Genomic DNA, 41,301 nt, shown 5'->3' with positions numbered 1-41,301 from the left:
CTTCAATACCGGCCCCACACCCTCGACGGCTTCATAGCCGGCACCGGCCTGACCCTCGAGACATCAGCCTCACCCTGACAGGCCGAAGTCAGTAAGCGAGTCCAGTTGTTGACCCATCAGAGATTCCACGTGCTGAGGCAACGCCTCGGTAACGAGGTCGATGACGGTCTCTCTTAGCCCCACAGGATTGCCTGCGGCGGCGAGACGGGTTTCCAAATGGTGGTCGACGATCTCGATCGCTGCCTCTTGGAAGTCCGTCATCGGTGACCCTTGGTGCGAGAAATCACGGCGGTTATGGCGTGTGTGAGTGTTGGGTGGGCTGGCGTTGCGGGGGGTGAGGGGGGTTCGTGTCCGGCGCGCGTAAGAACCTCGGCAGCTCCTACTCGGACGGACAGCATGTCGCTGCTGCACAAGGCCACGAGCTGGTCGAGGAGTGCTCCACCCAAGGATCCTGGTGGCAGATGGTCTTGCACGACGGACATAAGCCAGGTGAGTGGCCCGGCGCCGAGGGAGAAGGAAAGCACGTGCGCGAGTGCGGTCTGGGCCTGGCTGGGGCGGCTCGCCAGCAGCACTGTCGCTGCGATCAGGGCGCGTCGTCTGTCGCCGCGTTCGGGCAGGGCGATGGTGGCCATGGCAAGAGTGCACAGCGCGGTGTCGATGTCGTGCTGTGTGGCCGGCTCCAGGTTCGGCTGGTAGGCACCGTCACCAAGGCGAGCGTCGCCCGGCAGGCGATGAGCGATGACTTCGTAGGCAGCGTCCCAGCAGGCGAGCGCATCGACGGCTGGCGGCCGGTCAAGTGGGGCTTGTGCGGCGAAGGCGGAGATTAGCGCTTGACTGACGCCAATTGTTCGGCTGTATGAGGCGTCGGCGACGGCGCGTGCCACCTGGTCGGCGAGGAGGTTGGCTGCGACGGCGGTCTCCGCCGAGTGCGCCTGCTGCCAGAGATCCAGCCGCTCTTTGCCTGCGAAGGAACGCCAGCCGCCTCCTCCCCGCATCGTGGTGAATGCGAGCACGCCGGCCGTTGCGGCGAGTGGGCCGAGGGTGTCGGAGGCAGCCTCTTGGCGCAGACGGAGCCCAGTGGCGATGTCGGCCAAGAGCTCGCGCGGCTTGATCGGGCTCAGTTCCTCAGCGATCCGGTGCAGGAGTCGGGTGGCCGCGTCGGCGCCGTGTCGGTCGATGACCTCCAACAACCTCCACCCGACCGCGTTGACCAGGCTCTCTTGTGACCACCGGGCACCCGGGGGAGCGTCGTAGGGCTTGTCGTTGTAGTCACGGACTGCTGCCAGCACACCGGCAGCACCTTCGGCAAGCGTGGGACGTTGCTGCGCGTGTAGATAGACGCCTGTGGCGTAGCGCCCTTTGGGCTCGGACCAAGCACGTGAGGTCTTGGCGGTCGCGGGCTTCGGCGACCATAGCGGGCCGCCCTCGCCACCGCATTGCTGTGCTGCTGCGGTCAGTGCCGTGCTGGGCGAGTCCCCAGCGCCGCGTGAGGTGTAGATCAGCGTCTGGTCGTCGTAGGTGGAGGTGATCGCGTTGGCCATCACCGGCAGGAGTTGCTGTGTCCGGGCCGCATCGTCGCTCGGCAAGTTCGTGAGCCTGCCGAGCAGGGCGATGTCTGCGTCAACACTCCGGCCACCGGGACCGGCGGCGATGCGCAGCGCAGTCAGGACGACGGGGTCGGCGGTGTTGGCCTGTGTGACAAGCAGCTGAAGATGGGCCGCTTCTACCCGGGCATCGGGCAGCCCTGGTTCGGCCAGCAGCACGTGGGCTCCTAGCTGGGCGGCAGCCTGTGGGTCCAGTTGGGCGAGGAACCGCCACCACTCATGGGGGATTCCGTTGGTGCCCCGGCCGTCGGTGCAGTGGGCGACGAGATAGGTAAGAGGCTGCGTGCGCGCCAGTCTTTCACGGGCCTGGGCCGGCTCGGCCTGAAGGAGCTGGGGCAGGGGATCCAGCAGCTCCTCGACCGTGGCGTCCTTGTGACTGCCATAGGCACCCATGAACCGGGCGGCGCGGTCCCAGCACTCCTGCGCTGCTCTGGGGGCGCCGCAGGCGAGACTCACGCGGGCCATCTCCAGCTCGAAGTCCGCATCCTCCGCATACAAAGCCCGGCGGTCCGCTTGAGCTGCGCGCAGGGTGTCCATGAGCTCGTGCACTACATCAGCTCCAGCCTGGCCGACACTCTCCGCGAGCAGAGACAGCAGCTCCGTCGTGATGAGAGGTCCGCTGCCGGCCATGCCCATGAGGGAGGTGGTGGTTCCATGGCTGATGGCTTGCAAGGACGTGATGCCCAGCGCCACGTCCTTGCCCCGGAGTACGGCCACGGCATCGTGCAGAACCTGCCGCACGAGCTGGTGAATGGCACCAAGGTCGCTGGCCTTCGGCCGGCCTGTAAATGGCTGATTGTTCTGAGCCAGCTGCTCGAGCGCCACACGGGCGGTCAAAGAAGCCGTTTCGGCGGGGATTCTGCCCGCCTCGACATCGTGGCGCAGGCCCAGGGTGGCCAGGGCGAAGCGCAGCCAGGCGCGGTAGAAACCGACACCTTCGCAGAGCGGTTGCAGTCGAGCGGCAGCCTGTGGGTCGGAGGCATGAGCCACGGTGAGCAGCGACAGCCACCTGCTCACCGGTGCCGGCAGATCACCGGCGTGATCGGTCAGCACCTCCCGCGTGGCCTCTTCAAGGACGTCGGTGATGCCGCCGCCGGAGAAGACGTCCTGCGCCAGGTCCGCCACCGGCACGCCGTAACGGAGCAGACGTCGCGGGTCACAAGGCCCACTTGCCCAGGCCGCTGTGGCTAGAGTGCGCGCCGAAGGCAGCTCTCCTGAAGCGCTGTCACGGGCGTCGGCGAGACACAGCAGAACAGCCGCACGCCGGTCGGGACGTTCAATGAGCTCCACGCTCGCCATCAGCGGCTCGTGTCCCAGGCAGTCCAGCAACACACCCAGGGCACGCTCAACAGGCCTCAGGTTCTCCTGGTCAAGGAACTGCGCTACTCGCTGCGCGACCGGGAGCGGCGCGGCGTCGCTGTCTGTGTTCCGGCGTGGCTGCCGGATCTGACCGCGCAGCTCCGCGAGGAATACAGCATCGTCGCTGTCAGAGCCGTAGCGGACGTTATCGTCACGTTCCTTGTCCCAGGCCGCCAGGTACGCCTCCCAGGGTGCTGCCAAGCCCGCACGATCGACAGCCGCGCACAACTGCAGCCCCCACCGGGCCATCATGGTCGCCTCGCCCTCATACATCAGGCTCGCTGCCACCCGATCGGCTCCGCACAGCGTCACCAAGACATCGGCGTACGGAACGAGGGATCCCGGCAGGCCTTCCTGCTCGTAGGTCGCCCGGGCACGGCTGAGTTCGATGCAGCGAATCAGCGTGGGCCAGTCGGTGCGGTCAGCCGCTCGGCGCGCGGCGACAGTCAGCGTGTGGACGATGGCCTGCGGGGGTTGCAGGCCGGCGATCGCGCGGGAGAGGAAATCGGGACCTACGAGCACGGCCAGTTCGTCGTCCCGGCCCAAGGCGGACAGAAGCTCGGGCAGGTGCCGGAACGCCCGGGGGTCCGTGAAAAACCCACGCTTGTCGAGCCACGCGGCAGCCTGTGACCGGACAAGATCGGCCCAGTCCTGATTGCTGTCGATCTTTCGGATGAAGCGGCTGAAACTCTCATGGTGGATCTTCAGTCCGCCGATACCCGGCTGCTGCGCGACAATCGGCGCCACGCTGGTCAGCGCAGCGCCGAGCATCATCCCAGGCAGTGGGAAGATCTCTCCCAGCTCCTGCGCGGTTACGGCGAAGTCGCAGATGGCTAGCATGCAGACGGCCTGCCGCTGCTCGTTGGTAAGGCCTTTGAAAAGGTAGTCGTAGTAGTGGTCAAGGTCCTGTGCCGAGGACGGGACCGCGCGAAGACGTTCCAGGGGGTCCCCAGCGACGTCCGGAGCCGACAGCGATGCCAAGACGGCCGTCGGCCCCACCGCCTGGCGACACAGGTACGTGGCATAGAGGGCATTCCCCCGTGAGCGCTCCTCGATCAGGCAGACAGCGGCCTCTGCAAGCTCAGCAGATGCCTGCTCTGAGGCGGATTCCGACAGGGCCGACAAGACGCCCAGCCGATCCGCCAGCGCATGCAGTTCCCCGCGATTGAGAGGCGGGACCATCAGGCGTTCCGCACGGTCGTCCAGGGCTTGGAGATGAGGACCGGGCTGACTGGCCAGGACAAGGACCACACCGGGAGGCAGGGTGAGAGCAGCGAGTTCTTCTACCAAAGACGCGGCTGGGTCCGACTGCTGCTGAAACGCGCTGCCAGCAACGCTTCCGAGGACCCGGCTGACATGGTCGATCCCGTCCACGATCAACGCGATCGGCCGATCTGGAACCAGACGGCGCACCGCAGCGACTGCCGCCGTGAGCGTCTCGGCCGTGGCCGCGTAACGCGGCCTGACCTGCGCCACCGCCTCCGGGACGGCTGTCTCCAACTGCTTCAGAAGGCTGCCGATCACCACATCGGTCAGCACACGATCACGAAGCCGGTCGTCATCGCTTCCGAGCCAACAGTGATGCCGCGCGGCGACCCAGGTGTCCCGCAGCGCATCACTGAGCTGCTCGCACAACCAGGACTTGCCGATGCCAGGACCGCCGGTCATCACGACGACACCACCCGTATGGGCCGCGCTGTCCACGACGACTGTCATGTCCGCAAGAACCGTCGGGCGGATCACCTCCGCGGCACGGTCCACGGGGCGCCCCTCCTGAGCCGCTCCGAAGTCGACGTTCAATCCCAGCCGGGGAAACAAGCGGTCGAGGGCCACCGCCCCTCCTCTGGCGCGAGCCTCCTTAGCGGCGTCAATGAGGGCCAGGGCTACGTCCTCAGATGCACGATGCCGGTTCGGCGGCCGCCCAGCACCGAGTTCTTCGCTGACACGATGCAGCAACGCAGCCTCGGCCGGTCCTGGCTCTCGGACGTTGAGGGAGCATGCCGGTACCCCCGTGTCCACAATCAGGGAGGCACAGGCACTACTGAGCAAATCATCATCCAGATCGGCGAGCATCGAACGCCACGGCTCGTGATCCCGCAGCGCAGTGGCACTGAACCGAAAGCGCCTGCTGTTGAGCCCCGACAATGCCGGCCCCGGGTCGCTACTCGCGCTGAGCGGCTGCAGCACCTGGGACAGATCAGGGTCATCCGGCTCCGTGTCCCGTACTACAAGGCGGTGCGAGGTGTCGGGGTCCGTTTGTAGGTCCTGGATGACGGAGGAGAACAAGAGGTCCAGTTGCAGGCTGCGCTGGTCCTTGGTGAAACTCTTCAACGGCAATGCGCGGTCGTGAGTCGTGTGCTTAATCTGCAGCCGCTCACGGCTGCCCTCGGCCCACTCGCAGGTAATGTCGTCGAACCGGTCCCCAGCGAACATCTTCGTGTCGACGAGCACCGACCGCGCGCGTCCCACCGCGAGATCCACCAGACGCAGCGCGGTAAGCAGATCTTGGTAGGCGTAACCAAGGTGCGTCGGCCGCAGGTCCATGATTACCTCCGACATACCTTTGGATCACCCCGGCGCCGGCCCAGGGCATGAGTCTGGGCAAACCTTAACCTCAGCAGCTGCTCCCAACGCGCCCTTGTCCATGTGCCGTCAACGCACGACTGCCCGGCGCCGAGTGCCAAGGCATGCCCGCGCCCTATACCAGTGCCCCCGTCGCATAGAGGTTGTGGGACCGGCACCCCGATAGTTGCCAGCCGATGCGAATGGCGCCATGCCGCACACGGGCCTGCCCCATTTGCAGCCCTGAGGACCGGGGCCGACCTAGACCACAGGGGCGGCTGCCGTGTGGGGGCCCAGCAAGCCCGCAGCGGCAGCGCTGGCACCACCGCACCGGCCCACGTGCGCAGCAGAGCTGTGATCGATGACATCGATGATACGTATGTGCGAATTGATGCAAAGGGAGAGTGCCGTGCCTTACGACCTGGAAAAGCGGCTGGTCATCGGCATTGCCTCCAGTGCCTTGTTCGACCTCGCGGAAGCGGATGCTGTCTTCCGTGAACAGGGGGAAGAGGCGTATCGCGCCTACCAGGAGGAGCACCTGGACGACACCCTCGCCAAGGGGGTCGCCTTCTCCTTCATCCGCTGGCTGCTGTCCCTGAACGACCTCACCGCAGCAGACGACCCCCTGGTCGAGGTCATTGTCCTGTCACGCAACGATCCCGACACCGGCCTGAGGGTCATGCGCTCGATTCAGAAGTACGGCCTGTCCATCACCCGGGCCATCTTCATGCAGGGACGCTCGCCCTACCGGTTCATGCCCGCCCTGAACATGTCGCTCTTCCTCTCCGCTAACGAGACCGACGTCCGCGAGGCCGTCGCCCTGGGCCTGCCCGTCGGCCACGTCCTGGGGCCGGCCGCTGTTGACGAGGTCGACGACGGGCACCTGCGCATCGCCTTCGACTTCGACGGAGTCCTCGCCGACGACTCCTCGGAGCAGGTCTTCCAGGCCGACGGGATCGAAGGTTTCCGCTCGCACGAGACGATGAACGCCGCCACACCGCACGACCCGGGACCCCTGCGGGACTTCCTCGCCAACATCAACCGGCTGCAGCAGCGCGAAGAAGAGGAACGCGTGAAGAACCCGGACTACAAGATCCGCGTGCACGTTGCTCTCGTCACCGCCCGCAACGCGCCCGCGCATGAACGAGCTGTCCGCAGCCTGAAAGGCTGGGGAGTGACCGTCAACGATGCCTTCTTCCTCGGCGGCATAGACAAGAGTGCGATCACCAGCATCCTCAGACCGCACATCTTTTTCGATGACCAGGTCAGCCACCTGGTCGGCACCTCCCGCAGTACTCCCAGCGTGCACGTGCCGTTCGGGAAGATGAACGAACCGGCCGACTCGACCCCTGCCGAAGACGCAACTCAGCCCTGAGGTGGCCCAGGGGCGCTGGGTGGCACCCCTGAATCCCGGTCAGCGGCGGCAGAGCCAAGATCGTTGAAGAACTCTGCGGTCCCGCGGGGGAAACCTGTCAGCAGGGGAGTGACAGACTGAGCCGCGCGGACTGGTCGGCAGCGGTTCAGCTGTGCAGGTTCAAGGCGTGGACCTCGCCCCTGCTGCTTGTCACATACGCTCTGTTGCCAAGGAGCAGGGGGGGCGCCCTGTCGGGATTCGTCCCACATCACCTCGATATGCCAGACCTCTCTGCGTGAGCGGGCGGCCCAGCCGTGCAGCACGCCGCCCCGGTGTCCTCCGTAGACAATGCCCGCCGCGGTGAACGGCGCCGACGCGAACGAGCCAGAGGTCTTCTTCTGCCACAACCTCGCCCCCGTGTCGGCGTGGAGAGCGAGAAGGCATCGGGGCTGCCAGAGCCCGAGATAGACGACACCGTCACTGATGTGAACGGCTGTCGCTGTGCGCGCGCCCGCCTTGGCCCGCCACCGTTCCTGGCCTGTGTCGGCAGACAGTGTGATCACGTCAGCCTGGATGGTGGTGAGGTAGAGGCAGTTGCGTGCCGGTGTAGGCGGTCCGGCCACATCACCATCGAAGGCGTGCTGCCAGCAGACCTGTCCGCTGCTCACGTCCAGTGCGGTGACTCTGCTCATTCCTGACTGGTGTCGCGTGACGATGTAGACGCGGTCGTTGTCGGCGGTCCAGAGAAGCAGGCTGCCTTCGTGGACCTCTTGCATCCACTGCAAGTGGCCGTCTGTGCCGAAGACCCACAGGCTGTCTGCAGTGACGCAGTCGGTGTTTCCTGCGTGGCCCCTCTGCACGAACACCCTGCCAGCCTTCACGTGAGGGGGCCCGACTGGGCTTCCGCTGACCGGCCGACTCCATAACAGCACGCGAGAGGCCAGATCGACTGCGTGAACGTATGCGTCCGGCGCTGCGGTGAACAACGTGCCGCGATCGACAGTTGCTGCCCCATCCAGCATGCGGACCGGCAACGGCTGCCCCTTCTTCCCAGTCCACACGTCCACCGGTACTGCTCTGCCTGACCGGTCGGCCACGAAAGTCTGACCAGCCCCGACCACCGGCGGGGCGTCGAAGGCCGTCTGCAACGTCCACAGCTGCTTGCCCGTGGTCTGGTCGAATCCCAGCAGCCAGTACCCGTCCCGCACCACGAGCGTCTCGCCCGCCAGCACCGGCTGAAGAGCCTTCTCGCTCATGGCTGGCATGCTCCACAAGACAGCCTGCCGACGCTGGCCCGCCTCTGCTCCTCCCCGTGCTTCCGGCTTTCTGGTGTGCCGCGGCACACCAGAGGCGGTAGTTGCCCCAGCGGTGCTGTTAGGTTCTGTCGCTGGGGCGAAGCACGCGAGGCCGTGAAGAGCAGCCCTCAAGGAGGGCAGATCGACCTCCGCACCTCCGGGTGCGTAGATGCCCGCCAGCTCTGCCAGGTGGGCGAACAGCGCATCTGCCTGCGAGGGGAGTTCCTGAGGCGTGAGTCGTTGCAGGCGTGCGACGGCTTCGGTCCTGTCGGACAGGTCAGCTCCCTCCAGGCGTAGCTCGATCAGAGAGAGCTTGCTCAGTAGGCGCCACGTCAGTACCTCCTTCGGTGGCTCGGTCCGGCGGGTCCACCCTGAACCAAGGGCAGCAACAATCAGTGCGTCGAGCTGCACCAAGCGGCCGCGCATCGCCTTGTTCGCGTATCCGCCTTCGACCATCCGCCGTCGGAACTCCGCAGGAGTTGGTGCGGCCGCCGCGACGACTGCTACAGCCGCCAGTTGCTGGGCCGGTTGGCAGCCCGGCGCGACAGCCAGCGCCAGCCGTTGCCGGCCGCTTTCCAGCAGCGGCCACTGGCCGATGACGACATCCAGATAGGCGCGGACAAGCTCTACCGAGTCTGTCTCGCTGGGCACGAGGCGAGGCTGGCGACGCACTCCGACCGACAACAAATGCTCGGTCCCTGCGGCGCTGCGCCCACGGACCAGGAGGTCATCAACCCTGCTGACTTCGCGGCCCTGAAACCGCACGTGTGTGGGAGTGATGTGATCACCAAGGGCGGGCACTGGCCTGCACGTCAAGAGATGGGACAGCAGCACTGCTCCGAAGCGGTGCTCCAGCACCGTACCGCCGCCCCCCGTGGAGTACGGGCCCGCCGCAGACACCGCCTTCAGAGAAACGGAGTTCATGTCACGCGAGACCTGTGCCAGATTCACTGCATACGACTTGCCGTTCTGCCGCGTCAGCTCCTTGGCCCTCTTTTTTGCATAGTGGTAGGGGTTCATGCATCGTCCTTCACTGCAGCACAGCCCCGTGATCCGGCTGCAGACACCAGCACCCACCGGAAGACCCTGTGCTGCTCAGCCTACTTTCGGCTCTCGTCCACACCGTGTCGCGGTCACGGGCCGCGACGGGAGCTGAGGTCGTCACAGGCGGCCCGTGACAAGACAACGCCGCGTCGGCCAAGTGGGTTACGAAAATGGATGACGGATCCTGCGGGCAGCCCGGGTGGTCATGCGTCACTTGAACTGGGGCATGACCACCCGCGACGCGTCAGAGCCGGCCAGAGAGTCCGGCTGTGACCGCTGACGGGCAGAATGCCAGGCCGGTATGGGCGAGCTTGTTGCGCATGGCTCTTCCGCGTGACTCTGCCTGGCCTGCTGGTGCGCAGTCAGTCGAAGAGGCTTTGCTGTGTGCCGCGCGTGGCGCTTTTCTGCACCGGGGCAGGTTCCGGAGCTGTCGACGCCGTCAGTGCCTCACGGAAGGCGGCGCGCAGCGCGGGCAGGGACAGACCGGTGCCCAGCAGGTGAAGAAATTCTTCGGTAGTCCATGTGATGAGTCGCCCTTGCCGGGCGAGGTACAGTCCGACCCGGTTCACTGCGTAGGTGTCCGCGTAGTCCAGGAGCAGGTAGCCGGCCAGTTGGTGGATTTCCTTCTTCTCGCCGATGCGATCGGGCCGGATGGTCGCCTTACAGTCGATAAGGCAGCTGTCGAGGATGTAGTCGGCGTCAGCCCCTGCGACGTCCGCGCTGCCTGAGAACTCGGGAGCGCAGACACGCCGTTCCGCCGACAGGGCCACAGACCATCCCAGTGCTTCCTCCGCCTCGGCCAGCTTCACCTGCCGCATGATGTCGTGGGGCACGTAGGAGGGGACTTCAGAGAGCAGGTCGTCGAGGATCGCACCGGTCGTCACCTGCGCGAGGGGGTTGCCTGGCTTCAGTCCGGCTCGGTGCACCTCCTCGAAGTGCGATGCGACGAAGCAAAGGCGGGCCAGTCGCTCCTCCTCCACCGCGGGGCGTGCCGTGAATCCGTCCGAAGCGGCGGCCAGGGTCTGCAGTTCGCCCAGCAGCGCTTCCCCCATGGCCTGAACGGCCCTACCCGCCGCAGGTGTGGACTTCTCCGCCACATCGAGCGTGGCGTAGAGGACCCCTGACCTCAGTGCTGCGTCGAGGGGAGAGCCGAGCGCTACGCGCAGACGACGGTCGATGGCGCGTCCCAGGCTCCGGTAGTCGAACCGGTGAGCGCTTTGCGGCTTGATCGTCAGCGGACGCAGCGGTAACTGGCTGCGAATGCTTGCAGTCACGTGTGCGGTAGCTGGCAGATGAGCGTTCATGAAGCGCGACACTGCCGAATGGGGGTTGTTGAGCTCGCTGGTCAGACTCATGACCGGATCATCGGGGCAGGCACTGACAACGGCCTCTTCTGAATCCGCACGAGAATCGAGAATGGGAACATGTGAACCACTAGCCATCCGCACAGCCCCATGTGGCTGCTCCGATACTTACGGCAGTGCGCGCATCCCTGATTTTGGCGGCTCCGGTTTCGTGACGCCGTCCACTCCTGCACGCGGCAGGACCAGGGAATTCCGACCCGTGGGTCCGTCCGTCGAAAAGGCGCCAGTTCACTCTCGTGGGGAACATGCCGGGAACAGGAATCAGACAACCCCGCAACAAGCGGCACCTGCAAGCGGCCCTCGTGCCGGGGGCGTTGTCAGTCCCTTGCAGTAGGGTGACCCGCCGCCGCGGCCAAGGCCCGGGTTCCCGTGCCCTTTTGCTGTCGAGGAGCGATGCGGAGACGCACCGGTCCTTCCGACGGAGCCTTCCGGTAGTCCGACAGGTGTGGTCCAGCCTTTCCCGCAGCTCTGCCCTGCAGGACCGGTTGCCAGTACCCGCAGTCGCATCGCCTGCACAAACGCGGTCTGCTCTTCTTTTGCGCTGAGAGCGCCAAGAAATCACCACGCCAAACTGCATGGCCCTACCAGCGTGCGGCGGCCAAGCGGACCCCGAATGATGCCCTTTGGCGGCTATCGGTCGAAGAATGCTTTCTGGCGTTAGAAGGGTGTTTGGTGATCACCTTCTATGTAACGACCTAAAGCCGACACGACAACTGCTTGCACGGCATACGTTGCGGCCACACAAACCTCTCTCCGCGGCATACCTCACCTCCCGCACTCCGTGCGTCGCGTACACCCCCACCCCCGGGTGTATGGCGGCGACCGCACACCGCAGATGTGTGCCGCGCGCAGGACACATTCCGGCGCCGGCTCACCCCTGACCCTGTTGCCGCAACGGCCCACACGTGACATATCCCTACGCACAGGAGACTCGAAGATGGGGTTCGGACGACTCGGAGCCCAGGGCGTGCCCGCGGCGGTAGCCCTTACCACGACACTCGACGAGATCGCTGGGATCACCCACCCCTACCCGACCGCCGAGGCCGGCTGTAGGCGCCATCTGCTGTATCTGACCCGCTCCCGCGCCGGCTACGCCTTGATGCAGCACAGCGGAATTCGCCTGGACCGGCGGAAGATCGCCGCGTGGCTGTCCGAGGAGCGATCACCCAGAGCTGAGCAGCGGCTACGTGTGGAGGAAGCCTTCCGTTTGCTGCGGCGCCGCAACATGGCGCCCAGCCTGACGCGCCGACTCAACAGCGACGGCGGAACGAGGGTGGAGATCTATCCCGTCGACCAGAGCAAGGTCGACGCCAAGCACCAGCGTGCGGCCCGGTGGCGGCGCAAGAACATCTACCGCTGGGACCCCATCGTCGCGGCCTGGTCCCGCAGTGACCTGCGTGACCTGACCCACCAATGGCAGGACGTCATCTCGGACCTCGACTCCGACTGGCGTCAGTACGAGCACGTCACCCACCTCGGCTTCTGGTCCTGATCAGCCCTCCACCGCCCTTACGACGCCCCGAGCCTGACCACCATGAAAGAGCCGTCCCACGGTGTCCCCAGACCTCGAAGACTCCCAGACCCCGGCCCGCGGCAAGCGCGTACGTGACGAACTGATGGGGCCCGCCGTCCGGGCCCTGCTACAGCTCGCCGAGCGAGGCGAACTGACCACCGCGCACGTCACCCTGTCCGCGCACACCCTCGGCGTCCACGTCCGCACCGTCTGGCGCAACCTGGCCCGCGCACGCGCGGGGGAGCCCTTGCGCCGTACCCGTGACCGGTTCGAAGTCACCGACCAGGTCCGCATCCTGCTCGCCTACTACCGCGGCAACATCAAGCGCGTCCACGAGGAACTTGAGAAGGACGCTGTCGCCGCCGGAGTCGAGCCGGTGAGCCTGTCGACTCTGCACCGGGCGATCAAACGCGACCTGCCCCCGGGCGACATCGCCGGCCTGAGAGCCGGTCTGCCCGCCTCACGCGGCCACGATCCGCACCTGCGCCGACCGCCCACTGCCCGCAACGAGGAATGGGAAGGCGACCACAAGCAGGCCCCCGTCGTCGTTTACGCCGACGGCCGCCTGGTCAAGCCCTGGGTCACGTGGTTCTGCGACTGTCACACTGGCATGATCATGGGCTGGGCCGTCACACCGCACTACCCACACCGCGGCTCCATCCTGGCAGCCCTGCGCTCCTGCATCCTCACCGACGAGGCTCACGGACCTGCAGGCGGACTGCCCACCCGCATCCGCATCGACCGCGGCAGGGACTTCCTGTCCAATGCAGTCAAAGAAGCCCTGGGAGCCTTCGCCGTCCAGGTCGACGTCCTGCCGCCCTATACCCCCCGTCTCAAGGGCAGCATCGAGAACCTCAACCGCGCGGCGACCTCCATGTTCTTCTCCACCCTGCCGCGCTATACCGGCGCGCAGAAACTCGATACGCGCAGAAGGTCGGGAGAGAAGGACCCGCCGCTCACCTTCGAAGGGTTCGTCGCGAAGTTCGCCCAGTGGGTCCGCACCCGCAACGCCGAGCACCGGATGCAGGACTACGCAGGCGTCACCGCACTGGAGTGCTGGAACGCCGACACCACCACGCTGCGGGAAGTGCCAACGCAGGACCTGTACGCCTTCCTGCTGGAGGCTGACCGCTCCGAACGCGTCATCCAGGGCCACGGCATCCGCTGGCGCGGCCGCGACTACATGGCCCCCTGGATGACCGGCCGCACCGGCACCCGCGTCCGGATCCGCTTCCAGCCGCACCAAGAGCAGCAGATCGAGGTCTTCGACGCTGTCACTCACCGGCACTACGGCACCGCCTACCTCGCCGACCAGGCCACCGAAGAGCAGATCGACGAGGTGTACCAGGCGCGCGCAGAGCGCGCCCGCCGACTGCGGCGCGACATGCGCAAGGCCGAGGCTTTGAGGCGGCGCCGTTTCCGGGCCGTCACCACCGCCGCCCCTGCCACCACCGAGGCGACGATGACCCGCAAGCAAGCCGTCACCGAACTGCGTGCCACGCGTACCAGCCGGGACCAGAGCGACCTCCCCAGCAACTACATGCCCCGGCGCATCACCCCCTCCAGCCGATGGAGCATCCCCAACCCCACCAGCCACGAACAAGACGAGGCCACATGACCCCACCCGACCACCCCGCCCCATCAGCCAGGGACCGCAGAGTCATCAGCGCCACCGGCGTGCGCTGGGAAAGCCGCCGCTACGCAGCCCTCTGGATGACCGCACACCTGGCCCGCAGCGTCATCGTCCGCCGCTGCGGCGCCGACACCATCAACCTGCTCGACCCCACAACCGGCGCCGTCCTCGGCACAGCGCACGCCACCGACGCCGCAGCCCTCAACACCCCGCAGCAACCCTCAGCCGAACGAGAGCTGCTTTCCGACCAGCAGGAGGAACCCATGACCACGACCCGGACAACCACCCTCGACGACGAATCGATCGGAGAACCCGACTTCTACCTCAACCTCACCGACGCCCGCATCGTGGCAACCGAAGCACTCCTCGAAGCCAGCGAGAACATCGCCGACACCATCGAAGCCCGCGCCATGTCGTGTTTCTACGGCGACGCCGGCCTCGGCAAGACCTTCTCCGTCCTGGCCGCGCTCAAGGAAGTCGCTGCCGACCGTGTCCTGCTCCTGCAGTTCCGCTCCCGCCCCACCCCGCGTGACATCCGGATGGAACTCTTCACGGCACTGCGCCTCGAAGGAGAACCCCCTTCTCACCCCAGCGAGTTCGACCGGCTCCTCAAGCGCACCCTGGCCCGCAAGCCCTACGTCGTCGTCTGCGACGAGGCACAGCAGTTCAGCCGTGAATGCTTCGAATTCGTCCGTCACCTGTGGGACACCGGCAAGGGCCCCACCCGCCCCGCCGTCCTCTTCGTCGGCGGCGAGGAGGCCTACAAAACGCTCTACAGCGAACCCGCCCTCGCCTCCCGCATCTACATCTGGCAGGAATACACCCCCATGGACCCGGACGAGGTCCAGCGCAACATCCCCCTCTTCCACCCCGTCTGGGCCAACGCGCCGGCTGAACTCATTGAGTACGTCGACGACGAAGGGGGCGCCGGAACCTTCCGCATGTGGTCCAAGATCACGTACCACATCCTCGAAGGCATGAAGCGCCGCAGCCTCACTGAAGTCGACGAGACCATCGCCCGCTGGGCCATCCGCCGCGCACTGCCCAACCGCGGCAAGTCCCGCCGCACCGCCAAGGACGCCGGGTGACCACCACCCCAGCCGGCACCCAGGCGCACCACTACCTGAACCTGCCCGAAGCCCGCACCGTGACCACCACCGCGGTGCGGGCCGCCGCCCACGCCCTCGACACCACCATCCAGCAGCAAGGCATCCTCTGCCTCATCGCCGACCCCGGCGCCGGAAAAACCTTCACCCTCCACACCCTCCTCGACCAGCGCCCCCACCTGCCCTCCCTGCGCCTCCTGGCCCGCCCCCAAGCCCGCCCGGACGACCTGCGTCACAGCCTCTACCGCGCCCTCGGCCTGCCCGGCACCGCACCCAAAGACCCGGGCATCTGCGACGACTACCTCCGCCATTCCCTTCACCACACTCACCGGATCCTCGCGATCGACGAAGCCCACCAACTCTCCGCCTCCTGCATCGAATACATCCGCTACCTCTACGACGACCCCAAGCCCCAGATCACCGTAGTTCTCCTCGCCAGCCGGCCACGCCTGCGTTCACTACGCTCCCAGCCCCCGCTCGTTCACCGCGTCACCACCTGGCACCACATGGACACCCTCACCCCCACGGAAGTACTCACCGCGGTCCCCGACCTGCACCCGCTGTGGCAGAACGTCCCCCGCAGCACCATTAGCCAACTCGACAGCACCTGGGCCTGCGGAAACCTCCGCCGATGGGCCGCACTGACCCACCGGCTCCTCACCACACAGCGCCGCAACCCCCATCACCCCAGCGACCCGACGGCTCTCCTGCGACGACTTCAGCCCACACCGGCGGTGATCACATGACCCCCAGCAGCCCAAGCGCCCCCATATCGGCCAGGGAGCCGCGCGCCTGGACGCCTCAGTGGACACCTGACCAGACGAACACAGACCTGCCCCCCGTCACGATCATCAGCGACCCGGACGACCTGCCTGCCTGCACCACCAGCGCACTCGCCGCCCACCGCCCCGCAGACGGCCGCATCACCATCCACCCCACCCCCCTGGCCACCGCACCCGCCTACCTCGCCCATGACTTCCTCCGCGCCCTCGGCAAGCACCTGCCCCCCTCCGACTCCGACGTGCCCTGGTGGACCACCAACACGGACGACTCCTGGCGCATCGCCGCGGCCTGGACACGAGCCCTCGGCATCAGCCACTACGTCCTTGCACGCGCACACCGGATCCCCAGCCGCCACTGGGAGCACCTCATGGCCCTGCGCGAGAACACCGGCATTCACCTGACCCTCGTCGTCAGCGGGCCCGTCCCCGCCGCACTTCACAGCATCCTGACCGCGGTCCAGCACCACTACATCGACAACCCCGACGAGGGCAGCACCCACCTCTCCCGTCCCGGGCACCCCCCATCGCCCGCTCCGTATCCCTGGTGGCACGCCGCCCCATTTCCACCCGGAGAAGACGAACAGTGGTACCAGCTGCCCCCGCGGCCCAAACAGCCCCGAGGCCGGCCCGGCGAGCCCAGCACGGACAGCCGTGGCAAACCCACGCAACTCGCTTCCGACCGCAACCCTCCCAGAGCCATCCCGCTGGAAGTCCTCACCCCGAGCTCCGTACCACCAGCCATCGCCCAGCGCATCCACACCCGCATCGCCCACCCCGTGCACGCCGCCGCAGTAGCTCTCAGAACGGTGACCGGTTACGAGACGGACCAGCTTCGGGGCTTGGCGGAAAGCTCTACAGCCGCCGGGCCGCAGCCGCCCATCGTAGAGAACCTGCCTGCCTGGGTGAGCCTCCTCACCGACGCCGCCTACGCCTATACACAACTGCAGAGCCACGCCCGGCAAGGCAACCCGTTCTCCCTGGCCACCTGGGACAGACACGACATCGCCCACGCCACGGAAGCGTGCCATCTTCTCGCCCCACCCTCCGCCCGGCGACCAGTCCGCATTCGCCACTCACTCCAGCACGAACGACACAGTTCAGGAGGCTCCAAGATCGGACGAACCAAGCCCTGTTGAACGGGGCAGAGCCGGAGCGAAATCACCTGATCACCGATGCTCCAGGCATTCATCTCGCCGTCCCGTTTACTGGCGGGGCGGGGAACGATGTCACCCAGCTGATCCCGTTGCTCCAGGCCGTGCCGCCCGGGTCGGGGCAACCGGGGCCGACCGTGCGCCGTCTCGATGTGGTGCTGGCGACCGCGCTTACGACCACGACAAATGCCGCCGTCTGGTCCGCGCCCTGGGCCTGAAACCCCAGATCGCCCGAAGAGACACCGAAGGCGGCCCCGGCCTGGGCACCCAGAGGTAGGCCGAGCGTGCCTTCGCCCGCCTCCACCGGTTCCACCGCCTGCGCCTCCGTGGGGAGATCCGCCATGACATCCGCGAAGGCTTCCTCGCCGTGGGATGCGGGGTCATCTGCTGGCGGCGTTTTAACCAATTCAAATGGGAGTTCTGAGACGGTGCAGCACCACGGACTGCGCCCCTGCCTCGACTGCATGCGCCGCACGTCGATCCGGTTCTCGGCACAAGCTGTTCACTCGGGTGCATATGTGGTGGTTGTCCCGTATGTCCTCGCCGAGGTCCGTGGTGCGCAGCTCGACCAGCTCCCCGCTGCGCGCCGCGGTGTCCAGCTCCAGTGCGAGCAGCGTCGTCAGCCGGGTCTGCGTCGGGGACATGGCGCCGGCGAGGTACCGGTCGAGCTGGCGGGCCAGCGCGGACAGGGCCGTCCACCCGGCGGTGCGCAGCGCCCCGGACTCCGCGAGCCGTACGTACGGGTCAAGCTCCTCTTCCTCCAGGAGCCGCTGCGGGCTGCGGCGGGCGCCGACCGGCAGCGACGCCCCCCAGGCCAGGGCGCGCTCCAGCTCCCCGCGCACCATGTCCATCTGACGCCGACGGACTGGCGGCTCGGCCAAAGCCGCGGCGGGTAGTAGGCGCGAGGAGCGGTGAGGGCACCTGCCCCCTCTCGAAGTCGAGGGCGGCGTCCTCGTGCCGTGCACGTTCCTCGCTGTCGACCTGGTTGCATCAGGCGAAGCTGACGGCGTGCGACCGGGCTTGCGACCCGGAAGATCCGCAGGCCTCGTCGTGCTTCATGGGGTCCGTAGGCTGAGCATGCGGGCCGACGGGTGTGGGCGCTCGGCGGCGCGCATGTCGACGCCGCGGCGGCCCGCACCCGCGCGTGACCTGCTCGATGCCGCTTGGGGGCGAATTGGGAAGATATCGACCTGTGGATCGACCATCTGCCAATCGGCATCACGACGCACGGCGCTGGCCACGTGCCGAGTGGAGTTCCTTAGTGAACCGGTGCCCGCTGCCTCGGTTGGTGCCTTGACAGTTCATCAGTCGCCTCGGGAGGCTGAGCGGGATGGACTTCCATGAAACCCGTGAAGGGTTAACCGAGACCACTGCGCGGCGGGCCATGCTTGTCGCGTGCGACTCTGCCGGACTACCTCGATTTCCCGAGGCGGAGCTCCTGCGGCTTGGGGAGAACGCGCTGTTCGCTCTCCCTGATGTCGGCACTGTAGTCAGGGTCGCCCGCTCGACGGAGATGGCTGACAAGGTCGTCAAGGAACTGTCTGTGGCCCGGTGGCTCGCTGGGCACGGGTTCCCTGGCGTGCACCCGACGGATGCCCCGCAACCGATCGAGGCGGACGGCCGACTGGTGACTTTTTGGGGCTATGTGCCGGACAGCTCTCCGCCTGCCTCGGTCACTGTCCTGGCAGCCCTTCTTCGCGACCTGCATGCTCTGCCGGACCCGGGCTTCCCGCTGCCCGTCCTCGATCCGTATCCCATCATGCGCCGTCGTCTTGAGGTCGTCTCCGGCATAAAGCGCGAGGATATTCACTTCCTCGCCGAAGCCTGCGACAACGCGGAAGACGACTTCCGCGCGCTTGTCGCCTCCTCACCCCCGCACCTGGTGCATGGTGACGCCCACCGTGGCAACGTCCTGTGTGACGGCGACCGCGCCCTGCTCATTGACTACGAAGCGGCGGCGATCGGTCCGCGAGCCTGGGACCTGGTCCCCACGGCCATGGCCGTGGACCGGTTCGGCCTGTCACCCACCGACTACGCGGCCTTCGTACGCACCTACGGCACCGATGTCACCGAGTGGCACGGCTACCGAGTGCTGCGCACAACGAGGGAGCTGGGTATGACGACCTGGCTTATGCAGAACGCCCAGTCCGGGCCGGCGGCTGACGAATTCGCGCTGCGCATGGAGTCTCTGCGAAAGGGCGACCTTGAACGGCGCTGGCATGCCCTCTAACGGCACTGACGGCGGCCTCTTCGCCCCTTACGCCTCCCGCCCGCACCTACGCATCACCACGGTCTACTCGACGTCCTGGGTCTGCGACCCCGCCCAGTTACCTCCTGGCGGACACGCTGCTACGGACGCCCTCGCGTTCGGCCGTCTGGCACCGTTCTACGCAATGGCCGGAGAACAGTTACCTAGGGTGCTCCGGAAGGAATCCCTCGACTGCGCGTCTCTTATATGCCAACGCTGGCAAACAGGCTCACCCGCAGCAGCCACGCTCTGGCACTTCCTTCACCCCTCGGGTCAGGTCCTGGTCGCGCTGACCCTGGACGTCCCCCTGAGCCTCGTCGAAGCAGTCCCGCTGATGGAAGACCTCTACTACGCGAGCATCGAATGCGCGGGCGCGCCACTGGAACAGATCGCCGGCGAGCGTGTCGGCTGCCACACAGAGCGAGCGGAAGAGCGAACGCCCGGCTTTCTCCCTGAGCGGCACCAGCTGGTCTTTCGGAGCGTGTCGTCCGCCGAAGACGCCCCCAATGACGACACCATCCAGCGGGTCATCTACCGTTCCGACCTCCCGTACCGGCCGGAACACAGCTCCATCACCTACCCGGCCGAACTCAACAGACGCCCCACCACCGTCGGGGCCCTTGGACCGTATGCCAGCCTCATCTGCGGCCACCAGGACTACATAGAGAACAGCGTCCTGCTCTCCGCCGTGCAGGCCGTGGGATCGGCAGCGCGTCTGCGGGAGATCCGAGAAGTCGCCTACGCATACGGGCACCGCTTCCGCGCTCGGTCCGACGGCGAACGCGACACGCACCGCCGCCGCACCATGCTCGAAACCATCTCCGAAGGCCTGAGCCACCTCGAACTAGAACTCAGTTACAGCGTCGAAGCCGGCGGCGACATCGGAACACTCATCCCCGCACTTCGCGTAGAGAGCTTCCACAGCGCCCTCTACTCCGCGATGGGGCTCACCGAGCGCTCCGCACTCATCGGACAAATGCTGAGCCGACTGAGCAACGCCATCGGTGCCGAGCTGACCTCGGTCGAGAGCGCCGAGCAACGAGCCGGTGACCGCCGTCGAATCCGGACAGTTATCGCAGTCACCTTCGTCACCACAGTCACCGGCACCCTAAGTCTGCTCTTCGGTTTCTTCGGCATCAACGCTCGACAGGTGGACGAAGACCGATCGATGTTCGACGACCACTACACCCCTATCTATGCGCTCATCACCCTCATCCTGGCCTGCGCCCTGGCGATCTTCAGCGGCATGCGGCTGCACGAGCGCTGGACCGAGCGGCGGGAACGCAACCGCATCCGCACGTGGGAGACCATCCACGGCCTTCTGGCCCGTGAATTCGGCGCGGTCATGCTCGACCCAGCTCGCATGGCGCCTGTTCCGTCAAGCCGGACAGTCCCCGGCACAAGGACCCGCCCTCCGGACGAGGAACCACAACCATCCGGCACTCCCGCCAGGTAACTGTTCGTTGCGACATGCGTGGTCTGTCCCGGCCGGAGAGAGGCGCATCAGCGGTGGCCCCGGTGAGCGCGGCGACGTTCGCGGTCAGGACGGCGGGGACCGGGCGCTCCAGGGCGGCGAGCGCAATTGCCGCAGCGGTGACGGAGACGACGAGGGCCGCCTCGGCGGCACCGAGATGCCCGGACGCGGCCGGGGCGGCCGGCTGGGTGCCGACGGGTTCAGTGGGCGGGACAGTAGGCATAACTGCGCTTCGGGCGGGTGTTGGCCTGGTGCACTCGATGGTCGACGGCAACGCCGCCCCGACCGTTGGCGGTGCGCTCAGGGACGGTTCTGCGCCCGCTGTTTGGCGGTTGAGTCCAGTTCTTGCTGCCGGAGCGTGAGTTCCTTGTTGAGCCTCTGCACGGCGTCCTTGTTGAGACCCTCGTCCGTCACCTGCCAGTAGTGCGGCTCGTATCGTCGGCGCGGGCGTGCTGGTTGGGTGTACGGCTCAGGGGGTTGGGCGTAGCGCATCAGCCCGAACTCCCGCAGGCGCTGGCAGCCGTCCTCCCACGCGTCGTCACGCAAGCCGAAGGATTGCAGGCGTGCCTGGCCATAGAGGTAGACCCCCGATGCGGTGTGGGTGTTAGGTGCCCATTTACTGAGCACTTTGAGGATGAGCCTGGTGGCGACCTCGGAAGGGTTGAGTACCTGGATCCAGCCCTTCAGGAAGAAGGCCGCGGGGATCGCGATCGTCTTGGCAGCCGCCCAGTGCTTGGTCGGGACTGTGTAGACGTCCTCCGTCTGATTCCCGCCCCGGCCGCTCTCGTTCATGAGCGAAAACCTCTTGTACTCCCGCTGCCCACTCTTGCCCCGAGGCATGGTGACAAGGGCGTCCTCGTCCCCGAGCCCTTCCAGGGTCCTCAGGGCCCCCTTGATTTGCCGTAGGCGTAGATCCTCCAGCTTTCTACTGCCGACGGTGTCGCTCATATACGTTGCCGAGCTGGTGTCATAGGCCCCGTCGATGGCGATCAGGTCCGACCATGAACCGGGCCCCGACAGCGGGAGAGCGTTCTTCCAGGTCTCGCCCGGCGCGAGTCGGCACTGGGCCTCGAAGGCCGGCACGTTGTCGCCGGCAGGCGCGCACTCCAGACCAACTTAACAGCTGCAGCAGGGCGGTTGCCTTGCTCATTCCGAGGTAAATGGATAGCGTGCATCCGTAATCAGATATCTGAGTTGAGTAGAGGGGTTGGGGTGGGTGCTGGTCACGACCGGACAGGCGGCCGAAGCGCTCGGGTGCGCGATCACGACCTTCCGGCGGATCGGCAAAGCCGGGCTGCTGCCAGGGCTTGCCCGCCGTGGTGTACGGGTGATGGTCCCCCTCGAGGCAGTTCAGGCGCTCCGCTCCCGCCCGCCTGCCCCTCTTCATCGGCTTGAGGCGCCGGAGATAGCGGTGCTGCGGGTCGATGTCGCCCGGCCGGTTCAGGAGTCAGACCGCGAATGGGTCGGTTTTGCTGCTTCCCTGCCCCCGCAGGAGCTGCTGAAGGCACTCCGGGGCTCGTGGCGTTGTGACCCTGCCAGCGTGGCCGCCGGTGGAGTTCTGCCGGTGACGCTCTCGGGTTACGTGGTCGCTGTTCTCACCGGCCTCGAGCGCTGGGCCAGAGACGATCGGGGGCGTCACGGCTTTCCTGACGCTGTTCTCGCGGGGCATGTCACGGACCTGGTTCAGCCGGTCACGCACCTCACATCACCCGAACCGGCCGACAGGGCCCTGGCCGACCTGCTGCTCGGCACCCGCCTGGCTTCCCACTCGGGTGGCGCCATCGCCTACGTCACCACCGCTTCGCCGGCCGAAACCGAGTACCTGCCCGAGGGATCGTGATGGACGCAAAGACCTACAGCGCGCAGCTTGCCGACCTGCGTGCCCTGCGCGACGACATCAAGAAGACCCAGGCCGCGCTGGCGAAGCTCGAGACAGCACGCGCCCGACAGATCACGGCTCTGGCCGGATACGAGAAAGCGAAAGCTGAACGGATCGCGCCCGCGGCGGGGCTAAGCCTGGCCGAGGTCGTAGCGATCGCCCCGATCCTGGCCCCGGACCGACTCACGACCACTCCCCAGCCCACCAGCCTCGCCAACGATCAGAAGATGCTGGCAGCCGGTCACGAAGCGTCCGGTCCCGTGAAGGCCGAAGAGGCGCCCACACCGGCGGCCGCAGCGGCAGCCCCGCCACTGTCCCGCCCCACCCCTCAGGCCGCCGTGACCGCACCTGCGTCATCCGCCACTGCTCCCGCCGCAGCCACTGCGCCATCCTCGACGGCGCCACCGGCCAGGATGGGGGCGTCCCGCGCTCTTCCGGCCGTTCCGGAAGGCGAGGAGGGTGACCGGTGGTTCGCCCACACCCCGAACCTGGCCTCGACGCATCCGAATTTCACCCAGCAGGCCCGCTCCATGGTCTTCCTGGACACCCGCACCGGCGCCCTGGTCCACCGCAACCAGACCCACCAGCTCACTTTGCCCACCGGGTCAGTGGCCGAGATTCTCAACACTGTCTTTCACGCCGTCCCCGAGGGCGTGGAGAGGATCTACATCACCGCGGGCGACCCCTGGCACCGCCAAGCCGACCAGCACCCCTTCCTCAAGGACGCCGTCGCCGCCTGGCTCAACGCCCCCACCCCCGGCTGGCGTACCGATACCGGCCGCGGCAAGGACCGACTTGCCGGGCACTTCGTCCATCCCCGTCACCCCGTCGGCCGCTACCAGCGCGAGAACGGCGAACAGCACGTCGAGATCCGCTCCGCGGGGGAGTGGTTCGACACCGACAACACCGACCCCGCCACCGTCCGTGACGCCTTCGTCCTACTGTGGAAGACGCTGCGCACGCACTGGTCCGATGCGGTCCTGATGGGCTCACCGTCCCAGACCGGCCGGGACCTGTGGACCCGCACTATCCCCACCAAAGGCCAGTACGCCGACGGCTACCCCGTCCTGTCCGAAGAACTGCGCGGCCTCCTGCACGCCACCGCCGGCCAGGGCCGCACCGAACTGATCACCCCGCCCCGCTTGCCGGAACAGCTCCCGGCCCTGGTCGAGTACGACCGCACCTTCGCCTACGCCAAGCACACCTGGAAGTCCGGCGTCGGCACCCCCCAGCGCGTCACCGCCCGCACCTTCGCCTCCCGTTCCGAGAAGGAACAGACCAAGGCACTGTTCGGCTGCGGCCACTGGCACGTGCGGGTCACCGTCCCCACCACCTGGAACCACGTCGGGATCCTCCCCGCTCCCGCCCCCGGCGACCGCGCCTGGCACTACCCGGCCGCCCCCGGCACCACCTTCACCACCTGGGCCGGCGGCCCGGAAATCTACACCGCCCTCACCAACCCCCTCCAGCCCTGGAAGATCGAAATCCTCGACGGCATCCTGTGGCAGGACGGCAAACCCCTCGACGACTGGTCGAAAAAACTCAAGGAAAGCTGGGCCGCCCTCACCGCCCAGGCCAACCTTCACGGCGACCCCCAGCAGCGCACCGCCGCCCACCTCGCCTCCCGCGCCGTGCGCGCCATCCTCCTCTACGGCATCGGCTCCTTCGCCCAACGCCCCCGCACCGTCACCGGCACCACCCCCCGCACCCACCAGGCCGACGTCCCCCCGGACGCCGAAATCATCGGCTTCGACGACCAGACCATCACCTGGCAACGCCCCACCGGCTTCACCCGCGACCCCTACGCCCACCCCGAATGGGCCGCCCACATCTGGTCCTCCGCCCGCGCCGCCCTGCTCTCCCAGCGCCACCGCGACGACGACACCTACGCCGGCGCCCTCCACACCCCGCCCGGCACCGTCGTCGCCTTCCGCACCGACGCCATCTACCTCACCCAGCCCCACACCTGGCCCTACCACGGCCAGCCCGGCGACTACCTCCACAAAGGCCACCTCACCGGCCCCATCCCCGCCCCCACCACCGAGGAAGAGCTCCTCACCCTGCGCGACACCGGACGTGATGCCCACCAGCCCAACCCCACCCAGGGGACCTGATGCCGCCCCGCAGCCGGCGCCCCGCCGCCCGCCAACTCAACGAAGCCGCCCGCCTCGCCGACCAATTCCAGGCCGTCGGCTACACCAAACGCGACATCGCCCGCATCATCAACCGCGACCCCTCCCTCGTCTCCCAGTTCTACACACGAGGCAAAGGCGCCGCCTTCGTTCCCGCCCTCACCCACGCCCTCAGCGCCCTTCACACCGCAGGCATCACCGACACCAGCGAACTCGCCGCCCTCGCCGCCCCCCACGTCACCCGCCGCACCACCGCCACCGGCGCCCGCGCCCGCGTACGCACCAAAGCCGTCCTCATCACCCCCACCGGCACGGGAACCGGCCGCGCAGGTGCCCAAGCCATCGCCTCCGGCTCCGCGCGCCTGCGCCCCCTGATCGCCGAAGCCGCTCGCCGCGACCTGCGCCTCGCCTTCACCGTCCGCATGCCGAAAACCGGCTACACCCTTGCCTCGGGCAGCCGAACCGACTCACCCGGCATCCGCCGCGACGTCATCCAACGCGCCGACCACACGGAAGAGCGCTCCTACGGATCCGCCACCACCGGAGGCTTCGACGCCGCCGACTTCGCCCGTCGCGTCGACGCCGTCGGCGGGGACGTCACAGCCGCCGTACACCGATGGCTTCTTGAAACCGGGCGCATCCACGAAGAGGCGCATATCACCCACCTCGAGATCCGCACCTGGCGCCCTCGCTGACGGCCTGCCCCTTGGGGTTGTCCCGACCGGCTCCTGGACCACGTTGCGGTGTACCCAGCCCGAGGGCGTATCGGCAGTCCATGATGGCGCCGATGAGGCGTGGGATATCCAGAGCCGTTTGAGCGCGCGGCTTCCTCGCGCGACGGATTAGTTTCAAACGCAACTACCGGGGTTCTCTGCATGGTTGGGCCCTCTCCGGATCTCACGGGCACTTCTTTGTGGCTTAGCCGTGGGCCTCAGGCAAGGGCGTGGAGTGCGCCCTTGCTGAGGTGGAGGGGTGTCCGTGCTGGTGGAGCAAGTAGCAGGCATGTGCGTTTCTTGGCTTCTTCGCGCCATCTTGGGTGTCCGGTGTCTGGTGCTGTTGGTGGGTTGTCGGACGGGTCGGTTACGGTGCTGGTTCGCGTGCGCAATGAGTAACGGGGGTGGCGGGTATGCGTGCTGAGGCGTTGGCGCTGCGGCTGACGGAGTTGGCCGGGACCGGGGCGGGGGATCTGCGGGCGTTGGTGGGTGAGTTCCGGCGCAGTGAGGTCCTGGTGCCGGTGGTAGACGGCGGGTTGCTGTCGGTGGCGACGGGTCCGGTGCGCTGGCTGTTCGCCTTCACCGGTGTAGAGGCGCTGGAGGCTTTCGCCGGGCAGCGGGGCGAGGTTATCGATGAGTGGGTGCCCGTGTTCGGGGCCCGGCTTCTGGATCGGGTGATTCCGGACATTGGCGGGCCGGTCGGTATCGCGGTGGATGCGGCGGGTGCGGCGCCGCTGGTGCTGCCGCCGGTGGCCGGGATCGTGCCGGACGCGGTGGCACTCGACGTGGCGGGGGCTGCGGTATGAGTGACGCGGGCGGGTACCGGGCGGATACCGAGTCACTGGGGCAGATCACCAAGGGCATCAACCTGGCGATGGACGAGCTCAAGGAGCTCGGGTTCGATGTCGATGCGAATCTGGGCCGGGGGTTCGACGACTTGGAGCTGGCCGGGCTGGAGCTGGGTGACAAGCCGCTGCAGGAGATCTTCGCGGAGTTCTGCGACCGGTGGGGGTGGGGAGTGCGCACCCTGATGCAGGACGCGAACAACTTCGCCGCCGGCCTCGGCTTGAACGCGGGGCTGTATCACGAGCAGGAACGTTACGCCGCCAACACGTTCAAGACGGTGTGGAATCAGGTCGCCGGCAACCCGTACGCCTCTCAGGAGGAGATCGAGGGGACGTCCGTGAAGGACACGGTCCTCAGGGGCAACCCGATCGGCCACTTCATGGACGCGGACTACAGCGCTCAGTCCATCGTCGAGGCGGAACGGCAGAAGAGCGAGGCCAACGACCAACTGGCGGAGGATCTGGAGACGTCCACCTGGAACGCGTGGCAGGACGACACCCAATGGCAGTGGGACAGTCCGCCCGAAGCTGAGCAGAACCCCGCCAAAGGCTCCGCGGAGGGTGAGCGCTGATGGGGATCGACCTGCCTGACATAGGCGGCGCGATCAAGAACACCGTCGACCACATCGGCGCAAAGGCCGAGAACACTCTCGACTCCGCCAAGGAAAGCGTCGGCGAGGCCACCAACCAGGTCACGGACAAGGTCGCCGACGGGCTGTCCGCCGTGGGCGCCGACCGGATCGCCGAAGGCGTCCGGGACTACGGCGAAGGCGTGAACAACCGCCTGGGAGGCGATGTCCCAGAACGGCAACTGGGCGAAACAGATGACCCCAAGGAACTCATCCACGGCAGCGCCCCGGCGATCGAGGCGCGGGCATCCCACCTGGCCGACTTCAGCAAGGCGTTCGAAACGGTCGGCCAAGGGCTGCGCGGCCTGGACAGCGGCGCTTGGCAGGGCAAGGCCGGCGACATGTTCCGGGAGAAGTTCGGCATGCAGCCGCCCGCGTGGCTGAAGGCCGCCGACTCCTGTGAGGAAGCCGGCAAGGCCCTGAAGGCGTACGCAGATGCGGTGAGCTGGGCCCAGGGGCAGGCCGCCGCCGCGATCGAGGCGTACAAGAGTGCCCAGCAGGCAAGCCAGAGCGCGGCCAAGGCCCATGATGAGCAGGTCGCCCAATACAACCAGGCTGCCACCCAGTACAACGAGGTTGCCGCGACGGGCGGTGACCCGGGCCCCAAGCCGACCCAGCCAGGCGCGTTCCAGGACCCGGGTGAGGCTGGCCGCCGCGAGGCGCAGGAGATCATCACCGAGGCGCGCCGCCAGCGCACCGAGGCCGCGCGCGAGGCGTACCTGCGCGTCAAGCAGGCATTGGAGCAGGCTCCGCAGAAACCGGGACTCACTGACCGGCTCGGAGCCGAAGCCAAAGACTCCGTCCTCAGCGCGAGCATGAACCTCTCGCACGTCGTCGGCGGATTCGCCAAGGGCGCGGGTGACATGGTGGTTCTGGCGCGCACGCTCAACCCGTTGGACCCGTACAACATCACCCACCCCGCCGAGTGGGGCAAGCAGCAGCATTTGCTGGCCACAAACCTGCTCGGCACGGTGGCTCATCCGGAGCGCATCCCGAAGGGCATCATCGGCACGGGGTGGTCGAGCGACCCCGGAGACTCCAGCGGCAGGTTCCTCTCCAACCTGATCGGAACCAAGGGTGCGGGCGGGGTGGCCAAGGGCGGGCTGAGACGAGTCGCAGGAAAGGGCCGAGACCACGCCGATGGGGCGCGGGATACGAGCCGCAACCCGGACAAGTCCCGCTACGAGGGCGACCCAGTCGACGTGGCATCGGGCCGGATGGTGCTGCCGCAGACCGATATCGCCCTCCCCGCCACACTGGCCTTGACTTTCTCTCGCATCTTTAAGTCCTCATACCGAAACGGGTACTGGTTCGGCCCCTCCTGGGCGTCCACCGCGGATGAGCATCTGGAGATCGACGCTCAAGGTGTCGTCCATACCCGCCATGACGGCGCACTGATGACTTATCCCCACCCCGCACCCGGCATCCCGGTCATGCCCGACTCCGGCGACCCGCACCCGCTGGCCGTCGACGTACACGGCAACTACACGATCACCGACCCGGTAGTCGGCCGGGCCCGGCACTTCACCTCTCCTGGAAGCGACGGCAACGGCATCGCCCTCCTCCGCGAGATAACCGACAGGTCGGGCCAGTACGTCACCTTTGACTACAACACAGACGGCACCCCCACCGGCATCGTGCACTCCGCCGGCTACCACCTCAAGATCACCACCGAGGGTGAGCGCATCACCGCCCTGCACCTGGCCGACGCAGCCCCAGGCGGCGGGGACCAGGAACTGGTCCGCTTCGGCTACGACACCCATGGCCACCTCGCCACCGTGACCCGCTCTTCCGGCATCCCCACTCGGTTCACCAACGACGACCTGGGCCGCATCACCGTGTGGACGGACACCAACAATTCGTCGTACAGCTACGTCTACGACGACAAGCACCGTTGCACCTACCAGTCCGGGCAGGCCGGTCACCTGCGCAACAGCTTTACCTACGACGACACCGACCCGGCTACAGGTCACAAGACCACCACAGTGACCAACTCACTCGGCCACACCACCCGCTTCCTGGTCAACAGCCGTCTACAAGTCGTCTCCGAGACAGGCCCGGACGGAGCCACCACCCACCACACGTATGACGAGCACGACCGCCCCTTGACCACCACAGACCCACTGGGCCGCACCACCAGCTACGGCTACGACGACGCAGGACGGCTGGTGATGGCCGTCCGCCCGGATGGCGCCTACACCAGCATCGGTTACAACGACCTCGGACTGCCCGTTTCAATTGGAGGAACGGACGGATCACGTCGTAGCCAGGAGTTCGACGAGTTCGGCAATCGGACGTTGTTGACGGATAGCTCGGGCAGGACGACGCGCTTCGCGTATGACCAGTGGGGCCATTTGGCCGGCGTCACGAATGCCCTGGGCGCGACGACAACGATTGGCTGCAACGCGTTCGGCCTCCCACTGGAGATCACGAATCCTCTGGGCGCTGTGACGCGGTACGAGCGGGATGGTTTCGGCCGCCCGGTCGCCGTCACTGACCCGCTGGGCGCGACGACGCGGCGAGAGTGGACGGTCGAGGGCAAGCTGGCCAGGCGTACCGCTCCGGACGGGAGTACGGAGTCGTGGACGTACGACGGCGAGGGTAATTGCACGTCGCACACGGACGCGCTGGGCGCGGTCTCGACCTTCGAATACACGCATTTCGACCTGTTGTCGGCCCGCACGGGACCGGACGGGATCCGCTACGAGTTCGAGCACGACACGGAACTGCAGCTCCGGAAGGTCACCAACCCCCAAGGAATGCACTGGAGGTATGAGTATGATCCGGCCGGCCGCCTGATAGCGGAGACGGACTTCGACGAGCGTTCGTTGTCCTACCGTCACGACGCGGCGGGTCAACTGGTGTCCCGAATGACAGCCTCCGGCAAAGTGATCCGCTTTGAGCGGGATGTGCTGGGCCGCCCCGTGGTGAAGGAGGCGGATGGGGCGGTAACCACGTACGAGTACGACGTGACGGGTGGCCTGGCACGGGCGACCGGACCGGACGCGGTCTTGACGCTGGAACGGGACGATGCAGGCCGCCTGCTGGCTGAGACAATCAACGGTCGCGCGATCACCTACACCTATGATGCGGTAGGTCGCCGGACCAGCCGGACGACCCCGATGGGTGCGGTCAGTACCTGGAGTTACGATGCGGCAGGCAACCGCACCAAACTGACGACCTCCGGCCGGAACTTGATCTTCGAACACGACGAGGCAGGCCGCGAAGTCTCCCGTCACCTCGGCGAGACTCTGACCCTCACCAGCGCCTTCGACGACCTGGGCCGCCTGACCAAACAGGGGCTGGCCGGCCCCTTCAGCCGCCGCATCCAGCAACGCGCCTATGCATACCGCGCCGACAGCAACCTGGTCGGCATCGATGACCAGCTCAACGGATCCAGCAGTTTCGACCTGGACTCCGCAGGCAGGGTTACCGCGATCCACGCGGCAGGCTGGACGGAGACCTACGAATACGACGAGGCGGGAAACCAGACCTCAGCATCCTGGCCGGCACCGATGCCGGGCCAGGAGGCGGTGGGACCGCGCACCTACGCCGGGACAGACATCCGCACTGCGGGCCGAGTGCGCTACGAACACGACACCGCGGGTCGCATCACACTCCGCCAGAAGCCACGCATGTCCCGCAAGCCTGACACCTGGCGCTACACGTGGGACGCGGAGGACCGCTTGGTCTCGGTCCTCACGCCGGACGGCACGACCTGGCGCTACCAGTACGACCCGCTGGGCCGCCGCATCGCGAAACAGCGCCTCGCGGCAGACGACTCCGCAACAGTCCTGGAGCAGGTCGACTTTACCTGGGACGGCACGACGCTGTGCGAACAGACGGCTTACACGCCCGGCACCCCACCGGGCGGGCTGACCCTCACCTGGGACCACGACGGCCAACACCCCCTCACGCAAACGGAACGCAAAACCACAGCCGATGGCTCCCAGGAAGAAATCGACACCCGCTTCTACGCGATCGTCACTGACCTCGTCGGCACCCCGACAGAGCTTGTCGACGAACAGGGCGACATCGCATGGCGGACGCGCACCACCCTTTGGGGAACCACAGCCTGGAACCACACCGCGACGGCCTACACGCCCCTGCGCTTCCCCGGCCAGTACGCCGACCCCGAAACTGGCCTGCACTACAACTACTTCCGCCACTACGACCCCGAAACAGCCCGATACCTGACGCCAGACCCCCTGGGCCTAGCACCCGCAGACAACCCAAATGCCTACGTGAAAAACCCGCAGACGTGGACAGATCCTCTCGGGCTCTCTCCCTGTGGGCGAAGTGAGCGAAGTCAAGACAACTACCGCGGCGAGTCGCAGAACAGTCCCGGGGGGCAGCACGGACCTGCCGTGAGCGTCAACCAGGTGAAGATGGAACTGGGGCGTGCGGGAATGTCAGTGACTGACTACGACATTGTTCACGTGCCAGTGATTCGAACCCCCACCGGGATAGCCTTCGGAAACAGCCCCCACACGGCCGACGGGTTTCCGATGAAGGGGCCAAGAAACCTTCCACTGATCGAGATATCAGACATTGGACTTCGAGATCTGGATGAGGCGGTCGCAACAATCAATCATGAGATCTACCATCATCGCCATTTTGAAATAACGCGCAACTCCGAAAATCCATGGGGAGGATCTGAGGGGGCCGCCGAAGAATACGGCCAGCGGATGCTTGACCAATTTAAACGGCAAAGTAGATAGGTGGATGAAGTGCGAGAATTCACTCGAGAGCAAGAGCAGCAACTGGTCGCTGGGCCCAGCTTTTCCGAGCATCCAGAGGAGCGCACCTGCCCAGCCTGCGGCTGCCATTGCGTTCGTACGTACGTCTATCGAAACAGCGCAAGTGGACGTACGTCGCTTATCACGTACGCCTGGTGTGCATCCTGCCGGAGGTTCAAGGGATGGACCGGCCCAGATCTTGGTCTATTTAAGTTCTCCGATCCCTTGAGCTCGCTCCGACCAGATCAGCGCCAAGAACTCCAGCGAGACTTCAGTGCATTCCTTCGACGCCTGGACGAACTTTGGGATTCCGGGCTCCTGCCTCAGAAATTCACTGAACACCGATGAAAAATTCGGCCGAGTGATGCGTCAGGTGGGCTCGCTCCAGTTCTCGGGCATCAAGCCGACACTGGGTGGTGATCTCGCCTGGTTGCAGTCTCGCCCTGTCCAGCTATCTAACTTCTCGCTTGCCGGGTTTCGTCCCAGGGATGTTCTGACCCGGAAGTTGCTCACTTGTCCACCGGCAAGTTGCGACCGTCACCTCGCTGGTAGACGGTCTTCGAGGGTGAGGCGCACCGGCTCGCCGACGCGGAGCGGCTGGGCCCGCCGCTGAAGCCCTGGATGACCTGCTGACTACAGAAGGCGATGACACGGGCCCGGCAAGCCGAAAGTCGGCCGGAGCCTGACGTGTACTACACGCAGACCTCCGGTCGCCAGCCACCGAGGTGCGGGCGTAGCGGAGCGCAGAGCGGCTGGCCTCCGGGGGCCTGCCTGCTCGCCCATCGGGAACAGCCGGAGCGCATTGCCAAGGTCATCGGCGGCAGCACCCGTCCTTGTCGCCCGGTCGACAGACTAGGGGAGGTGAGTGGCCCTGGAGGTTTTATGGCTTCTCATCACACTGGGCATCACGAAATCTGTCCTGGACGATTCTGGGCCCCCTGCCTGCTCCGGTAGTGGTCGTGAACGCGTCAGTGTCGAGCTCCCAGTGAAGATCCTCTGTCGCCGGGTCGAACGCCCATTCTTTGACTACGCCGGCAGTCGCGAGCCGGTCCAGTGTGCAGAGGAGGTCCTGAAGGTTCATGCCGCAGGCCCGGCGCACGCAGTCGGCTCCCAGAATGCCTAGGGTTGTGCCAGTGCCGAGGTGCGCGGTCAGTGCCAATGTCGCCAGCCGTTCTGTTGCCAGCAGTCGCCGCACGGGCAAACGCGACGCCACGCGCGCGGCCCAGTCCGCAGCTTGGTTGCGCCCTGCACGGCCGGGAGCCTGGGTCAGGAGGCCGACGTCGAGTAGGTGGACGGCTACTCCGGGGTGGCGCGGCTTGGCAGTACTGATCGGTGAACGGCGTAGCCAGCGGATCTCCTCCAGCTCCTGCCAGAGTGCAGGCTCATGGGCCAGGCGCAGACTGCGCAGGAGCCCGCTGGGCAGCCATGTCCTCCCAAGGGCGTCGGTGCGCAGCGCGCATTGGATGGCCAGCAATCTGGCTTCGGCGCCAGCCACGAAGGGCAAGGCTGAGGCGAGATAACTGAGCATCTCCTGGATCCGGATTTGCTTCGAAGGTTCAAGCCGCGGACGCTTTCGCTGCAGCCCGCCTCGACTTGAGGGCGTAGTCGACTGTAGAGCGGGCGCGGTGGTGAAATCCGAGTCGGGTACGACCGCCGCGTACGGTGTGGCACCTGCGCAGGCAGCGCAAGCGTCAGCAAGACGCCAGACCCGTCCGCCTTGTTCGCGGCACAGAACGAGCAGAATGCGGCCGGCGCAGCCGCGGTGGCGTTGGTGCCATCGGCAGCCATGTTCGTGACACTGGCAGATGCGCAGATGGGCGGGCAGGGCATCCCTGCGGGCATGCCGGGCCAGGTGGGCCAGAATCGCTGGCCGGGCCGCCATCGCCTGCAACGTTTGCCCGCCCGGCGAGCACCGTGGGCAATAGAGCAACGGGCCGTTCCGGTCCGGGCGTAGTTCCACTGTCCAGGTGCGGGGCATGGGTGGGGTCATGGTGCACAGCCTCATGGTGCGCGTCTTCCTCCTGCCTCCGGCGTGGCGCCGGCCCGGGTTCCCTCTGTCGTTGTGGGGGAGCGGGGTCTTGGCCGCCCACCGTAGTGCAGACCTCTGCCCTGCGTGCAGGGTGGTCACCTGCGGAAATAGGGCAGAGGTCTGCACTGACAGGGCAGGGTTCTGCACCGTCGGATGGGTGGGTGACGATCTTCCCGCCCGACCCGAACCTCCCCGCGCTCCGTCTGGAGCTCGCGCGGCTGAGGAGTGAGCGCGGGTGGACCTACGACGAACTGGCCCGCCGCAGTGGCCTGTCCAGACGCACCCTCATCGAGATCGAGCAGGGCCGAACCGTCGGATCCCTGGGCACCTGGCACGCCCTCGCCCACGCGCTGAACGTCTCCGTCGACCACCTCTTCTCAACCCTCTGCGACGGCCACACGCCCCCTGCCGAAGCGGCCGAATAGCCCTCCCCGCTCTCCCGTCGCCGGATCACCCGATCCGGTCGCCGCCGTAGCGCATACGGTCGGCCATGGCGCACCCGTTCCCACGGATTGGGCCGTTCGCGGGACAGGGGCGGCACGGTGGCCGCGTGTGCGGCGCGTCGCCTGTCACCTTCGCGGCCATGTGCTCCACCACCGCCTCACCCGACCACCGCCCACACCCCAGCTCTGCCGCCGCGTGCCGCCCGCGCGCCCTGCGCATCCACCCGGACAGCCCCACCCGGCTCCTGCGCTCCGCCCAACCAGCCCGGTGCCACGACTGCGGCAACCTCATCCACTGGTACACCCGCACCAATCAACAACGCATCGCCCTGCACCCACAGGAACTCGAGGCCGCCGCCGTCCCGGCCTCCTGCCGCTGGCACGTCTGCTCCGGCATCGCCCACCCCACAGCCGACGCCTCTCCTTGGTGCCGCGTCACTCACCACACCCTGTGCCCCAGCCAGCAGAGCACGACTCCTCTCACCCCACAGCTGATCGAGCTGCGCCGACGCCTCGCGCTGCGCACCCGCCGCTTGATCGACACCGGCGCCATCACGACGTTTCCCCATCTCCCGCTGGCGGCAGCGAGGGCCGCGGATTGCCGGCCGGCCCGGCCCATCGTGCGAATCCTTCACCGCAGCTACCTCGCCGCCAGGCCGGTCGACGCGATCCAGTGCATCGCCCAGACCCGCCGGCGCCACCGCTGCCCCCACCCCGTCCTAACCCCGGACGCGCCGGCGGGGGAGTGGGCGCTCCTTCCCACCCCAGTCCTGAACCGGCACGGAAAGCCGGCGCCACCCGCGGCCAACATGGCCGTCTACGACCTCACCCATCTGCCGTACGCCGAGCAACTGCGCTGGCGCACGCAGCACTGCCCGGCCCACGCAACCGCACCCGACATCGCACACGTCGCCCTCGCTGACTGGGAAGTCTTCGACCCGCGGCTCCACCACCAGCACATCCACAACCGTCTCCCCGCTACCGCCCCCAAGCGCCGCAGACAGTCATGAGTGCAGCTCCGCAGCTGCCCGGCTGCTCACCCTCGCATTCGCCCTACCCTCTACGAGGAGCAATCGGGTGTTGAACCCCACCGATGAACAGACCGCGGCCGCTGATGCCTTCACGGCCGGTGACCATCTGGCCTTGCAGGCCGGTGCGGGTACCGGCAAGACCAGCACGCTCGTCCTGCTCGCCTCCACCACCGCGCGCCGCGGCCGATACATCGCTTTCAACAAGCCCATCGCCCTCGACGCCGCCAAGCGCTTCCCGCCCACCGTCACTTGCAGAACTGCCCATGCCCTCGCCTATGCGGCGATCGGCCACCGCTACGCGGCTCGCCTGGGCGGCCCCCGCCAGGCCGGCTGGAAGACCGGCATGGCACTGGGCATCACCAAAAGCGTCCGCATCGGCGAACGCGACGTCTTCCACAAAGCCCTATCCCACGCCGTGCTGCGCACGGTGACGCGTTTCTGCCACTCCGCCGACCCCGTCATCACCCGCCGCCACGTCCCCCACCTGCGCGGCCTGGAGGACAACGACCTCCACGCAGAACTGGCCCAGACGGTAGTGCCATTCGCCCACAAGGCCTGGGCCGACCTCCAGCACCCGCACGAGGGAAGCGTCCGCTTCGACCACGACCACTACCTGAAGATGTGGGCCCTGTCCGAACCGAAGATCGACGCCGACTTCCTCCTGCTCGACGAAGCACAGGACACCAACCCCGTCCTCGAACAGATCTTCACCGCACAACGCACCCACGCCCAGCTCGTCATGGTCGGCGACTCAGCCCAGGCCATCTACGGATGGCGCGGCGCCCGCGACGTCATGACCGGCTTCGACGGGCGCTCCCTGTCCCTGTCACAGTCCTTCCGCTTCGGCCCCCGCCTCGCCGCCGAAGCCAACCGGTGGCTGACGATCGCAGACGCCCCCATCCGCCTCGCCGGCACAGCCACCATCCCCACCGCACTCCAGACGGTCGAACACCCGGACGCCGTGCTGTGCCGCACCAACGTGGGCGCCATGACCCAGGTACTGCAGCACCTCGAGACCGGTCAACGGGTGGCGCTGGCCGGGGGAGGAGACAGCTTGCGGACTCTCGCCACCGCGGCCCGCGACCTCAAAGAAGGCCGCCGTACCTGGCACCCGGAACTGCTCCTCTTCTCCACCTGGGGTGAGCTGCAGGACTACGCCGAACGCGACCCCGCCGGAGGCGACCTGCGACCGTTCGTCGACCTCATCGACCAGCACGGAACCCAAGCGGTCCTTCACGCGGTGGACCAACTTGCCCCTGAAGCCCACGCGCAGGTCACCATCTCCACTGCCCACCGGGCAAAGGGCCGTGAATGGCCGAACGTCAAAATCGCCGACGACTTCACCCCTCCCCGCGACACCGACCGCCAGGACGCGCAAGGCCGGCCTGTTCCCGGGCCGATCGACAATGCCGAAGCACGCCTCGCCTACGTTGCCGTCACCCGCGCCCGCGCCCGCCTCGACCTCGGAGGCTTGTCCTGGATCCACCACCACCCCGACGGGAATCCGGCTCTTCGCAGTTGAGAATGAAGCCGGGCTGCGCATGTGGCTGACGTTCGGCCTCACTCAGCCTTCCTCGTCGCGTGCCTCCCCGTCCCCGCGCCGACGGCGCACTCGCTCGGCGATCCCGCTGGAGAGCCTGCCCTTTACCGAGCTGGCCCGGTCGAGGGTCTCGTTGCCGAGGCTCCTGGCGGCAACGACGCCCTTTGCTCCTGTCTCGAGCGCCTTGTCCCTCGCCTCCGCGGCCGCCTCCACCCATCGTCTCGCCTCCGATGACTGGCGACCAGACTCAATCCCGAGCCGCCCATGGAAGTCATAGACGCCGGCTGCGACTTGGTTGCTCGACTCGACTACAGCCGGAGACTTGGTCGGGTGCAGCAACACCTTCGCATTGGCCCTGCCAGCAACCGCATCCATCCGGGCCACCAGCCGCTCGGTGCTCCGCAAGATGAGTTCCATCCGATCCTGCCGGGCAGCCTTCAGCCCAAGGCGATGCCCGTTCAGCTCCTCCGGAGACGCGTCCAGCACCCGGTCGAGTTCTAGCACGGCGATCGCATCCTGCAGTTGGAAGCAGCGAGCCAGAACAGCGAGCCACTCCCGAACCACGGACTCAGCTTCCTTGGCCGTCGTGGCGAGATCCCCGATCTTGACCTTATGCTCCATCTTCTCCGCGAGTGCATCGAGTTGCCGCAATACGTACGCCTGGGTTTCCGCGATCGTCGCCGGCGCGCCCTGCACCTTCGACCACGTAACCTCGTCGACTCCGCACCTCTTCTGGCGGACGGTCATGGCTTCCTCGATGACGAAGCCCACTCCGATCATGCGGGCCAACACAGCGTCCTTCTGCGCGCGCAGCACGTCGTCGACCTTCGCGTCGATCGCGGCAAGATAGTCGGTGATCTCGTCCATGGTCTGTTGCATCGCAACCTGCGACATGAGCTTCGCTGCATTGGCGAGAACTGCCGGGTTGGTCAGAAGCGATCGGGGCCCCTTCACGAATTCGACGAACCCCCTGACCTGGCCCTTGTGCCCCTTCACCACACCCGTACTGAGACCCGTCTTCGAGCTTTCCCTCAGCCCGTACTTCTTTACACGCTGTGTCGAATCCTGAGTCAGCTTCACCCAGCGACCGGAGTTGGCGGCAATCTCCGAACCTGCCTGCGCGACTACAGCCCCGGTACGGACGCCGGACTTGAGCCCTTGGAGTCCGAGGTCCTTCGACGACAGTCCCTCCGAGACGAGGAAGCGTTCGACATCTGCCGCATTCCCGATGACCGCCAGTCCATCACCGTCACTGATCAGCTGAATCTCGTTGCCCATCGTCCGCTCCTGAAGTGGTTTCTCGCAATTGGTTGACGGTAGTCGGGGTGCGCGCCGTGATCACCGGTGCAGGGGCCGAGGTATTCCGATCACGGGAGATCGGCGTGCTGACCGAGACAGGTTTAGGGGCGCACTGCCCTTGCGCCAACGGAAAGCTCCAGGCGACACCGGTTCTCCATATTTGGGGTGAGATGAAGGTCAGCGCGTCGCTGGGCCGGTAAGAGGTCTCCTGACGATGGGGCCCCTATGCGCCTCACCCAGAAGACCTCGACGCGCCTGACGCTACCCCGACGGCGGGCTTCGCCTGCCCTGACCTGACCACCTTCTGCCGTCTGGACGAGCACGGCCTCGTCGTCAGCGGTCAGCGACTCGAGCCCGACCATGCCTTCCTGCCCTGTCGCGTCGTGCCGGCCGAACGCGAGACGGGCGCGTCAGTCAGCGAGGTAAGTCTCGATCATCATTACCCAAGGGGGCACGGGCCTGTGGACACCAGTAGGTAGTTGATGTCGACGTCGATGCCGAAGGCTGTCCCTGCCCTGATCGTGCCGTCGGTCACGTGTCCGTGTGCCTGAAGGATGAGGCGGGCGTTCTGGCGTGCGGCACGGGACAGGTCGTCGGTACGCAGTTGGGCGAGGGAACGTGAGATGTCGAGCCCGTACTTGACCACCGGGGTCGGCTGGCTGGGGGCGCTGGTGGGATGGGTGAGAAGCAGCAGGCCATAGACCCGCCCTCTGCCGGCGCTGACGGTAGAGGCCTTGGCCAGATCGTCTGCCATGTACCGGCTGTACTTCTCGACCGTCGCCTGCTGCTTGCGCGCGAAGTCGAACGTGTACGCCGCCTTCAGCTCCAGCAGGGCCAGCGGCTCGTGGGTTGCCTCGTCGAGGACGGCCAGATCGGTGCGCCCCCGGGCGCCGTTGGGACTCCACTCCCGCGCGGCGATGTGTCCGGGGAGCTCGGTGTGCAGCAGCCAAGCCAGGCGGTCGCGGATCGGGTGCTCGGGTTTCGACGTGAGGGCGAGGTAGGCCAGCTCATCGGGAGCGAAGGACGAACATGCCTTCTGCAAAGCCCGTTCGAGCAACTGCGGGGTGATCTCAGCCATGCTGCCATTGTTGCGAAGTATGCCCAAGCCTGGCCTGGGCGGAGGGTTGCACGGCCCGCCATGACCGGCGTCCTTGGCGAGGGCAGGATCCGAGAAGAGATGGCCGGCCTCGGCAGCCGCCGGGAAACGACTGGCCTATTTGCGCAGCACACGGGCCGTGTCCATCGTCCCGGAGCGGGTTGGTCGGCTTCTTGCTGGCCGGGGGCATGCGCATGAGTTTCGGGGGCAGGCGCTGGTCAGGGCGGGCTCCTGCGGTTGTTCCTCCGTCGCTGCAGGAGCCGCCCGTCCTCTTTCTTCGCGCGTGTGTGCGGCGTGGGTTCGGGTGTGCGAAGAAACGTGCAGAACGCCTGTTATGAAGATCCGGCCCTGCGGGTGGGGTGGTGCGCGGGGTGGCGCGTCGGGTCGTGCGCCGAAGCATGCAAGCGCTTTCTGTTTACAGTTCAACGGGTGGGTGTAGTTGTCAGTGAATGTCAGGCTCACGCCTAACTGTCCATTCATGCGCTATACATGCGCGTGTTACGGAAATGTCCGTAATCGGTAACGTGGTGTCAGGCGCACCCCAACGGCCGGTGCCGACGGGCCAGAGTTTGGGTCCTCGGCACCGACAGGGAGCCGGGACCACACCGCACCACCAGCCGTGTCTCGGCCGGTGGTGCACATGATCTGAGGGGACATCACTCATGTCTGCTTCTTCCGCCCGTCGTTTGGCCGCCACCGTTCTCGCGGCCGGCGCGATCGTTTCCGCCGCCGCTCTGCCGGCCATGGCCCACGACCGTGACGGCGACCGGCAGCAGCGCCGCTCGGGCGTCGAGATCAGCGCCGTCCAGGCCGACAGCCCCGGCTTCGACAACCGCTCCAACCGGTCGCTGAACCGCGAGTGGATCGAGATCACCAACAGCCACCGCCGTGCAGTGAACCTGGACGGCTGGACCTTGCGCGACCGTGACGGAAACCGCTACCGCTTCCACGACGTACGCCTCGCCGGCCGCTCAACCGTCCGTATCCACACCGGTGTCGGCCGCGACACCCGCACCGACCTCTACATGGACCGCCACCACTACATGTGGGACAACCACTCCGACACCGCCACCCTGCGCAACGACCGCGGCCACACCGTCGACACCGAGTCCTGGGGCCGCGGCGGACACCACCGCGGCTGACCACACCGCCCCCACCTGACCACAGGCACAGGGCACCACAGGGCGGCACGCCAACGGCGCGCCGCCCCCTCGCAGGCCCGCTCACGCAAAGCCGTGCCAACGGGCGGTTGCGATAGAGGCCCGGCGCATGGTCGCCCCGCACCGAGGCGGTCGGACGGCGCGGTTCCAGGTGCTTACGAGCAAGCGCTCGGGCCGCTCCTCGCAGCGGGGAGCCCGTCACGGCGGCGAAGTCAACTCCGGGCTCGCGGTGTACCGGGGTGCCGGAGGTGGCCCACCACCATTCCCCGAGGTCGGCCATGACAGCGTGGACGGTCGCCTCGTCCGCGGCGCTGATGTCCAGGACGACGAGTCCGGGCTCACGACCTGAGGGCCCGTCGGAGGGCGCTTCGTTGCCAGAGGGTTGTAGGGCAGCGGCATCGTTTCTGCGGTGAATCCCACCACCCGGGCGAGTGAGCCGTCGGGCATCCTCGCCCGCCCGCTGCGCACGCCCAGCTATCCATGCGTTCGTGATCCAAAACCTGAAGCGCGCCCTCACGGCCGCAGCACTCGCCTTCATTCCCGTGACCGTCTCCCCGCCCGTCCACGCCGCCGAGACTCTTCCTCTCGGCGCCGCGGTCCACCAACTCGAGACCGCCGACGAATCCCGTGAGGGGTACACGCGCGACAAGTTCCGCCACTGGAACACCGGACAGAATCCCACCGACGGCTGCAACACCCGTAACGAAGTCCTGATCGCGGAAGCGGTCGAGCCGCCGACCGTCGGCCCCGGCTGCAGGCTGACCGGCGGAACATGGTGGTCGTACTACGACGCGACGACCGTGTCCGGCCCCTCGGGCTTGGACATCGACCACATGGTGCCCCTCGCCGAAGCATGGGACTCCGGCGCTTCCGTTTGGACCGCACAGCGCCGTGAGGCGTACGCCAATGACCTGGGCGCCCCGACCTCGCTGGTCGGCGTCACCGCCCGCTCGAACCGCAGCAAGTCTGACCAGGACCCCGGCACGTGGATGCCGCCGGCCGGTGAAGTCCACTGCCAGTACACCGCGGAATGGACCGCGACCAAGCTCCGCTGGAACCTGTCCGTCGACCCGCAGGAACAAGCCGCACTGTTCGACCTGGCCGAGCAGTGCCCCTCCACGGAGGTCTGAGGTTGATCCCGGGGAGTGGACACCGTGTTTCATGCGACGAGTGACAGCGTACGTGTCGTGATCAGTTGTTGTTCAAACTCGGCTGGTGTGCGGTAGCCGAGCGCGGAGTGGCGGCGGCGCCGGTTGTAGTAGGAAAGCCAGCGGAAC

General features: G+C 66.9%; 30 protein-coding genes and 2 pseudogenes. 20 read left to right on the top strand and 12 right to left on the bottom strand.

Going from position 1 to position 41,301, the window contains the following annotated elements; all coding sequences use genetic code 11:
• Window positions 1-78 (top strand): annotated as a pseudogene (locus tag ACWIHY_RS34940) (transposase); the annotation flags it as partial.
• Here ACWIHY_RS34940 and ACWIHY_RS34935 read toward each other — a convergent pair.
• Both ACWIHY_RS34935 and ACWIHY_RS34930 read right to left on the bottom strand, forming a co-directional pair.
• Entirely contained in the window at window positions 70-261 is a 192-nt protein-coding gene (locus ACWIHY_RS34935) for a hypothetical protein (protein WP_454380420.1), read from the bottom strand. The pseudogene ACWIHY_RS34940 and the gene ACWIHY_RS34935 sit on opposite strands and share 9 nt — an antisense overlap.
• The gene (locus ACWIHY_RS34930; RefSeq protein ID WP_454380419.1) at window positions 258-5,507 is read right to left on the bottom strand and encodes an NACHT domain-containing protein; all 5,250 of its coding nucleotides are present in this window, start codon (window positions 5,505-5,507) and stop codon (window positions 258-260) included. Before ACWIHY_RS34930 ends, ACWIHY_RS34935 begins: the two co-directional genes overlap by 4 nt.
• 427 nt (window positions 5,508-5,934) lie before the next feature.
• On the opposite strand from ACWIHY_RS34930, the gene ACWIHY_RS34925 reads away from it, so the two are divergent.
• A complete protein-coding gene (locus ACWIHY_RS34925) occupies window positions 5,935-6,900 on the top strand; it encodes a 5'-nucleotidase (protein WP_454380418.1) in 966 nt (321 codons plus the stop codon).
• On the opposite strand, the gene ACWIHY_RS34920 is transcribed toward ACWIHY_RS34925, so the two are convergent.
• Window positions 6,891-9,194: an outer membrane protein assembly factor BamB family protein gene (locus ACWIHY_RS34920; protein WP_454380417.1), complete on the bottom strand. Its 2,304-nt coding sequence runs from the start codon at window positions 9,192-9,194 to the stop codon at window positions 6,891-6,893. The two genes, ACWIHY_RS34925 and ACWIHY_RS34920, sit on opposite strands and share 10 nt — an antisense overlap.
• 386 nt (window positions 9,195-9,580) lie before the next feature.
• Window positions 9,581-10,573 carry a hypothetical protein gene (locus tag ACWIHY_RS34915; protein ID WP_454380416.1) on the bottom strand — a complete coding sequence of 331 codons (993 nt, stop codon included), beginning with the start codon at window positions 10,571-10,573 and terminating at the stop codon, window positions 9,581-9,583.
• A gap of 946 nt (window positions 10,574-11,519) precedes the next feature.
• Here ACWIHY_RS34915 and ACWIHY_RS34910 point away from each other — a divergent pair.
• From ACWIHY_RS34910 to ACWIHY_RS34890, 5 genes are all read left to right on the top strand, one after another.
• Window positions 11,520-12,074, top strand: coding sequence for a transcriptional regulator (locus ACWIHY_RS34910; protein ID WP_454380415.1), 555 nt, complete (start codon window positions 11,520-11,522; stop codon window positions 12,072-12,074).
• 61 nt (window positions 12,075-12,135) lie between these two features.
• Window positions 12,136-13,713, top strand: coding sequence for a transposase (locus ACWIHY_RS34905; protein WP_454380414.1), 1,578 nt, complete (start codon window positions 12,136-12,138; stop codon window positions 13,711-13,713).
• Window positions 13,710-14,816: an AAA family ATPase gene (locus ACWIHY_RS34900; RefSeq protein WP_454380413.1), complete on the top strand. Its 1,107-nt coding sequence runs from the start codon at window positions 13,710-13,712 to the stop codon at window positions 14,814-14,816. Before ACWIHY_RS34905 ends, ACWIHY_RS34900 begins: the two co-directional genes overlap by 4 nt.
• Window positions 14,813-15,580 (top strand): ATP-binding protein, encoded by a 768-nt coding sequence (locus tag ACWIHY_RS34895; protein WP_454380412.1) that lies wholly within the window; start codon window positions 14,813-14,815, stop codon window positions 15,578-15,580. Before ACWIHY_RS34900 ends, ACWIHY_RS34895 begins: the two co-directional genes overlap by 4 nt.
• Window positions 15,577-16,752: a hypothetical protein gene (locus tag ACWIHY_RS34890; protein ID WP_454380411.1), complete on the top strand. Its 1,176-nt coding sequence runs from the start codon at window positions 15,577-15,579 to the stop codon at window positions 16,750-16,752. The genes ACWIHY_RS34895 and ACWIHY_RS34890 overlap by 4 nt, the downstream gene beginning before the upstream one ends.
• A gap of 49 nt (window positions 16,753-16,801) precedes the next feature.
• Here the strand turns inward: ACWIHY_RS34890 and ACWIHY_RS34885 are convergent, their stop codons facing one another.
• Both ACWIHY_RS34885 and ACWIHY_RS34880 read right to left on the bottom strand, forming a co-directional pair.
• On the bottom strand, window positions 16,802-17,110 hold the full coding sequence (locus ACWIHY_RS34885; protein ID WP_454380410.1) for a hypothetical protein: 309 nt from the start codon (window positions 17,108-17,110) through the stop codon (window positions 16,802-16,804).
• A 64-nt stretch (window positions 17,111-17,174) separates the two neighbouring features.
• Window positions 17,175-17,648 (bottom strand): hypothetical protein, encoded by a 474-nt coding sequence (locus tag ACWIHY_RS34880; RefSeq protein WP_454380409.1) that lies wholly within the window; start codon window positions 17,646-17,648, stop codon window positions 17,175-17,177.
• Window positions 17,649-18,097: 449 nt separating this feature from the next.
• Here ACWIHY_RS34880 and ACWIHY_RS34875 point away from each other — a divergent pair, with 449 nt between their 5' ends.
• Together ACWIHY_RS34875 and ACWIHY_RS34870 are read left to right on the top strand one after the other, a co-directional pair.
• Window positions 18,098-18,997, top strand: a complete 900-nt coding sequence (locus ACWIHY_RS34875) for a phosphotransferase enzyme family protein (protein WP_454380408.1) — start codon at window positions 18,098-18,100, stop codon at window positions 18,995-18,997.
• Between the two features lie 352 nt (window positions 18,998-19,349).
• Entirely contained in the window at window positions 19,350-20,471 is a 1,122-nt protein-coding gene (locus ACWIHY_RS34870) for a hypothetical protein (protein WP_454380407.1), read from the top strand.
• A 318-nt stretch (window positions 20,472-20,789) separates the two neighbouring features.
• Here ACWIHY_RS34870 and ACWIHY_RS34865 read toward each other — a convergent pair whose 3' ends face one another.
• Window positions 20,790-21,572 carry a hypothetical protein gene (locus tag ACWIHY_RS34865; protein ID WP_454380406.1) on the bottom strand — a complete coding sequence of 261 codons (783 nt, stop codon included), beginning with the start codon at window positions 21,570-21,572 and terminating at the stop codon, window positions 20,790-20,792.
• A gap of 133 nt (window positions 21,573-21,705) precedes the next feature.
• Between ACWIHY_RS34865 and ACWIHY_RS34860 the strand changes: the two genes are divergently transcribed.
• The 6 genes from ACWIHY_RS34860 (at window position 21,706) to ACWIHY_RS34835 (ending at window position 31,408) form a co-directional block, all read left to right on the top strand.
• Window positions 21,706-22,329: a DNA-binding protein gene (locus tag ACWIHY_RS34860; protein WP_454380405.1), complete on the top strand. Its 624-nt coding sequence runs from the start codon at window positions 21,706-21,708 to the stop codon at window positions 22,327-22,329.
• Window positions 22,329-24,482, top strand: a complete 2,154-nt coding sequence (locus tag ACWIHY_RS34855; protein WP_454380404.1) for a hypothetical protein — start codon at window positions 22,329-22,331, stop codon at window positions 24,480-24,482. The genes ACWIHY_RS34860 and ACWIHY_RS34855 overlap by 1 nt, the downstream gene beginning before the upstream one ends.
• Window positions 24,482-25,195: a helix-turn-helix domain containing protein gene (locus tag ACWIHY_RS34850; protein WP_454380403.1), complete on the top strand. Its 714-nt coding sequence runs from the start codon at window positions 24,482-24,484 to the stop codon at window positions 25,193-25,195. Before ACWIHY_RS34855 ends, ACWIHY_RS34850 begins: the two co-directional genes overlap by 1 nt.
• Window positions 25,196-25,626: 431 nt before the next feature.
• Window positions 25,627-26,019, top strand: a complete 393-nt coding sequence (locus ACWIHY_RS34845) for an SseB family protein (protein WP_454380402.1) — start codon at window positions 25,627-25,629, stop codon at window positions 26,017-26,019.
• A complete protein-coding gene (locus ACWIHY_RS34840; protein ID WP_454380401.1) occupies window positions 26,016-26,630 on the top strand; it encodes a hypothetical protein in 615 nt (204 codons plus the stop codon). Before ACWIHY_RS34845 ends, ACWIHY_RS34840 begins: the two co-directional genes overlap by 4 nt.
• A complete protein-coding gene (locus ACWIHY_RS34835; protein ID WP_454380400.1) occupies window positions 26,630-31,408 on the top strand; it encodes a putative T7SS-secreted protein in 4,779 nt (1,592 codons plus the stop codon). Before ACWIHY_RS34840 ends, ACWIHY_RS34835 begins: the two co-directional genes overlap by 1 nt.
• 898 nt (window positions 31,409-32,306) lie before the next feature.
• On the opposite strand, the gene ACWIHY_RS34830 is transcribed toward ACWIHY_RS34835, so the two are convergent.
• Entirely contained in the window at window positions 32,307-32,954 is a 648-nt protein-coding gene (locus ACWIHY_RS34830) for a hypothetical protein (protein WP_454380399.1), read from the bottom strand.
• Between the two features lie 662 nt (window positions 32,955-33,616).
• On the opposite strand from ACWIHY_RS34830, the gene ACWIHY_RS34825 reads away from it, so the two are divergent.
• From ACWIHY_RS34825 to ACWIHY_RS34815, 3 genes are all read left to right on the top strand, one after another.
• Window positions 33,617-33,880: a helix-turn-helix transcriptional regulator gene (locus tag ACWIHY_RS34825; protein ID WP_454380398.1), complete on the top strand. Its 264-nt coding sequence runs from the start codon at window positions 33,617-33,619 to the stop codon at window positions 33,878-33,880.
• A 158-nt stretch (window positions 33,881-34,038) separates the two neighbouring features.
• The gene (locus tag ACWIHY_RS34820; RefSeq protein ID WP_454380397.1) at window positions 34,039-34,908 is read left to right on the top strand and encodes a DUF6083 domain-containing protein; all 870 of its coding nucleotides are present in this window, start codon (window positions 34,039-34,041) and stop codon (window positions 34,906-34,908) included.
• 70 nt (window positions 34,909-34,978) lie between these two features.
• Window positions 34,979-36,451 carry a UvrD-helicase domain-containing protein gene (locus ACWIHY_RS34815; protein ID WP_454380396.1) on the top strand — a complete coding sequence of 491 codons (1,473 nt, stop codon included), beginning with the start codon at window positions 34,979-34,981 and terminating at the stop codon, window positions 36,449-36,451.
• A gap of 42 nt (window positions 36,452-36,493) precedes the next feature.
• On the opposite strand, the gene ACWIHY_RS34810 is transcribed toward ACWIHY_RS34815, so the two are convergent.
• On the bottom strand, window positions 36,494-37,747 hold the full coding sequence (locus ACWIHY_RS34810) for a hypothetical protein (protein ID WP_454380395.1): 1,254 nt from the start codon (window positions 37,745-37,747) through the stop codon (window positions 36,494-36,496).
• 460 nt (window positions 37,748-38,207) lie between these two features.
• Window positions 38,208-38,846 carry a hypothetical protein gene (locus ACWIHY_RS34805; RefSeq protein WP_454380394.1) on the bottom strand — a complete coding sequence of 213 codons (639 nt, stop codon included), beginning with the start codon at window positions 38,844-38,846 and terminating at the stop codon, window positions 38,208-38,210.
• Window positions 38,847-39,526: 680 nt separating this feature from the next.
• Between ACWIHY_RS34805 and ACWIHY_RS34800 the strand changes: the two genes are divergently transcribed.
• Window positions 39,527-40,006, top strand: coding sequence for a lamin tail domain-containing protein (locus ACWIHY_RS34800; RefSeq protein WP_454380393.1), 480 nt, complete (start codon window positions 39,527-39,529; stop codon window positions 40,004-40,006).
• A gap of 247 nt (window positions 40,007-40,253) precedes the next feature.
• Here ACWIHY_RS34800 and ACWIHY_RS34795 read toward each other — a convergent pair.
• Window positions 40,254-40,562, bottom strand: a pseudogene (locus ACWIHY_RS34795) (DUF6207 family protein); the annotation flags it as partial.
• On the opposite strand from ACWIHY_RS34795, the gene ACWIHY_RS34790 reads away from it, so the two are divergent.
• Window positions 40,513-41,154, top strand: a complete 642-nt coding sequence (locus ACWIHY_RS34790; RefSeq protein WP_454380392.1) for an HNH endonuclease family protein — start codon at window positions 40,513-40,515, stop codon at window positions 41,152-41,154. The pseudogene ACWIHY_RS34795 and the gene ACWIHY_RS34790 overlap by 50 nt on opposite strands.
• Window positions 41,155-41,183: 29 nt before the next feature.
• On the opposite strand, the gene ACWIHY_RS34785 is transcribed toward ACWIHY_RS34790, so the two are convergent.
• The coding region (locus tag ACWIHY_RS34785) for an integrase core domain-containing protein (protein ID WP_454380421.1) at window positions 41,184-41,301 on the bottom strand (118 nt) is incomplete at its 5' end.

It is taken from the genome of Streptomyces sp. NPDC055287 (genome assembly GCF_053646035.1).
Note: the sequence above shows the minus strand (reverse complement) of the source record. Positions and strands in the feature narration are given on the sequence as shown.

What these genes read in the sequence shown, in the direction of transcription:
- ACWIHY_RS34915 (WP_454380416.1), bottom strand. Translation starts at nt 10,573, where the DNA reads ATGAGTCTGACCAGCGAGCTCAACAACCCCCATTCGGCAGTGTCGCGC.
- ACWIHY_RS34805 (WP_454380394.1), bottom strand. Translation starts at nt 38,846, where the DNA reads ATGGCTGAGATCACCCCGCAGTTGCTCGAACGGGCTTTGCAGAAGGCA.
- ACWIHY_RS34890 (WP_454380411.1), top strand. Translation starts at nt 15,577, where the DNA reads ATGACCCCCAGCAGCCCAAGCGCCCCCATATCGGCCAGGGAGCCGCGC.
- ACWIHY_RS34810 (WP_454380395.1), bottom strand. Translation starts at nt 37,747, where the DNA reads ATGGGCAACGAGATTCAGCTGATCAGTGACGGTGATGGACTGGCGGTC.
- ACWIHY_RS34930 (WP_454380419.1), bottom strand. Translation starts at nt 5,507, where the DNA reads ATGGACCTGCGGCCGACGCACCTTGGTTACGCCTACCAAGATCTGCTT.
- ACWIHY_RS34855 (WP_454380404.1), top strand. Translation starts at nt 22,329, where the DNA reads ATGGACGCAAAGACCTACAGCGCGCAGCTTGCCGACCTGCGTGCCCTG.
- ACWIHY_RS34840 (WP_454380401.1), top strand. Translation starts at nt 26,016, where the DNA reads ATGAGTGACGCGGGCGGGTACCGGGCGGATACCGAGTCACTGGGGCAG.
- ACWIHY_RS34935 (WP_454380420.1), bottom strand. Translation starts at nt 261, where the DNA reads ATGACGGACTTCCAAGAGGCAGCGATCGAGATCGTCGACCACCATTTG.
- ACWIHY_RS34875 (WP_454380408.1), top strand. Translation starts at nt 18,098, where the DNA reads ATGGACTTCCATGAAACCCGTGAAGGGTTAACCGAGACCACTGCGCGG.
- ACWIHY_RS34830 (WP_454380399.1), bottom strand. Translation starts at nt 32,954, where the DNA reads ATGCTCAGTTATCTCGCCTCAGCCTTGCCCTTCGTGGCTGGCGCCGAA.
- ACWIHY_RS34800 (WP_454380393.1), top strand. Translation starts at nt 39,527, where the DNA reads ATGTCTGCTTCTTCCGCCCGTCGTTTGGCCGCCACCGTTCTCGCGGCC.
- ACWIHY_RS34820 (WP_454380397.1), top strand. Translation starts at nt 34,039, where the DNA reads ATGTGCTCCACCACCGCCTCACCCGACCACCGCCCACACCCCAGCTCT.
- ACWIHY_RS34900 (WP_454380413.1), top strand. Translation starts at nt 13,710, where the DNA reads ATGACCCCACCCGACCACCCCGCCCCATCAGCCAGGGACCGCAGAGTC.
- ACWIHY_RS34910 (WP_454380415.1), top strand. Translation starts at nt 11,520, where the DNA reads ATGGGGTTCGGACGACTCGGAGCCCAGGGCGTGCCCGCGGCGGTAGCC.
- ACWIHY_RS34870 (WP_454380407.1), top strand. Translation starts at nt 19,350, where the DNA reads ATGGAAGACCTCTACTACGCGAGCATCGAATGCGCGGGCGCGCCACTG.
- ACWIHY_RS34920 (WP_454380417.1), bottom strand. Translation starts at nt 9,194, where the DNA reads ATGAACCCCTACCACTATGCAAAAAAGAGGGCCAAGGAGCTGACGCGG.
- ACWIHY_RS34845 (WP_454380402.1), top strand. Translation starts at nt 25,627, where the DNA reads ATGCGTGCTGAGGCGTTGGCGCTGCGGCTGACGGAGTTGGCCGGGACC.
- ACWIHY_RS34835 (WP_454380400.1), top strand. Translation starts at nt 26,630, where the DNA reads ATGGGGATCGACCTGCCTGACATAGGCGGCGCGATCAAGAACACCGTC.
- ACWIHY_RS34850 (WP_454380403.1), top strand. Translation starts at nt 24,482, where the DNA reads ATGCCGCCCCGCAGCCGGCGCCCCGCCGCCCGCCAACTCAACGAAGCC.
- ACWIHY_RS34885 (WP_454380410.1), bottom strand. Translation starts at nt 17,110, where the DNA reads ATGGCGGATCTCCCCACGGAGGCGCAGGCGGTGGAACCGGTGGAGGCG.